56 protein-coding genes and 4 pseudogenes (2 of these 60 cut by a window edge) are annotated in these 54,842 nt (G+C 62.6%); 31 read left to right on the top strand and 29 right to left on the bottom strand.

Features of this window, described 5'->3' with window-relative positions; translation table 11 throughout:
• Window positions 1–646, bottom strand: the start of a protein-coding gene (locus J2J99_RS29050; RefSeq protein ID WP_168301979.1) for an NHL repeat-containing protein. Its footprint begins 959 nt before the window's first position; the window shows 646 of its 1,605 coding nt (coding positions 1–646); its start codon is at window positions 644–646; the stop codon falls past the left edge of the window.
• Window positions 647–894: 248 nt separating this feature from the next.
• Here J2J99_RS29050 and J2J99_RS29045 point away from each other — a divergent pair, with 248 nt between their 5' ends.
• The gene (locus J2J99_RS29045) at window positions 895–1,485 is read left to right on the top strand and encodes a hypothetical protein (protein WP_168301980.1); all 591 of its coding nucleotides are present in this window, start codon (window positions 895–897) and stop codon (window positions 1,483–1,485) included.
• Window positions 1,486–1,526: 41 nt separating this feature from the next.
• Window positions 1,527–1,923 (top strand): annotated as a pseudogene (locus J2J99_RS34255) (hypothetical protein); the annotation flags it as partial.
• A gap of 82 nt (window positions 1,924–2,005) precedes the next feature.
• Here the strand turns inward: J2J99_RS34255 and J2J99_RS29040 are convergent.
• Genes J2J99_RS29040 through J2J99_RS29030 form a run of 3 tightly spaced genes read right to left on the bottom strand, consistent with a single transcriptional unit; the run spans window position 2,006 to window position 5,803 of the window.
• Window positions 2,006–2,962 carry a HupE/UreJ family protein gene (locus tag J2J99_RS29040; RefSeq protein WP_205919262.1) on the bottom strand — a complete coding sequence of 319 codons (957 nt, stop codon included), beginning with the start codon at window positions 2,960–2,962 and terminating at the stop codon, window positions 2,006–2,008.
• A gap of 35 nt (window positions 2,963–2,997) precedes the next feature.
• Window positions 2,998–3,846 (bottom strand): peptidyl-prolyl cis-trans isomerase, encoded by an 849-nt coding sequence (locus tag J2J99_RS29035; protein WP_168301982.1) that lies wholly within the window; start codon window positions 3,844–3,846, stop codon window positions 2,998–3,000.
• A gap of 16 nt (window positions 3,847–3,862) precedes the next feature.
• Window positions 3,863–5,803, bottom strand: a complete 1,941-nt coding sequence (locus J2J99_RS29030; RefSeq protein ID WP_168301983.1) for a DUF3604 domain-containing protein — start codon at window positions 5,801–5,803, stop codon at window positions 3,863–3,865.
• Between the two features lie 522 nt (window positions 5,804–6,325).
• On the opposite strand from J2J99_RS29030, the gene J2J99_RS29025 reads away from it, so the two are divergent.
• The 7 genes from J2J99_RS29025 to J2J99_RS28995 all read left to right on the top strand — a co-directional run bounded on the left by J2J99_RS29025 (window position 6,326) and on the right by J2J99_RS28995 (window position 17,244).
• Window positions 6,326–6,703: a hypothetical protein gene (locus tag J2J99_RS29025; RefSeq protein WP_168301984.1), complete on the top strand. Its 378-nt coding sequence runs from the start codon at window positions 6,326–6,328 to the stop codon at window positions 6,701–6,703.
• 200 nt (window positions 6,704–6,903) lie between these two features.
• Window positions 6,904–8,871, top strand: coding sequence for a DUF4384 domain-containing protein (locus tag J2J99_RS29020; protein ID WP_168301985.1), 1,968 nt, complete (start codon window positions 6,904–6,906; stop codon window positions 8,869–8,871).
• 22 nt (window positions 8,872–8,893) lie between these two features.
• On the top strand, window positions 8,894–10,510 hold the full coding sequence (locus J2J99_RS29015) for a caspase family protein (protein ID WP_207600993.1): 1,617 nt from the start codon (window positions 8,894–8,896) through the stop codon (window positions 10,508–10,510).
• On the top strand, window positions 10,507–13,041 hold the full coding sequence (locus J2J99_RS29010; RefSeq protein WP_168300416.1) for a trypsin-like serine protease: 2,535 nt from the start codon (window positions 10,507–10,509) through the stop codon (window positions 13,039–13,041). Before J2J99_RS29015 ends, J2J99_RS29010 begins: the two co-directional genes overlap by 4 nt.
• 14 nt (window positions 13,042–13,055) lie before the next feature.
• On the top strand, window positions 13,056–14,237 hold the full coding sequence (locus J2J99_RS29005; RefSeq protein ID WP_168300417.1) for a serpin family protein: 1,182 nt from the start codon (window positions 13,056–13,058) through the stop codon (window positions 14,235–14,237).
• Between the two features lie 41 nt (window positions 14,238–14,278).
• A complete protein-coding gene (locus J2J99_RS29000) occupies window positions 14,279–16,684 on the top strand; it encodes a protein kinase domain-containing protein (RefSeq protein ID WP_168300418.1) in 2,406 nt (801 codons plus the stop codon).
• 200 nt (window positions 16,685–16,884) lie between these two features.
• Window positions 16,885–17,244, top strand: coding sequence for a hypothetical protein (locus tag J2J99_RS28995; protein ID WP_168300419.1), 360 nt, complete (start codon window positions 16,885–16,887; stop codon window positions 17,242–17,244).
• A gap of 150 nt (window positions 17,245–17,394) precedes the next feature.
• On the opposite strand, the gene J2J99_RS28990 is transcribed toward J2J99_RS28995, so the two are convergent.
• Window positions 17,395–17,757: a hypothetical protein gene (locus tag J2J99_RS28990; RefSeq protein WP_168300420.1), complete on the bottom strand. Its 363-nt coding sequence runs from the start codon at window positions 17,755–17,757 to the stop codon at window positions 17,395–17,397.
• A 238-nt stretch (window positions 17,758–17,995) separates the two neighbouring features.
• Here J2J99_RS28990 and J2J99_RS28985 point away from each other — a divergent pair, with 238 nt between their 5' ends.
• Window positions 17,996–18,307: a DUF982 domain-containing protein gene (locus tag J2J99_RS28985; protein ID WP_168300421.1), complete on the top strand. Its 312-nt coding sequence runs from the start codon at window positions 17,996–17,998 to the stop codon at window positions 18,305–18,307.
• Between the two features lie 76 nt (window positions 18,308–18,383).
• Here the strand turns inward: J2J99_RS28985 and J2J99_RS28980 are convergent, their stop codons facing one another.
• Window positions 18,384–19,844 (bottom strand): FAD/NAD(P)-binding protein, encoded by a 1,461-nt coding sequence (locus J2J99_RS28980; RefSeq protein ID WP_168300422.1) that lies wholly within the window; start codon window positions 19,842–19,844, stop codon window positions 18,384–18,386.
• Between the two features lie 140 nt (window positions 19,845–19,984).
• Here J2J99_RS28980 and J2J99_RS28975 point away from each other — a divergent pair, with 140 nt between their 5' ends.
• Both J2J99_RS28975 and J2J99_RS28970 read left to right on the top strand, forming a co-directional pair.
• Window positions 19,985–20,524 (top strand): flavin reductase family protein, encoded by a 540-nt coding sequence (locus tag J2J99_RS28975; protein ID WP_168300423.1) that lies wholly within the window; start codon window positions 19,985–19,987, stop codon window positions 20,522–20,524.
• Window positions 20,525–20,551: 27 nt separating this feature from the next.
• Window positions 20,552–21,421, top strand: a complete 870-nt coding sequence (locus tag J2J99_RS28970) for an acyl-CoA dehydrogenase family protein (RefSeq protein WP_168300424.1) — start codon at window positions 20,552–20,554, stop codon at window positions 21,419–21,421.
• Here J2J99_RS28970 and J2J99_RS34250 read toward each other — a convergent pair.
• Window positions 21,411–21,527, bottom strand: a pseudogene (locus J2J99_RS34250) (Rrf2 family transcriptional regulator); the annotation flags it as partial. The gene J2J99_RS28970 and the pseudogene J2J99_RS34250 sit on opposite strands and share 11 nt — an antisense overlap.
• Window position 21,528: 1 nt before the next feature.
• On the opposite strand from J2J99_RS34250, the pseudogene J2J99_RS28965 reads away from it, so the two are divergent.
• The 6 genes and pseudogenes from J2J99_RS28965 to J2J99_RS28940 form a co-directional block, all read left to right on the top strand.
• Window positions 21,529–22,009 (top strand): annotated as a pseudogene (locus J2J99_RS28965) (class I SAM-dependent methyltransferase); the annotation flags it as partial.
• 283 nt (window positions 22,010–22,292) lie between these two features.
• On the top strand, window positions 22,293–22,802 hold the full coding sequence (locus J2J99_RS28960; protein ID WP_168300425.1) for a P-loop nucleotide/nucleoside kinase family protein: 510 nt from the start codon (window positions 22,293–22,295) through the stop codon (window positions 22,800–22,802).
• A 167-nt stretch (window positions 22,803–22,969) separates the two neighbouring features.
• Complete coding sequence (locus J2J99_RS28955) at window positions 22,970–23,317, top strand: ArsR/SmtB family transcription factor (RefSeq protein WP_168300426.1); 348 nt, start codon at window positions 22,970–22,972, stop codon at window positions 23,315–23,317.
• Window positions 23,310–23,813 (top strand): SRPBCC family protein, encoded by a 504-nt coding sequence (locus tag J2J99_RS28950; RefSeq protein WP_168300427.1) that lies wholly within the window; start codon window positions 23,310–23,312, stop codon window positions 23,811–23,813. The genes J2J99_RS28955 and J2J99_RS28950 overlap by 8 nt, the downstream gene beginning before the upstream one ends.
• Before the next feature lie 423 nt (window positions 23,814–24,236).
• Window positions 24,237–24,521 carry a type II toxin-antitoxin system TacA family antitoxin gene (locus tag J2J99_RS28945; protein ID WP_168300488.1) on the top strand — a complete coding sequence of 95 codons (285 nt, stop codon included), beginning with the start codon at window positions 24,237–24,239 and terminating at the stop codon, window positions 24,519–24,521.
• A complete protein-coding gene (locus J2J99_RS28940) occupies window positions 24,521–25,003 on the top strand; it encodes a GNAT family N-acetyltransferase (RefSeq protein WP_168300428.1) in 483 nt (160 codons plus the stop codon). Before J2J99_RS28945 ends, J2J99_RS28940 begins: the two co-directional genes overlap by 1 nt.
• Window positions 25,004–25,078: 75 nt before the next feature.
• Here J2J99_RS28940 and J2J99_RS28935 read toward each other — a convergent pair whose 3' ends face one another.
• A complete protein-coding gene (locus J2J99_RS28935; protein WP_168300429.1) occupies window positions 25,079–25,513 on the bottom strand; it encodes a hypothetical protein in 435 nt (144 codons plus the stop codon).
• Window positions 25,514–25,682: 169 nt separating this feature from the next.
• Here J2J99_RS28935 and J2J99_RS28930 point away from each other — a divergent pair.
• Window positions 25,683–26,542, top strand: a pseudogene (locus J2J99_RS28930) (NmrA family NAD(P)-binding protein).
• Between the two features lie 124 nt (window positions 26,543–26,666).
• On the opposite strand, the gene J2J99_RS28925 reads toward J2J99_RS28930, so the two are convergent.
• A complete protein-coding gene (locus tag J2J99_RS28925; protein ID WP_168300430.1) occupies window positions 26,667–27,530 on the bottom strand; it encodes an NmrA family NAD(P)-binding protein in 864 nt (287 codons plus the stop codon).
• Window positions 27,531–27,649: 119 nt separating this feature from the next.
• On the opposite strand from J2J99_RS28925, the gene J2J99_RS28920 reads away from it, so the two are divergent.
• A complete protein-coding gene (locus J2J99_RS28920) occupies window positions 27,650–28,549 on the top strand; it encodes a LysR family transcriptional regulator (RefSeq protein WP_168300489.1) in 900 nt (299 codons plus the stop codon).
• A gap of 113 nt (window positions 28,550–28,662) precedes the next feature.
• On the opposite strand, the gene J2J99_RS28915 is transcribed toward J2J99_RS28920, so the two are convergent.
• The 12 genes from J2J99_RS28915 to J2J99_RS28860 all read right to left on the bottom strand — a co-directional run bounded on the left by J2J99_RS28915 (window position 28,663) and on the right by J2J99_RS28860 (window position 39,888).
• Complete coding sequence (locus J2J99_RS28915; RefSeq protein ID WP_168300490.1) at window positions 28,663–29,433, bottom strand: SDR family NAD(P)-dependent oxidoreductase; 771 nt, start codon at window positions 29,431–29,433, stop codon at window positions 28,663–28,665.
• Between the two features lie 143 nt (window positions 29,434–29,576).
• Window positions 29,577–30,452: an FHA domain-containing protein gene (locus tag J2J99_RS28910; protein WP_168300431.1), complete on the bottom strand. Its 876-nt coding sequence runs from the start codon at window positions 30,450–30,452 to the stop codon at window positions 29,577–29,579.
• A 2-nt stretch (window positions 30,453–30,454) separates the two neighbouring features.
• On the bottom strand, window positions 30,455–31,360 hold the full coding sequence (locus J2J99_RS28905) for a type II secretion system F family protein (RefSeq protein WP_168300432.1): 906 nt from the start codon (window positions 31,358–31,360) through the stop codon (window positions 30,455–30,457).
• Window positions 31,357–32,220, bottom strand: a complete 864-nt coding sequence (locus J2J99_RS28900) for a type II secretion system F family protein (RefSeq protein ID WP_085861529.1) — start codon at window positions 32,218–32,220, stop codon at window positions 31,357–31,359. The genes J2J99_RS28905 and J2J99_RS28900 overlap by 4 nt, the downstream gene beginning before the upstream one ends.
• A gap of 10 nt (window positions 32,221–32,230) precedes the next feature.
• Window positions 32,231–34,129, bottom strand: a complete 1,899-nt coding sequence (locus J2J99_RS28895) for a TadA family conjugal transfer-associated ATPase (RefSeq protein WP_168300433.1) — start codon at window positions 34,127–34,129, stop codon at window positions 32,231–32,233.
• A 20-nt stretch (window positions 34,130–34,149) separates the two neighbouring features.
• A complete protein-coding gene (gene cpaB, locus J2J99_RS28890) occupies window positions 34,150–35,085 on the bottom strand; it encodes a Flp pilus assembly protein CpaB (protein ID WP_168300434.1) in 936 nt (311 codons plus the stop codon).
• A complete protein-coding gene (locus J2J99_RS28885; protein ID WP_168300435.1) occupies window positions 35,082–36,011 on the bottom strand; it encodes a hypothetical protein in 930 nt (309 codons plus the stop codon). Before J2J99_RS28885 ends, cpaB begins: the two co-directional genes overlap by 4 nt.
• A gap of 1 nt (window position 36,012) precedes the next feature.
• Window positions 36,013–36,693 (bottom strand): TadE/TadG family type IV pilus assembly protein, encoded by a 681-nt coding sequence (locus J2J99_RS28880; protein WP_168300436.1) that lies wholly within the window; start codon window positions 36,691–36,693, stop codon window positions 36,013–36,015.
• Window positions 36,665–38,308, bottom strand: coding sequence for a TadE/TadG family type IV pilus assembly protein (locus J2J99_RS28875; RefSeq protein ID WP_168300437.1), 1,644 nt, complete (start codon window positions 38,306–38,308; stop codon window positions 36,665–36,667). Before J2J99_RS28875 ends, J2J99_RS28880 begins: the two co-directional genes overlap by 29 nt.
• A complete protein-coding gene (locus J2J99_RS28870) occupies window positions 38,305–39,102 on the bottom strand; it encodes a TadE/TadG family type IV pilus assembly protein (RefSeq protein ID WP_168300438.1) in 798 nt (265 codons plus the stop codon). Before J2J99_RS28870 ends, J2J99_RS28875 begins: the two co-directional genes overlap by 4 nt.
• Window positions 39,103–39,107: 5 nt before the next feature.
• On the bottom strand, window positions 39,108–39,671 hold the full coding sequence (locus J2J99_RS28865) for a prepilin peptidase (RefSeq protein WP_168300439.1): 564 nt from the start codon (window positions 39,669–39,671) through the stop codon (window positions 39,108–39,110).
• A gap of 13 nt (window positions 39,672–39,684) precedes the next feature.
• The gene (locus tag J2J99_RS28860; protein WP_018246152.1) at window positions 39,685–39,888 is read right to left on the bottom strand and encodes a hypothetical protein; all 204 of its coding nucleotides are present in this window, start codon (window positions 39,886–39,888) and stop codon (window positions 39,685–39,687) included.
• A 509-nt stretch (window positions 39,889–40,397) separates the two neighbouring features.
• On the opposite strand from J2J99_RS28860, the gene J2J99_RS34540 reads away from it, so the two are divergent.
• From J2J99_RS34540 to J2J99_RS28815, 10 genes are all read left to right on the top strand, one after another.
• Window positions 40,398–40,529, top strand: coding sequence for a hypothetical protein (locus J2J99_RS34540; RefSeq protein WP_257784635.1), 132 nt, complete (start codon window positions 40,398–40,400; stop codon window positions 40,527–40,529).
• Complete coding sequence (locus tag J2J99_RS28855) at window positions 40,529–41,677, top strand: TadA family conjugal transfer-associated ATPase (RefSeq protein WP_246735413.1); 1,149 nt, start codon at window positions 40,529–40,531, stop codon at window positions 41,675–41,677. Before J2J99_RS34540 ends, J2J99_RS28855 begins: the two co-directional genes overlap by 1 nt.
• Before the next feature lie 804 nt (window positions 41,678–42,481).
• The gene (locus J2J99_RS28850; protein WP_168300441.1) at window positions 42,482–42,787 is read left to right on the top strand and encodes a DUF5676 family membrane protein; all 306 of its coding nucleotides are present in this window, start codon (window positions 42,482–42,484) and stop codon (window positions 42,785–42,787) included.
• A 22-nt stretch (window positions 42,788–42,809) separates the two neighbouring features.
• A complete protein-coding gene (locus J2J99_RS28845) occupies window positions 42,810–43,187 on the top strand; it encodes a hypothetical protein (RefSeq protein ID WP_168300442.1) in 378 nt (125 codons plus the stop codon).
• Window positions 43,188–43,257: 70 nt separating this feature from the next.
• The gene (locus J2J99_RS28840; protein WP_168300443.1) at window positions 43,258–44,739 is read left to right on the top strand and encodes a multicopper oxidase family protein; all 1,482 of its coding nucleotides are present in this window, start codon (window positions 43,258–43,260) and stop codon (window positions 44,737–44,739) included.
• A gap of 54 nt (window positions 44,740–44,793) precedes the next feature.
• On the top strand, window positions 44,794–45,069 hold the full coding sequence (locus J2J99_RS28835) for a DUF2933 domain-containing protein (RefSeq protein WP_168300444.1): 276 nt from the start codon (window positions 44,794–44,796) through the stop codon (window positions 45,067–45,069).
• A complete protein-coding gene (locus J2J99_RS28830; RefSeq protein ID WP_168300445.1) occupies window positions 45,062–45,739 on the top strand; it encodes a methyltransferase family protein in 678 nt (225 codons plus the stop codon). Before J2J99_RS28835 ends, J2J99_RS28830 begins: the two co-directional genes overlap by 8 nt.
• Window positions 45,732–47,948, top strand: coding sequence for a copper-transporting P-type ATPase (locus J2J99_RS28825; protein ID WP_168300446.1), 2,217 nt, complete (start codon window positions 45,732–45,734; stop codon window positions 47,946–47,948). Before J2J99_RS28830 ends, J2J99_RS28825 begins: the two co-directional genes overlap by 8 nt.
• A 94-nt stretch (window positions 47,949–48,042) precedes the next feature.
• On the top strand, window positions 48,043–48,444 hold the full coding sequence (locus J2J99_RS28820; RefSeq protein WP_375337305.1) for an EF-hand domain-containing protein: 402 nt from the start codon (window positions 48,043–48,045) through the stop codon (window positions 48,442–48,444).
• A gap of 80 nt (window positions 48,445–48,524) precedes the next feature.
• The gene (locus tag J2J99_RS28815; protein ID WP_168300448.1) at window positions 48,525–48,893 is read left to right on the top strand and encodes a hypothetical protein; all 369 of its coding nucleotides are present in this window, start codon (window positions 48,525–48,527) and stop codon (window positions 48,891–48,893) included.
• 34 nt (window positions 48,894–48,927) lie between these two features.
• On the opposite strand, the gene J2J99_RS28810 is transcribed toward J2J99_RS28815, so the two are convergent.
• The 7 genes from J2J99_RS28810 to J2J99_RS28780 all read right to left on the bottom strand — a co-directional run bounded on the left by J2J99_RS28810 (window position 48,928) and on the right by J2J99_RS28780 (window position 53,816).
• Window positions 48,928–49,389, bottom strand: coding sequence for a DUF411 domain-containing protein (locus J2J99_RS28810; RefSeq protein WP_168300449.1), 462 nt, complete (start codon window positions 49,387–49,389; stop codon window positions 48,928–48,930).
• A gap of 56 nt (window positions 49,390–49,445) precedes the next feature.
• Window positions 49,446–49,733, bottom strand: a complete 288-nt coding sequence (locus J2J99_RS28805; RefSeq protein ID WP_168300450.1) for a copper-binding protein — start codon at window positions 49,731–49,733, stop codon at window positions 49,446–49,448.
• A 21-nt stretch (window positions 49,734–49,754) separates the two neighbouring features.
• Entirely contained in the window at window positions 49,755–50,234 is a 480-nt protein-coding gene (locus tag J2J99_RS28800; RefSeq protein WP_168300451.1) for a cupredoxin domain-containing protein, read from the bottom strand.
• A gap of 34 nt (window positions 50,235–50,268) precedes the next feature.
• Entirely contained in the window at window positions 50,269–51,615 is a 1,347-nt protein-coding gene (locus J2J99_RS28795; RefSeq protein WP_168300452.1) for a multicopper oxidase family protein, read from the bottom strand.
• Window positions 51,616–51,629: 14 nt separating this feature from the next.
• Window positions 51,630–53,093 carry a TolC family protein gene (locus J2J99_RS28790; RefSeq protein ID WP_168300453.1) on the bottom strand — a complete coding sequence of 488 codons (1,464 nt, stop codon included), beginning with the start codon at window positions 53,091–53,093 and terminating at the stop codon, window positions 51,630–51,632.
• Window positions 53,090–53,317, bottom strand: coding sequence for a hypothetical protein (locus tag J2J99_RS28785; RefSeq protein ID WP_168300454.1), 228 nt, complete (start codon window positions 53,315–53,317; stop codon window positions 53,090–53,092). The genes J2J99_RS28790 and J2J99_RS28785 overlap by 4 nt, the downstream gene beginning before the upstream one ends.
• A 91-nt stretch (window positions 53,318–53,408) precedes the next feature.
• Window positions 53,409–53,816, bottom strand: a complete 408-nt coding sequence (locus tag J2J99_RS28780; RefSeq protein ID WP_205919080.1) for a hypothetical protein — start codon at window positions 53,814–53,816, stop codon at window positions 53,409–53,411.
• Window positions 53,817–53,965: 149 nt separating this feature from the next.
• On the opposite strand from J2J99_RS28780, the gene J2J99_RS28775 reads away from it, so the two are divergent.
• Window positions 53,966–54,406: a YqaA family protein gene (locus J2J99_RS28775; protein WP_168300456.1), complete on the top strand. Its 441-nt coding sequence runs from the start codon at window positions 53,966–53,968 to the stop codon at window positions 54,404–54,406.
• Here J2J99_RS28775 and J2J99_RS28770 read toward each other — a convergent pair.
• Window positions 54,389–54,842 carry the 3' portion of a cytochrome b gene (locus J2J99_RS28770; protein ID WP_168300457.1) on the bottom strand. The gene runs 50 nt beyond the window's last position, so the window shows 454 of its 504 coding nt (coding positions 51–504); its start codon lies off the right edge, out of view; it ends in the stop codon at window positions 54,389–54,391. The two genes, J2J99_RS28775 and J2J99_RS28770, sit on opposite strands and share 18 nt — an antisense overlap.

The following is a 54,842-nucleotide window of genomic DNA, read 5'->3' as shown; positions in this document are numbered from 1 at the left end:
GCGAGAGGAAATTCTCCTCCGAGCTCGCGCGCCGCAGCAGGATCTCCGCCCTGTCGTTTGCCGCCGAAACTTCTGCAACGATATCGCCGAGGCCGCGGCTCGGCACGTATTGAACAACCGGCGGGCGGGTTTGCGGCCGGCTGGTGCTGCGGCCGATCTCGTCGATGATGCTGTTCAGCGGGCCGGGCGGCACCGAGCCCATCGAGGCGAAGACCGAGCGGGTGTAGTCGTCGCCATCGCCGCCGTCGATGGCGCGCAGGGTCTGGGAGCGGCCATCGGCGCCAGGGGAACGCTCGAGCGGCACGATGCCGTCAGACCAGAGGTAGAGTTCGTTATGAACGACGGCGAGATCCTCCGGCGCCGCATTTTCGGGCAGCGGCAGGATCTCCGGATCGGCCTGCGAGCGTTCGCCGTCAACGGCGAGCACGCGGCCGTTATTCTGGTCGAGGATGTAGACGGTGCCGTCGTCGCCGACGGTGATCGCCGCCGGTCCGGATGCCTCGACCTCCTCATTGGCGGAGATGATGCCGACCGAGCGGGCGCCGTCGCCGCTCGGAAGTTCGATCATGAGAGTGTCTTTTGCGAGGACAGGCCAGGCGATTGCGATCGCCGCGGCCATCAGAATATGCGAGCTGAAACTGCGCATTGCCGTGAACCCCGAAACAGGATCATTTTGGCCATGGGGCCCCAGTCTGAAGCCTGTTCACAATTAGAGAGCGAGAGAATGATGTCGTCGGAAAAACCGTTCACAACTTTCGGCATCATGCCCCAAGTGCTTAAAATGTTAGGATAGAAGCGGCTCGTCAGCAAGGCGTTGCCTTCCAAACTGTTTGGAGATCGGCCTCGGCGATAGTACAACTTCATCGTCTTGAAGTTTTACTGGCGGGGAAGCCGATGCTGGACTGGAACGGTGACGAACTGGCGCTCGACGTCAGCCTGCTGGAGCAGGTACGCGCGGCAAGGATCGACTTCTCCGATCGCGTCTGCGCCGCCTCCGCCAGCAAGGAGGAGAAGCATCTGGCGCAGTTGCGCTCCGAGCCGACCTATCTGATGGCCGAGTTTCTCTATTCGATGAAGGTCTTCGGCATCAACACGGCTGACGATATAGAGCGCTTCGCCGATCTGCACAATGACTATGTCGTGTCGCTCACCCGCGATCCGGCCAAGCTGCAGCGCCTCGGCCTTTCGCAGGAGCGGGCGCTCGCCTCGATGTTCACCGCCGACACCAAGCCGCGGCTGATCCAGAACTGGGCGGAAAAGGCGGGCGCCATCGACCAATCCAATCTCGCCCGTTTCCTGGTCGCCGTCATGTCGAGCGAGACCTGCCGCAAGACGCTGATCGATTTCGAGACGGCGGGCTTCATGCAGCGCAAGCGCTCACCCTATGGCACCATGGTCGTCTGGTCGACCGGCAAGATCGAGGAAATCTTCGGCGAGATGCTGCGCCATCTTCGCCTCGGCCTGCAGCAAATGAAAATCCTCTGACCGCTATTGCGAACATCTTTCCCAGATTTGGAGTTCGGCCAGAAGCCGGCACGCCGAGAGGGTTACTGGCAACTGATGTCGAACTCTCGACCGAGACTTTCGCAGCGCTCTTGGGCGCCGGTTATGCCGTTCTCGAAGATAGCTCCGCACGGCTGGATATCGCCGTGGCCTGCGTGTCTGGTCCGTCGAAAGTGAACTTTCCTTCCGCGGCGGCATTCTCGATGGGCGCTCCAGAACAGAGGTTGGCTGGCTGGGGACTGTCGGCGCCGGCGGGGCTGACCTCGATTGGGACGTTGCCGCAGCGATGGCTACCGGTTCGCCGGCAAGGTCTCGGCCGTTGCCGGGTACCGTGCTCTCGGCGTGGATTATAGCAACGACGGTTTCGTCTTCGACATTGTCCGGCAGGGGCCAATGCTGGGGCTGGTGATACATTTCTAGAACAGGATGATTTTAGACCGGGTCGGCCTAGAATCTGAATCTCGCTTTTGATCAACCATGATGTCGTCCGAGACAACATCTCTCAGGCCCCGAGACCGATGATTCTGGGAACGAGCCACAACATTGAGGCCGTTCCGATCACGTAAGCTCCAAGCCGGCGGGCTGCGGTCGGCGGCACGGCAACGATTGCCGCTCCAACCCTGGCCACGATCAGCGTCGCCGCAACGAATAAGAGCTGTCCCGCTTCAACGCCCAGGTTGAATGTCAAGAGGCTTAACGGCACGTCCGATTGCGGCAGGCCGGTTTCCTTCAGCGCACCGGCGAAGCCGAAGCCGTGCAGCAGTCCGAACGCGAAGGCCACGAGCCAGGGATAGCTCTCGGAGAGCCGCCTCTCGCCCGGCTCCGCTCTCGCCAGTTCGCTCGCGACGAACGCAATGCTAAGCGCAATCGTGGCTTCCACTGGACTCTGAGGCAGGCTGAAATAGCCAAGCGATGCTCCCGCCAGTGTCATGCTGTGGGCGATCGTAAACGCCGTGATGGTCTTGAACAGCATCCAGCGATCCCGGATGAGCAGGATAAGCGCAAGCACGAAGAGGAGATGATCAAGGCCAGAGAGGATGTGGTTAACGCCGAATAGAAAGTAAGTTCGCGCCACTTCGATGCTTGTCTGCGTGCCGGCGACCACGAAGCGCGGTCGATCGGGCAGGAGGCGCGTGAGTTCGGTGTCGCCTGTGCCATACTGGATGCGCATCAGCGCTTCGGTCATCGTCGACGTGAGACCGTCGACGATGATTTCGCCGCCTTTCAACCCTTTCGTGCAGGCCACGTTCCATCGCTCGAAATAGGCGCCCTGCTCGATCGACCGAACCGGCTCGGATTTTTCCACGCAGGCGGCCGGCAGTCGCACATGAAGCCCGAGGCGCATCTCGCCTTGCGCCGGCACCTTCCAGACGACGGCGAACGTGTCGGAGGCAGTTTCGCGCATGTCGAGATAGGCCGGGCGGATCTCGTGCGCGTGTGCTGCCGCAGCCAGCAGCATGGGCAGAAGCAAGACGAGTATGCGGCCGATCTGTTTCACCGGTCGGCTCCCTTGCCGGCAAGGCTGTCGATGATCACCGTGTAACCCTTGAGAAGCTCCGCAAATCGCTGGTCTTCGAGCTCCTTGCGTCTCGCATTCCTCCACTCTCGCGCCACGGCGCCACGCACTTCGCCGAGCGACGGCGTGCGGTCGGGCACACGCTCCGTCACGCGGACGAGGTGCAGCCCGAAACTGGACACCACCGGCCCGATCCATTGGCCGAGCGGCGCCCGGTCGAGCGCCTTGGCGAAATCGGTCCCGAAAGTCTGCGTGATCGAAACGCTGTCGGAAAGCGCAAGCTGGGGCGGCAGCAGCGTGGCATCGCCGAGCAGCGAGCGGTCCGCATCCGGATCGGACAGCAGAGCCTGGAGGATGGAACCGGCATCCTGCTCAGCCCGGTCGCCGCGCCGCTGCGGGTTGAGGAACACCTGTTCGAAGGCCAGCATGCCCTCGATCTTGAACGCGTCGGCGTTACTGACGAGATAGGTCGCAAGTTCCGCGTCAGTCGGCTCTAGCGCCTCGGCGTCCGCCGTGTCCAGAAACTCCATCTTCTGGCGAAGGCGCCGCCTGACCACGGCATCGTCCTCGTCGAGCCCGAGGGCAAGTGCCTGACGGACGAGGACTTCCTCCTTCACATGATCGTCGATCAACCCCTTGAGCTCATCCACGCTCGGGGGACGCTGCCAGGTCTTCGTGAATAATGTCGCCATCTGCTCGATCTTGGGCGCCGTCACGATGATGATCTCTCGCTTTTCGCCGGTGCCGGCCAGGGCGTAGCCGGCGAAGATCGCAAGCGCGAGCGCCAGAAAATGGACGAGGGGTTCTTTGAGAAAGCGCTTCAGCATCGGCTTTCTCGTCGTATCAAGGCGTATACCAGATCGGCGAGGTATAGGCGCGTTCGGTCACGGTCATCGACGTGCCCTCCAGCGGCTTGTTGCCAAACCGCTTGGCGTCGTAAGCGGTCCACCGCGGCGTCGGGATCTCGATAACACGCCCATAGTAGAAGGCTTTCAGCTTCGGATCGAAGTCCGGATCCGTCCACACGGCAATCAGTTCGGGGGCACCGATCGTGTTGGTCCACGTGGCGTTCTCGATGTCGACCGTGCTGCCGACGGAGGGCAGCTTTCCGTCAGTGCCGGGCTTGCGGTCGCCGCCCCAGACGACATCGTAAACGTGCTCGTGGGTCTCGCCCTTGTCGTCCAGCCACCCCTTGACGATCTGGTATCGGTCGAGATTGGCCCCGATCGGATCTTTCAGAGCAGCCACAAGGAAGGTCGGCACCTTGCCGTCCGGCGCCTTGGTCAGGTCGCCACCCATCGGCACGCCCTTTTCGTAACCGATCGCGCCGGGATTGCGGGTCTTGGCGTCGCCCGCCACGAAATCCCAGCTGCCGAAGAAGCGCACCATCATGCGCGACCCCGTCGTGCCATAGGTCTCTTTGCGCTGCATCGCGTCCCAAATGGATTCGCGCGTATTTTCAGTCGCCCACACGGCAGCATAACCTGAAGCGCCAACCTCCCAGTCCATCACCGTGATGCCGGTCTTGTCGTCCTTCACGAAGGTGGCGGTCAAGCGCTCGGGGCTCGGCTCCTGCGGCGTCGTCTTGCCGAAGAAGTTTTCCTCTTCCATGGCAGCCAGACCGGTATGGGCATCTGAACTGCCGATGAGGCCGAACTTGTACGGGTTCGTGCCGAGTTGGGCTTCCAGCTTCAGCCCATTGCGAAGCGCGGAGCGGGTGTATTCGAACTCGAGCATGTCCGGCGTCTTTTTCTCGCTCGCGTCGAGATTGCCGAAATCCCAGATTTCGAAGTCGGCGAACTCGTCATTCGGAGACAGCGCGGGATGCGCTTCCCCGGTTCCCTTGGTCTGGGTCGTCTCATAGAGACGCTCCCACCTTGCGCGCTGCTCGACATATTCCTTGTCCACCGGCTTGTTGGTGAACGATTCGATCATCGGGAACATGCGGCCGTTGGACAGGTTGCCATTATGTGCGATGGCGAGCACGTTGCCCCCGGTCTTGTCCTCGTAGGCCTGCATCCACTTCCACAGGTCACGGGGATTGTCGCTGCCGAGCGGCTTTAGTGTCGTGTAGGGCACCACCTGTTCGGCCTTGTCGGCATCGTCGCGGAAAATGACGTTGCGGTGCAGGTTGTTGCCTGCCGTATTCGATGTCCACTCGTAGCCGATAAACGCCGTGAATCGACCGGGATCGTTATATTCCTCCGCCGCCTTGATCGTGTCCTGCCAGGCGTTCTTGTAGGGTCGCGTGTCCGGCCCATAGATCATCGAGGACGGCAGCGTTCCCTTGCCAAAAGCGAAGATAATTTCCAGCGCCGCCTTACCGCCTTGCCCGGACTTGATCTCATCGTACCAGGTCTTGGCCTGCGGATCGGCGATCACTTCCGGCTTGCCGGCGAAGAGGTCCGTGAACATCCCCATATTGTCCGAGTGGTCGGCGACCACCAGGAAGTCGAGCGGACGCGACAGCTTTGCCGGCTGGCCACTCGACGCCGTGATCTCCTCTCCCCTTGCGAAACGATAGGCGTCCCGCGGCGTCAAACGCGCGCCAAACGCGCCGGCGTCGAACGAAGCTCCCGTGTGCAGGTGCGTGTCACCAAACAGCGGCCGGGTGGGAAAGTTGCGCCCGGCGTATGGCGAATAGAGCGGCTTGCCAGCGAACGCCTTGTCGGCCTTTTCCGGCGTGAGTGTGCCAACATCGCTCTCCGCCGAATGCCCTGCCGAAGGAATGAGCGAACCTGCAAGCGAAGCCGCGACGATGGCCATGAAACGGGATTTCTTCATATTTTCCTCCCCTTGGAATTATGTAGAAGCCAAACATTTCCATAATTACATGTACTTCAGCGATTCAACGCATGTCTTTGATACAAATCAAAGCGCCTGAAATGCCGACATATTGCCAGCGCAACGGCGCCATTCAGTCGCTTACTACCGAAATCACGACATCACTCACCGGATATATTGTTAAGAACCGGCGAGATAAGCTAGATGACAATTTTGATTAGATAATTTATCTGACCGCAACACCTCATCCCCGAGAAAATACTATCCTGGAAAGGGTGCCTCGGCCCAGTGTGCTTGTTCGTAAATTGCGCCGGCCAAAGCCTGCTACGGCTGAAAGTGCAATCTGCCAGGGACAGATCCCAAGCCGATTTCACCCCTCCCAATCGATTGGCGCCAGTCGCCGTTGCCTTCTTTTCGGCCTCTGCCTATTGTCGTGCTGTCCGCGACAAAGCACGCGCGCAAAGGCACAGCGGCTTCGTCCGGAATCGAGCACGTCGCAAATTGACAACGGATGTGACGACGATGAAGAAATCCCGGCTCATAAGCTTGTCGATCGGCCTGCTGCTTTCGCTTGAAATGCCCTGCATCGGCTATGCCGGGCCGGTCGAGGATGGGCTGGCGGCGCGAAACCCCGCGCTTGCCGCGCTGCGCCAGCACGATGAAAAGGCCTTTGCCGCCGCCGTTGCTGTTATCGCCGACCATGAACGCGCCGAGGGGCTGACGCCGGGCCAGGGCAAGCTGCCGGAGACGACCTCGCCCGGCCGCGACATGGGCTCGGGATCCGGCAAGGAATTCACATCGGACAATCCGGATATTCTCTGGCTCTACAATTCCTCGCCGGAGGGAATGAGCGACCTGATCTCGATTCTGAAATCCGCCGGCCAGAAGCCGAAGAACTAACCGCCTTGCTTTAGTCCCATCCGACTATAAACGGACGCCGGATATTTTTGGCCGGGAGTCTTGCCGCGTCTCAATCTTTCCGGCTCCAAATAATTTGTAACCCTCCCTCAAGCAAGACAGCCAAAGCCATCCCAATTTCGCCGGTCGGTGCTATTCTCATCTTCAGCACAGTGTGAGATTGTTTCGAAGGGGAGGTTCCGATGCTCAGCCGCAAAGCCATCCTGGCCGCAGCCACATGTCTTTCGCTTTTCTCGCTGATCCCCGAGGTCGGGGCGCAGAACGAACGTACGCTGACGGAAGCGCCGGCTCAGAGCGGGCCTGTCAGCATTACCTTCGATCGCGCCGAGGCGAGATACGCCGTCGGCGAAGTCGTCGGCCTCTTCATCCAGTCGAGTGAGAACGCCTATGTCACGGTGCTGAACGTCTCGCCGAACGGCTCCGTCACCAAGCTCTTCCCGAACAAGTACCAGACCGATGCCCTCGTTGCCGCCGGCAAGCGCGTGCAGGTGCCGGATCCGGCCAGCGGCGCCAGGCTGCAGGTTTCAGGCCCGGTCGGGCAGGAGCAGATCAAGGTCTTCTATTCCTCCAAGCCGCTGACCATCTTCGCCGATCTCGGCGGCAGCGGCAGCGGCATGTTCCGCTCGATCGACGGCGGCATGGAGGCCGTCTCCCGCAGCCTCGAAGAAGCCCGCAGCCTCGGCACCAAGATCAGCAGCAAAACGCTGACGCTGACGACCGTCGACAGCACGGCCGCCCTGCCGCCTTCCGCCGTTCCGCCCGTCGCCGCCGTTCCCGCCGCAAAACCCGCGACGGTCGAGCAGGCGGCAAAGCCGCCGGTTGCGCCGAAACCACCGGCCGCCCCGAAGCCGAAACCGGTCGTCAAACCCGAGGTCGCCAAAAAGCCTGAGGCAATCGAAAAGCCGAAGCCGGCGCCCAAGCCCGTCGAGCAGGCGACCACGCAGCCGCCGAAAAAATACAAGATCGTCACCAATCTGGCGCCCGGCCAGGAACTGGCCGCTGATGAGCTGCAGCTGATCGGTCCCGCCGACACCACCGCCTCCACCCGCCCCAGCCAATATAAACAACCAAGCCAGTATCAGCAGCCGGCGCCGTATAAGCAGCCGTCCCAGTCTGCCCAAACCAAGATGCCGAAACTGCCGATGCCGCAGATCAAGATGCCGCAATTCAAGCTTCCCGGCGGCTTCAGCATCAAGATGCCGCCGATGAGCTTCGGCCGGTCGGCCGAACCTGGCCAGGCCGGCGAGCAGATCGAGGTTGCCAATGCCGATACCCCGGCCTGCAACGCCCTGCTCGACAAGCTGAACACGGCCGTTGCCGCCAAGGATATCACCGCTGCCGCCTCCGAGGCCGATGCGATTGCCGTCAGCGCCGAATGCGGACAGTTCCAGATCAACGCCCAGCGCCGCGTCGCAGCCCTGAGGCTCGCCGCCGCCCAGGAGATGATGGCGGCCGACAAGCCGGTCGCCGAGTATGAACCGCTGCTCGTCGCCGCCGACAGTCCGCAGGTGCTCTGGCAGGCCTCCGCCACGCTCGGCGAGATCTATTTCTCCGCCCGCCGCTTCGCCGATGCCGCCGCCGATTACCAGCAGGCGATCGAGATCATCAAGAACGAGACCCGCACGCCGAAGGCGCCGCCGGCCGATACGATCTCCGATCTCATCCAGCGCGCCGCCCAGGCCCGCATCCTTGCCGCCAATCCCACCAGCGACAACCCGCAGGGCAGTTTCGTGCCGGCCGAGAAGGATCACCGCAGCGGCGTGCTCGGCGGCATCTATTCGGAAAATGTGCGCGGCATCGTGCCGGTCTCCATCCCGGTGCCGATCACCTTCGATTTCGACAAGTCGACCTTCACCTCGATTGGCACCGAAGCCGCCCAGGAGTTGCTGGAAGCGCTGAAGGAGCAGAAGCCCGGCCGCATCATCCTCATCGGCCATACCGATCGCAAGGGCGGCGACGATTACAATAAGAAGCTCTCCGAGCGCCGCGCCCAGGCCGTTGCCGATTTCCTGAAGAAGAACGGCATCGACGCCACCATCGACGCCGAAGGCCGCGGCGCCTCCGAACCGGTTGACGTAACCGCCACCGCCAACCTCACCGAAGACGATATCGACGCGCTGAACCGCCGCGTCGAATGGCGCCGCGAATAGAGAGAGCGAGGGGAAACCGGCCATGTCCACATTCGCTCCCATGGCCGCCGCACTCGCCCTTCTTGTTCTGGCGGGCACGAACAGCCTCGCCAGAACGATCGAAGCTCCCGAGCGCGGCACGGTCAGAGCCGTTCTGATCGGCATCGATCTCTATCGCAACGTCCCGCCGCTGCACGGCGCCGTCGCCGATGCCGAGGATCTTTCCCTGTCGCTGCGCTCGCTCGGGGTCGAGGACATGACGCTCTTGAAGAATGGCGCGGCCGACCGCCAGGGCATCTTCGATGCGATCGGCGCCGTCACGCAAAGGGCAGGCGAGGGCGATCTCGTCGTGCTCGGCATCGCCGGCCATGGATCGAGCGAGCCGGAGCGCGTCAAGGGCTCCAAACCCAGCGGCCGCGACGAGGTCTATGTGCTGGCCGGCTTCGATACGAGGCTGCCGGGATCGCGCGAGCGCATCTTCGGCGACGAATTCAAGGTGCTGATCCACCAGCTGGAGCAAAAAGGCGCCGAGGTCCTGTTCATCGCCGACACCTGCCATGCCGGCGGCATGACCCGCGACGTCGATCCGCGCGGCGCCGAGATCACCTGGCGCCAGGCGCCCTCCTATACGATCGAGGAGGATGATCTCGCGCCGATTTCGACCACATCAGATGCGCTCTCCACCGGCTTCGATTACAAGCGGCTGACCTTTCTTGCCGCCGTCGACGACCATACCAAATCGCCCGAAATATCGATTCCCGGCATAGCTCAGAAGCGCGGGGCGCTGAGCTATGCCACCGCCCGTGCGTTCGAGGGCGCCGCCGACCGCAACGCCGACGGCACTGTGACCCGCCGCGAACTGTTCGAATATGTGCGCCAATCGGTCTATCAGTTCACCGACCAGCGGCAGAACATCTTCACGCAAAGCCCGCCTGGGGCGGATCTCGACCGCGCCGTCGTCTATGCCTATGACAAAGCCGGACCGGCGGATGGGCAGAAATCGAATGTGCCGCCCCCGCCGCCCGAACCCGCCCCGATCACCCTTGCCGCCCTCGGTTCGGAGCCGGTGCTGGAGGCTATCGCTCCCGCCGTCACGCCGTTCAAGCTGACGGACGGCGCCCATGCCGAACTCGTCTTCGATCCGCAAAAGCGCGAGGCGATCGCCGGCGGCGATGTCGTCGCCTCCGAAGTCGGCGCCGGTGACATGCCCTTCGTCGTCGACCGGATGGCCGCACTCGACACGCTGAAGCGGCTGTCGGAGACCAACCCGCAGAGCGTGCGGGTGACCCCCTCCGACAAGGTCCATCGCGACGGCGAGCGCGTCGGCGTCACGTTGTCCGATCTTGCCGGGCGCAAGCTCGTATTGTTCGATGTCACCGGCGACGGCACCGTGCAGTTCCTCTATCCCGGCGACAGGGAAGCCGATGCCGAGATGTCCGCGACCTTCGATCTCGATCTTTCCGTCGTCGCCCCCTTCGGCACCGACCTGCTCGTCGCCGTCACCTCCGATCAGCCGATGCCTGGTCTGGTCGAATTCCTGAAACAGAACGACAGGCGGCGCACCGCCGGCAACATCGCCAGACACCTCGGCGAACTTCTGCCCGAGGGCGCACGCGTCGGATTTACGGTCCTCTATACCTCCGCCGGAGCCAGGCTATGAGCACGTCGATCAGCAGGGTCCTCAACATTGCGGCCGTCCTTCTGCTTCTGGCCGCACCGGCGCTTGCGCAGCAGGATACCGATTTTGCCGGCGAGGATGGCGGGCGGGTGATCGGCGGCCAGGCGGCGAAAAAAGGCGAATGGCCCTGGCAGGTGAAGATCCTGGCGCCCGATCCCGAGCAGCGCGGCCGCTTCGGCGGTCATTGCGGCGGCTCGCTGATTTCGCCGCGCTGGATCCTGACCGCCGCCCATTGCGTCACCAGCGGCCGTTCCGGCAAGCAGGATCTCTTCGCCCGCGACCTCCTGATCGTCGAGGGAAAGCAGAAGATCGACAAGGTGATCTCGGTCGACGGGCCTGACAAGCCCGGGCTGTCCGTCGAGGACGTGATCATCCACGAGGATTTCGAGCGCAAGGTCTTCGCCAACGACATCGCCCTCATCAAGCTTGCCGAACCCGCCGTCTCAAGACCGGCAATCCTCGCCTCCGCCGCGGACGAGGCCGTGGAAGCCCCTGGCCACACCGCCGTCGTCACCGGCTGGGGCTACACCAAGGCCGATCACGGCTGGGATGACAAATACCTGCCGACCGAACTGCAGGAGGTCGAGCTGCCGCTCGTCTCGCGCGAGGATTGCCGCGCCGCCTATCGCGAGAGCTCGATGCGCATGAACCCGATCGACGAGCGCAATGTCTGCGCCGGTTATGCCGAGGGCGGCAAGGATGCCTGCCAGGGGGACAGCGGCGGGCCGCTGGTCGCGCAGCGCCCCGACAAGCGCTGGATCCAGCTCGGGATCGTCAGCTGGGGCGCCGGCTGCGCCGAGGCCGAACATTACGGCGTCTACACCCGCGTCGCCGCCTTCCGCGATTGGATTGCCGAGAAGACCGATGGCGACGTGCCGAACGCGCCCGATACCTCAGGCGCTTCCGCCGGCGACCAGGTGGCGGCGATCGACACCAAGCGCCGGCCTGCTGCAAGCGAGCCCACGCAGAAGCAGACGCCGGCTGCACAGATCGAGGCCAACCTTGCGATTACGACGCCGCCCGACGCCACGAAGGCGCCTGCGGAAACGACGGAAACTCCAGCACCCCCTTCGCCCGAAGGCAGCCAGCCGGAGGTTCAGGCGCCGGCCGCCGAGCTGCCGATGGCAGTGCGTTCTCCCGGCGACCGCGCGCTTCTGATCGGCATCGACGATTATGAGATGCGCGAGGCGAAGCTGACCGGCTCGGTCGACGATGTGAAGGCGATGCAGCTCTTCCTCGTCAAGACGGTCGGCTACCGTCCCGAACAGATCCATACGCTCACCGATCGCAAGGCCACCCGCGCCGCGATCCTTGCCGAGATCGACGACTGGCTGGTGCGCCAGTCTCAGGCCGGCAGCCGCGTCTTCCTCTATTTCAGCGGCCAGGGCTCCGAGGAAATGGGCGCCGAGGCGACGACGAGCCCGACGCTGGTCGCCGCCGATGCCAAGCTGCTGCGCGACGGCGGCAAGGTGACCGTCACCAACCAGATCCGCGAGACCGAGATCGCCGCCCGGCTGAACAGCCTCAAGGACCGCCGCGTCACGCTGCTGATCGACGCCTGCCATGTCGGCCCCGGCAGCCGCAGCGCCGTGGCCGCACCCGCCGGCGGCACGGTGCGCTGCCTCGGCCCGGCTTTGGCGTCGCTGCAGCCGCCGAACCGCTCCGGCAAGGAGGCGAAATTCTCCTTCGGCGGCGAAACGGCGATGGTCTGGTCGGCGGTCAATGCAGGCCAATGGGCGCTGGTCGATACCGAGGCCAAACCGCCGCTCGGCGTCTTCACCCGCCGCTTCATCGAAGGCGTGCAGGAAGGGGTGGCGCGCGCTGCCGACAAGCCTGAGGTCAGCAACGCCGCCCTGCTCGATTATGTCAGGCGCAAATCGGACGAATATTGCCGGGCCCATTCCGGGGACTGCCGCTTCACGCCGGTGCCGCAATTCTACGGCCTGCCGGATGCGCTCGGCCGCGACGTCGTCACCGGCGAGGAGGCGAAGACGCCGGTCGCCGCCGTCGAGAACACCTTGAAGACCGACAATGAGGCGGGTGTGGCCGTCGACGTGCTGCCCGGCACCTCGGTCAGCATCGGCGACAAGGTGGCGATGCGCGTCTCCACCAAGAAATCAGGCTACCTGATCCTCGTCGATATCGACGCCGCCGGCAAGCTGACGCAGCTCTATCCGAACAAACGCTCGATGGGCCTGAAGCCGACGGCAAAGGGCGGCGACAATCGGCTCGATCCGGCCCGGCCGGTGGTCGTGCCCGATGCCCGCAATCCCTACATCGGCTTCGAATATGTGGTGGAGGGGCCGGCCGGCGTCGGCATGGTCGTCGCCATCCTCAGCGACAAGCCGATCGAAGTGCTCGACCTGCCTGACGTGCCGACACCGCTCGTCGGCCAGCGCGCCGCCTTCAATTATGTCTACGACCTCGCCCGAAGCCTCAGGATCGTCAGCGACGACGAGACAGGCGTCCAGGGCAAATGGTCGTTTGATTCCAAATTCTATCGCATCCGCTGAAAGGGGAGCGAGTGATGTCGAAATCCATTCTGCTGGCGGGCCTTGCCGCTTCCCTGATGGCGCTGGCGCCCGCCCATGCGGGCGATGCCTCTGACACCAGGGCCGTCCTTGCCGCCCAGGCCGGGCTTGCCGTCGACCTGATCGACCGCACGCTGGCGAAGGAGGGGGCGGCCAACATCATGGTGTCACCGGCAAGCCTTGCCGCCGCGCTCGGCGTCGCCAGCCTCGGCGCCTCGGATGCGGGCAAGGCGGCCATCGCCCGGGGGCTGGGTTTCGGCGATTCGGTCAAGGGGCCGGAGAAGGTGCTCGACGAAATGAACCCGAAGACGCCGCCGGCGGCGGATGCGCCGCTGGCCTCAGGCGTTGCGATCGTCTTCGACGACAAGCTGGCGCTCGTCCCCGATGCCCTTCCCATGCTGGCCGGCCACCGCATCAAGCCCTCGATCGAGGATCTCGATCAACAGCAATCCGTCGAGCACATTAACGGCTGGGTCAGGCAGGCGACGCGCGACGCCATCCCGGCGATCCTGGAAACCCCGCCCGGCGGCGGCTTCATCAGCCTCGGGGCGATCTCCTTCAAGGCCCGCTGGAAAACCGCCTTTGAGGCGGAGAGCCCGGCAGCCCCGTTCCGGCGGCCGGACGGCTCGACGGTCTCGGTGCCGATGATGCATCTTGCCGGCGACGGCCAGAAATTCCGTGTCGACGATCGTTTCGCAGCCGTCGACCTCGCCTATGCAGGTGAAACCTACCGCATGGTGGTGATCGCCGCGCGCTCGGAAAAGGGCGTCGGCGGCGCCGATCTCAAAACCCTCGCCTCCTGGCTTCAGGGCGACAAATTCGAACCCGCCAAGGGCGAAATCTTCCTGCCCCGCTTTTCCCTCAACGACGGGCGTGATTTGATGCCGACACTCCACGCGATGGGCCTTTCGCCTGAAAAGGCGAGCGATGCGGCTTTTCCCGGGTTCACCACGGAAAACATCCGCTTGTCGCGCGTTCTGCAGAAGACGATGATCAAGGTCGATGAGAATGGCACGGAAGCGGCGGCGGCAACGGCCACGGTGACCGAGCGCAGCATCGATCCGAAACTGGTGCGGGTGAGCGCGGATGCCCGTTTCGCCTTCGCGCTGCGGGACACGAAGACCGGCCTGTTTCTCGCCGCCGGCCTGATCGGCGATCCGCTTCTGGCGGGTGAATGACATGCGGTTTGATGAAGACAAAATGGCAGGGGGACACGTGCATGAGAAGTGATCTGATCGCCCGCTACACGATCGGCGAGCCGGTCTATGAGAACGAGTTCATCGTCTATCCCGCTCAGGACAAGCGGATGGATCGTTCGGTCTTCATCGTCGCGCCCGATGTGGCGCTGAAACTGGACAAGGCGCGCTTCGAGCGGGTCTGGACCTCGGTCAACGAGGCCAAATCGCTGACGGCGCGGCGCTTCGTGGAAATCGAGGACCTCATCCCGCCGTCGCCTGAGGACGACAATTTCTACATCGTCGAGAAGCGGCCGTCGAAGACGCTGCACCAATATCTCGAGGAAACCGAGATGGTGGCCTATGACCGCGCCATCGAGATCGGCCGCCACATCCTCGAAGGGCTGGCGACGCTTCACGGGGCGGGTTACGCCCACAATGCGCTGACCGACCAGTGCATCTACGTGTCGGAGGATTATTCCGGCCTCTCGGTCCGGATCGGCAACCTGCACCTGATCTCCAAGATCGGCGAGCACATCATCCCGCCCTATGCGCCGGAATTCGGCGCGCCGGAGATCTATGCCAGCGGCACCTTCTCCGCTTCCGCCGCACTCGACATCTATGCGATGGGCATGATCGCCTACAAGCTCTTCCTGCCGCGCCAGACCTATGCCAGCGTCTTCGATAGCGTCATGGTCTGGGAGGACGAGCACCAGCGCGAGCAGAGCTGGAAGAACATCCATCTCGACCCGTCGAACATCTTCCCGCGCCTCGACGTGCTGATCCCCGGTTTTCCCGAGGGACTGGCCAGCCTGGTCGAAAGAATGCTGAGCCGCGACCCGGCCCAGCGGCCGCGCATGGGCGCCGATGCGCTCGGCGAATTCAGCCGCGTCACCACGGGCATCCAGCCGATGGCCTGGGATCCGCGCGGCGGCATGCCGCAACAGCCGGAAACCCCGAAGCGGAAGAAATGGACGCTCGCGCATTTCTCGATGCTCGGTGCGCTGATCTTGATCTGCATCGGCGTAGGCGTCGTCACCATCCCGAAGCTGCTGCGTCCCGATCCCAAGCTGGTCGCCGATGTCGGCACCTGGAAGAAGGAGGCCGAAAGCCGCAGGGACAAGGCCATCGCCGCCAAGGCGCCGGAACGCCCCTCTGGCGACGAGGCGAAGCTCTCCTATGATGCCGGCGCCGCCTCACTGACCGAGGCCAATGCCGCCCTCAAGGACGAAGACTATAAGAAGGCGCTTCCCGGCTACCAGAAGGCGGCCATCAGCCTCGGCAAGTCGCTGATCGCCATATCAAGGGAAAACGCCGAAAAGGCCAAATCCGCCGCTGCCGCTGCCGGCGGCGACAAGGCCCCGAGTTTTGCCGACGCCGACAGCAAGATGAAGGCCGCCGCCGACAGCGCCGCCGCCCAGCAGATGCATGGCGCGGTCGATAATTACGAGGCGGCGAGAACGGCTTACGACGATCTCGCCAAGGGGCTGACGGCGCTGGCAGCGGCCGAAAAGGACGCCACGGCAAAACGCGAAACCGTCACCCGCATCGGCGCCGGCGACAGCCCCGACGTCACCAAGGCGAGCGCCCTGATGATGGAGGCCAAGGCCAAGGCCGAGAAATGGCAGCTGCCGGCCGCGACCTCGAACTACGGCGACGCCGCCAAGCTCTTCGCCGCGCTGATCTCGGATGTCATGGCGGCCAAGGACGAGGCGACGGCGCTGAGGCAGAAAGTCACCGATCTCCACGCCTCGCTGACGACACGCGCCGGCCCCACAGATCCGACACTTGCCGCACTCGCGCCGAAGCTCACCGAGGCCGACGGCCGCTATACCGCTGAAGCCTACAAGCTCGCCATATCAGCCTACCAGCCGATCCTGGCCGATCTCGAAGCGCTCTCGGCGCGTGGCTTCTGCCCGGTTGCGCCGAATGTCGCCTTCGAGACCATCCCGGCCGGCAGTTATTCGCTCGACAATGTCCGGCTGATGACCTCGTCGATGAAGGAGCTCGGCGGCATGCTCGGCGTCGCCAATGGCGCCGTGAAGGTCGAAAAATCCTTCTGCATGCAGGCGAAAGCGGTCACCCGCGCCGAGATGGCGCAGTATTACACCGCTAACGCAGACCCCGCCTCCGCCCAGGCCTATGCCGGCAATCCCGAACAGCCCGCCGACGACGTGCCGCTCGCCGAGGCGCAGAACTATACCGCCTGGCTGTCGAAACAGCTGAACGCCCCCATCCACCTGCCGTCGGCGACGGAATGGATGGCAAGCGCTGTCAAGCTGACGACGGAAAAACTGCCCGACAACGGCGACATCATCCTGCAATGGAGCGCCACCCCCTGCGAAGCCGGCGGCAACGTCGCCTTCATGGCGCAGGAGGGCTCCACTTTCGTCGTCTGCTCGGATGCCTCGGCTGGTGGGATTTTTCGGGTCAGCGCTGAGTTAAGGTGAGGGAGCAGAGGCCTCGAATCGAATTGTCCCGCTGATAGGCGTGGGATTGTTGGGGTTCGGTATCAACAAGGGGTATCGACCTTGCTCGCGCATCTCAGGCTCGGAGAGCTCCTTCAGGCTGTCGGAGCGACTGAACACCATTCACGTCTTCACCTATTTTTCGTCTTATGGGCGCGATTGAGCGGTTGGGAGCTCGAAACTTGCTATCCGCCTTTTCATTTGCCAATGGTATTATTAAGGTGGCGGCGTCGAAGGGGAATAATATGCTTTCAGTAGAGAGATATTTCTATGCCGATGGTGTCGTTGGCGGCACAATAATATTGTCGTTGGTATTCTTATTTTTGGCTATCGAGGAAGCGCGAGAAATTCTATTTTATATTAGAAATAACTGGAACTTTGACATCGACAGCAATATTGGAGGAAAGATTTATAAGGGAGACTCAACCGACGATCGAGATCTTGTGACAAACAGATCAAGGGTTTTATATGGAAGACCATTCCTTATTGTAGTGTTTTTGGCGTTTCTTATTATTCATATTGCCGTTCTTTTCTCGAAATAAATTTCGTTGGCCTTAAGAGCTTGCTGATTAGTTTGAGGTTCTCAGCTAAAGGCAAAAATTGAGCATCCCTACAATCGGCGAAGGGTAGCCACCGTCTTTGGAAGGTCTGCAAACCGCTGTTGCGGAGCGTCCCCGCTACGCTCGTATGCTTCAAACCGCCTTCTCACGATAAGCATGAATAGCGCGTGCCAACGCTTCTCCTTTGGCTCGGGCGGCTGCGGTGCGGCCAAACATGACGCCCGCTGCAATGCAATACCAGCCAGAGAACCAAGGTGTGACGAAAAGCAACAGCACAATGGCCGATATTCCTCCGAGTAGGAGACCAAGGGTACCCAAGATCTGCGATACCAGCAGGGTTGGGATCAAAACCGATAGTCCGGCAACGCCCCACCAGAAGAAAACCACTGCTCCAATCAGATGCATGGCGAGAAGCGGCACTCGCAATGCCAGGCGAAGCGCTGCCAACTCGCTCCGATGGCGATAATACGTGACTTTCTCCCAGAGCTGGCCCATTGCGTTGTCTCCGCTACCGCAGTGTATCAAGACCCCGGTTAACCAATGTCATATGAGCTATTCTCACCGCAACGTCAGCCAAATGCGGGCATCCGTCTGTGAACGCCCCCGCTTTTCTTCTCAATTCACGATCTCCCGTTTAAGCAGCGTTCGCCCAAAAATTTCAATTCCAAATTTCTAAATACGCGCGTACATTGAACTGGGGACTGCAGTATCCGTGCGTTGAGGTGTCGGGGAAATGTGCTGGAATACATCATCAGCATTCACGCCTGTCGGGTTTGCTTTGCGAGGGCCGAAATCTCGCAAGATCGTGTGGACATTGGGCGATGCGGCGCGTCTCCTGATGAACGACTGGCCTTGCGATGACGGCGAGGAATACATGGCTGCCGTCAAAGCCTGCGTCGACGCCATCACCGGCAAAATTGCCCCGGAACAATTCCGCGAAGTGCTTCTGCGTGCGGCCGATGAGGCGGGTATCCGTACTCTGTCGCTCGTTCCGCAGGGAATGGGTGAGCGCCGACCGGACCTGCCGCCGATGGTGCGAACATAGGCCTTCACGGGGCTGTCCGCTGTTCGATGTCAGGATTCCGCCTCCCTTGAGCTTTGTTCATTGTTCACCCAATCACTCACTCCCGTTGGCTGATGACGATGGTCCTTGTTCCGCGTGCGCAAGAACGTATGATCCTATCCACCATATTCGCAGCTTGGGCCGCAATCTCGGGAACGCCCGTGAGCTCGCCCAGCGCGGGGCGAGTGGGAGGACCTGCGACGAAGAGGGTGGAATTCGGGGTTCCTGCGATGGTGAGGGCTCGGCCCGCCGTGTCGCAGGCCAGGCCCAGACTGAGAGGGTCCGACTGGATGAAGCCTTCACAGTGCAGTGCCAGCAGAAACCTTTGGTGCCCAGCATAGCCTCGGTAATCCGGCCCTGTGGCCCAGAGGATGTGACGACAACGAATTTCGGCCCGGCCTTCGCGAGTCTGGATCGCCGCAAGCAGATCTTCTCCATCTCGCGAGACAGATCTGAGGTGGCCCCGTTCCATAGTTATTTGCCCCAAGTCTAGGCCTCCTTCAAGCAATGCGTATGCCTGTGGCGGCATGCGGTAGCGGTGGACGTCGTACCAGCGGCGGAGGCGCCGCAGGAACTTTTGCCGCTCTTGCAGGGAAAGGCCTTGCCAGAGTTCCTGAGCATGCTGCCGCAGCGCATCAAAAACGCATTGCCAGGGAATGCCATGCGTTTCCGCCTCTGTGATTGTTGCTCGCACAGTTGCCAGGATTTTTCTGGCCGAGGTGAGGTTGGCGCCGCGAAAGTCGCCGAACGGAGCGAAGTCACCGCCGGCATGCGGTCTCGGCATCAGGCCCGATCGGGAAAGCAGCGTGATCTTGCCATCGTGGCCGAGGGCGTCCAGGCGGGTGAGCGCATCGAGAGCGGTAAGGCCTGAACCCACGATCAGGACCGAGTCGGATTTTCCAATGCGGGCGAGCGCGTTCGGGGCAAAGACATCGGTCACGCGAGCCGCCGTGAGGGGATCGAGCCTGTCGATCACGGCCGGCCTCGAAGCTGGAGGATGCCCTGTAGCGAGGATCAGAATGTCGGCTAGTACCACGGTTCCGCCGGAGCCGGTGACCCGCCACTGCTCGCTTTGGCGGTCGACGGCCCGGACGGTCTGTTCCACGTGACGGATCGTGCCACTATCCAGGTGAGGCGCGAGTTGTGCCTGCATAAAATGGCCGAAGTCCCTGCGGCGGGCGAAGATTCCTTCCGGCGTGACCGCCTGAGGGTCGATGGTGAGCGTTCCGCTCGTCTGCAGCCAATCCAGGAAGGCGGTGGGGGCACCAGGGATCGCGCGCATTCTGTGTGCCGCGACATTGAGGCGCACGTCGGCGTTCGGGATGTCATAGGCAAGGCCGCATCCGAGGTGTTCCCGGGGCTCGAAGACGGTAATCTCCTCGATGTCTCGCGGCCCGCGCTCGACCAGAAGCTTGGCAATGATGGCGCCGGTATATCCGCCGCCGATGATCGCCACACGGGAAGCGTGGCGTGCTGTGTGCGCCGGCAGCCTCGGTGAGGACATCTTGATCTTCAACATGGCAGTCTTCCTTCCGGTTCTCGGGGACAGAGCTGGGCATATTTTCTATAAAATATATGGAGATTAAAAACGCGTGTCTACTGCGCGAGTTCCCCGGCTGCTATTCATTGCTGAGTTGCAGTCTGAACGGGAGAGGTCAGATGAACGTTTTTATCGCGAGCGGGTTCAGCGAGCCCCGTATTCGCCCTGTGTCCGATCGTCCAGCCGATGCGGCTGGTTTGAAGCAGGCGTTAAGAACGCTGGGAGGCGGTGTCAGTGTGATCACGGCAGGTGAGGGCACAGAACGCTCCGGAGCAACGGTCACGTCTGCGACGGCATTGTCAGTCGATCCTCCGCGCATGCTGGTGTCGCTCAACAGATCCTCCTCCACCTGGCCCGTCGTCGAGCGCTATCGCCATTTCGCGGTGAATGTGATCGGTGCCGACCATCAGGACGTAGCAAATCGGTTTGCGGGCGTCGGAGGTTTGAGAGGACCCGAGCGCTATGTCGGGGCCGAATGGACGAGACTCGCCAGCGGAGCGCCAGTCCTGGAAAATGCGGTTGCCGCGCTCGACTGCGAGGTCGAGGAGGCGATCGAGCGACATAGCCATGTCATCCTCATCGGCCGAGTGCTTTCGATACGCCTCGGTGGTGGCAGTTCACTGCTTTATCAGAATGGCAAGTACCACGCGGTGACGTGACATCTGTCTGAGTCGAGGAGAGCCTGCATGATGGTATCGACGGCTGATCGACTGCGACCCGTGCCGCCTGTCCTGACGAGGGAAGCGGACGTCGTGGCCGCACTCGATCGCTTGGCAGAAATGACAAGTAGCAATCCTGACCAGACTTCCATCCTTCGTGCAAGCGGACTTCTCGCCATGTCCATTCCCGCTGCTTTCGGCGGAGCGGATACATCGAACCTCATCGTTGCAGAGACTGTCAGCCGGTTCGCGATCTGGAGCCCCGCAGCGGCCGAGCGACTCCTCGGGCACCTTGTTACCCTGGAATTGGTTCGGACCAGCGGATCGTCAGAGCAGCGCAAGGCGATTTACGGACGCGTCGCACTGGGCGATGTCTTGGAACTTTACCGTCACCAAGATGCTGCGCCACCGAGGCTTGTGCAGTCCGGTCTAGCCTTCGCGCTGGAGGATGCGGGATCGGATCTCGCGATCAGTACTGCCGACTGGAAAGCCGTTGTTGCGTCTGGCGCAGGGTCTGAACCGTTGGCCGCCATCCTCGATCACCGGCGCGTGTCATCGCACGACAACCAAACCGCACCAGATCTGACTGTCCACCCTGACTACGTTCTCTCCCTCGGTGCAAATGCAGAGTGCCTCGCACGCGTGATGATGGCATTTCTGATGGCCGCCGCCGCGCGCGGCCAAGTCGGCGCCACGACCCTGACCTCAACAGATCCCTCGATTGCAATCGAGGTCGAACTCTTGGACGGGATGATTCGCAAGGCCGCGGCGCTCATCGACGGCATTCAGGTAGACGATCCCCCGATCGATATTGCCCAGATAAATCGATATTGCCGCGCGCTCGATACTGCACGTTTGCGCTGTTCGAGCGACCACTCGCCGGCGATCATATCCTGATCCGGCTGTTCGACGCCACGAATTGCGTCAGCGTCATGGTATCGAGAACGGCGGCCACCGCATCACGAACCCGCGTCATGGATATCCGGATCTGGCATGAGGCGGGTTTGGTTTACAGACGAGAGGGCTTTCGCGCGAAGAAGCGCGGGTTATTTGCGCAAAGATATGTCGATCTCGTCGGCTGTGGCGCGGGCGCGTCGAGTCTGGCGCTGGCCGCCCGCGTCGGCCCGGGGGCAAGTGCTGGGCGTGGACATATCTGAACCGCTGATCGACCGGGCGCGCTTGCGCCACAGAATACGCCGGCCATGTTCCGAGTGGCCGACGCCGGCAGCGCTGAGTTGGCCGAGGGCGCATTCGATACTTTGTTCTCGCGATTCGGGATGATGTTCTCCGATGATCCGACAGGAGCGTTCGCGCATATGCGCCGCGCGTTCCGGCCGGGCGGACGGGTCGCTCTCGTCTGCTGGCGCGGCGTGGCCGAGAACGATTGGATTCGCCTACCGATGAGCGCAATCAAGGGCATCGGCGGCCGGCTTCAGCGATACCGCTATCGCGCCCTTCGATACTTCCGTTCCGTTTAGTAGGGGTCCTGCCTGGAATCGCGTAAATCCAAAAGGTTAGAGCAGTTCTGCGTTTCCGTGAAGAGTTGAAGCGCTCTAAGTCGATCGGCGTCACGAACCACGCCATTTGCCGCAGCGCTTCGCCGGCCTCGCCGCTGATTGCTTTGGGACGGATCCAGAAGCGCAATGTCGAGCGCCCGGGATGCTTTTGCTTGTTTGATCGCGGTCCTTGATGGATCGACGGCGTGCCGGCTCATCCTCCGTACGGTGAGACTCTTCTCACCGGATCAAAGCCCGTGATAAAAGCGCTCATGGGCATCAGGAACTACTTGATCGAAGGCAGTTCGGGCACTGGAAAAACGTCTGTCGCTTCCGAACTGGAGCGACGGGGCTGCCATGTTGTCCATGGTGACCGCGTCCTGGCATATGTGGGAGACCCCGAGACAGGCCAGGCACTCGCGGGACCACCCGAAGGCGCCGACCGCATTGCCTGGGGATACGCGCATTGGATCTGGCCTGCCGAAAAGGTCCGAGCCATTGCTGCCGACACCACCCACCCTGTTACTTTCTTCTGTGGCGGCTCGCGCAATTTCCACAAATTCCTGCACCTGTTCGATAAGGTTTTCGTGCTCGACATCGACGTTGAGACTTTGAACCGACGATTGGATGGGCGGCCCGATGAGCCGGGCTTCGAGCGGGCCGAGCGGGCTCTGGTACTGCGTTATCACAACACCCGGGAGTATCTTCCCGTCGGGATCACTATCGACACGGCGGGCAGCATTACAAGCGTCGTCGACGATATCCTCGCTCAACTCACCTGAAGTCCTGAAGCTGAATCAGATGCGAGGCGCTCGATCACTGTCGTAGGCCGGCGCCAGATTATCTTTCGCTGCCACCGTCGCGGTACATGACCTCGAATGACCGGTCTGCAGTAGGAAAGCTCGGGACGCTTGCGCTTTCGATGCGAGCGCGTTATACACTGAACCATATGGTTCAGTATTTAGATCCTCCCCTCGATCTCTCGTTCGCGGCGCTGTCCGATGCGACCCGTCGCGGGATCATCGATCAGCTTGGGCGAGGCGACGCGTCGATCACCAGTCTCGCGGATCAATTCCAGATGACGCTGACCGGCATGAAGAAACACGTCCAGGTTCTCGAGCGGGCGGGGCTCGTCGTCACGCAGAAGGTCGGACGGGTGAGAACCTGCAGGCTTGGAAAACGCGGTCTCAAGGCGGAGGCCGAGTGGATCGGGGCGCATCGCAGGCTGTTCGAGGCCCGCTTCGAAGCATTGGATGAGATCATCAACGAAATGAAACGGGAGGGAAGCGATGACTGAGCAAGTTGAGAGCGCAGATGGCGCGCAGAACCGCACGTCGGTCGAGCGCAGAGGGGATCGCGAACTGCTGGTAACGCGGATATTCGATGCGCCGCCGAGCACGGTTTTCAGGGCGTGGAGCCAGGCCGAGCTGTTCCAGCGCTGGTGGGTGCCGAAATCGGTGCCCGGCATTTCGCTCGTATCATGCGAAATGGACGTCCGCACCGGCGGTAAATATCGGCTGGAATTCGGCGCCGGCGGTTCGGACACCATGGCCTTCTATGGCAAGTATCTCGAGGTGGTGCCGAACGAGCGCATCGTCTGGACCAACGACGAGGGCGAAGAGGGCGCGATCACGACCGTGACTTTCGAAGACCAAGGCGGGAAGACGCTTGTGATTTTCCAGGAAGTCTATCCGTCCAGGGAGGCGCTTGAGGAAGCACTGCAGGGCTCGGCTGTCGCATTGCCGGAGCAGTTGGAACAGCTCGACGAATTGCTTTCCAGCCTGACCGAGTAGCGGACGGCCTTCGACCCGCATCATCCTTGCGGAGGCGCCCTCGCGACCGTTCGATACGCATCGAGGATAGCGTCGCGGCTTGACCCTTTTTGGTTCGCCCACGCCTGAGCTAGAGCCTTTCCGGGCTAGATTGAATCATTCTGTTGGCTCAAGCGGAGTCGGATGGTCGACCGGCCGGCGCGCGTCGTAGCCCAGCCCTACGGCCAAGCCGGCCGGTCGATCAGCCGGCCCGTTTCAGCCAACCCTCCCGCAGATTTGCTCGGCAAATCTGCAAGACTCCAGAATCGCCGGACGCACTTATCGCTTAACCACGGCGAAGCGGTGCGGCCGGTGGGCCGGGCATCTTTCAACCGCTGCGCCGCAAGAAATAGATACACGTTGTGTATGCGCTTATGGTATAGGCTGATCTCGAAGGAGAAGACCATGGCCAGCAAAAACGCGACCGACACCCACAAACACGCCGTCAATTTGAAGGTTCGCGACGACATTCGCGGCCTGATCGACCGTGCAGCCAAGGCTCATGGGAAAACCCGCTCGGATTTCATGATCGACGCCGCGCGCCGCGCCGCCGAAGACGCGCTTCTCGACCAGACATTGGTGCAAGTCGATCACGACAGCTATAAACACTATCTGGCCGTCCTCGACCAGCCGCCGAGCGGCGAAGGTTTCGAGCGGCTGATGAATGCTCCCAGACCCTGGCAGCGGTAATGTTGTTACCGCCGGCGCTTCTCGGGGAAGCGCACGATCTCCAACTATTCGATAGCGGGCACGATAGCCTCGATGAATGGCTGCGCCGTCGCGCGCGGGCCAATCAGGTCAGTGGCGCGTCCCGAACCTATGTGGTTTGCGAGGGCAAGCGTGTCATCGGTTACTATTGCCTGTCATCGGGGGCGCTCGCGGTTGCGGACGCGCCGGGACCTGTCCGACGCAATATGCCGGACCCCGTTCCCATGGCAGTGCTTGGTCGTCTTGCTATCGATCGGAGCTGGCAGGGAAAAGGCATCGGAGCTGCGCTGTTGCAAGACGCCGTTTTGCGCACCGGACAGGCGGCGCATATCATGGGCATTCGCGGCCTTCTGGTTCACGCAATCTCCGACGAAGCCAAGGCCTTTTACGAGCATTATGGGTTCGTCGCGTCGCCGGCAAACCCCGTAACCTTGGTGTTATCATTGAAAGCACGACAGGCTTGATTAATTCCCAAAAAATCGCCTGATGCAATGAATATTACGAATAGGCTTTCCAACGCGCCGGCGCTCCCCCGCGCTCTACTTGACGACGTTGACGTCGAAAGTCACGTCGCGAACGAAGCCATCTCCGTAGGACTCCCTGAACGTTGTTTTATCAGGGCCGACGTACCCGGCTGCAGAGGTGTAGTAAACAACCACGCCGGCGGTTTTCGCCGTTGCGCATTTGGAAAACTTCTTCGAGTTCGCGAGTACATCTTCTGGTACGATTTCCAGTTTCCCATGAGCTGGCGGAGAAACTGTTCGAACGTTCGGACGGCTTGCTTGTGAGCAATCGGCTTTGAGGTGCCAGGCCTGCGCCAGTCGCGTCCGCTCGGCGCTGACTGCAGTAAGGCTCTTGTTCTCGGTGACAATGCCACCCGAGGTCGTCGTGCAACTCGCCAGTATTGGAAGAAGGAGAGCGGAAAATTCTGCAGCCGAAGTTCGCATCATTGGTGTCCTGTTGCTGATGAGCATGCGGATCGAGGGCCCATAAAAGCGTCAATTGCGTGAGCCATTGAGCCGCAGGCGCCAAGTCCCGCTGAGCTGCAGGCGCTCCGCATCGGTGAACTGTGCGTGCGACGGCAAGGGAACCTTTGGCAGAGGCGAAGTGTTGTGCTCGGCATGATTGCGGGAGGCATGGCCGATGTACATCATTGTTGGAGGGACGGGGCGCGTTGGCTCAGCAGTGGCGAGGACGCTGCTCGCTGAGGGCGAAGCCGTCACCATCGTCACGCGAAACCCTGAGAAGGCGGGCGCATGGCGACGGCGGGGCGCAGAGGTTGCGCTCGCCGAGTCCACGACGTGACCTCGCTACGGACGGTGTTCCGCCGCGGGAAGCGGGCCTTCCTGCTAAACCCGAATGCTGACATCGCGAGCGATACGGATCGGGAGGAACGGGAGACCGTGCGTTGCCTGCTCGAGGCGATCGAAGGCTCGGGACTGGAGAAGGTGGTGGCGCAATCAACCATGGGCGCGCAGCCGGGCGAGCAATGCGGCGATCTCAACGTCCTTTATGAACTGGAGGTGGGCCTGAGAAACCAGCCGATTCCTGCCAGTGTCATCCGCGCAGCCTATTACTACAGCAACTGGGATACGATGGCAGGCTCCGTGACGAAGGACGGGGTGTTGTCGACCATGCTCCCGGCCGACCTCGCGCTCCCGATGGTCGCGCCGGAGGATCTGGGAAGGGTGGCTGCGCGGCTGCTGCAGGAGCCGATCGAGCAGATCGCCATATACGCCGTCGAAGGGCCGGAGCGATACTCTCCCAATGACGTTGCCGCAGCCTTCGCCGCCACCCTCGGCCGGACCGTTCGCGTCGAGGTGATCCCGCGCGAAGCCTGGGAAGACGCATACCGCCGTTCGGGCTTCTCCGACGCGGCGGCTCACTCATATGCCAGGATGACGGCTCTCACCGCCGATGGCCCCGAATATCCCGAGGACGCAATTCGCGGATCGATCCCGCTCCAGACGTACATAGATGGGCTCGTTCGTGACTCGTCCTGACGCGACCCGATGGACGAAATAGCGAGCCCGCCGAAAGGCTGTATGAGACGTGTGCCGCTGGGCAGGCGCCTCGGCCTCGGGTAGCGACCTCCATGGGATTGCTGAAGCCGCCACGGCGTGTTCGTCAGCCGCGTTCGACCAGTTTGCGGATAGCGGTCTCAAAGGTGGTTGTTCCCTTGCGCGATCGGGCCTCGCCGCCTTCGAACTCGATCCAGCCTTCGTTGAAGCCGTCAAGCATGCGCATACGGGGTCGGGGGTTCTGCATCCCCTGGTTCAAAAACAGCGCTTCCCATGTCTCTCTTGCAACCGGCTCGGCACGGATCGACTTGCCGAGCACGGTAGAGAAGGCCTCCGCCATCTGCAGCGGCGTGATGCGGAAAGGACCCTCAAGCTCGACGATGCGTTTACCGGTCCAGTCCTCCTGCAGCATTTCAGCCGCAGTGGCGCCGACATCGCGCACGGATACCATCGCCACGGGTTTGGTGACCGGCTGCAGAAAGCTTGGCATGATGCCGCTCTCCCTTGCCGGTGCGATGTCCCAGGCTGAATTCTCCATGAACCAGCAGGCGCGCAAGAACGCTACCGGGATCGGGAGTGTCGACATTGCCTGCTCGAAGAGGTCGAGCTGGCTCAGCAGATTCTCCTGCTTTGCCTGAGCGCCGATCGTCGACAGGCAGACCACCTTCTTCGGTGACGCCTTTGTGAGCGCCGTCTTGAGCGCCTCGATGATTGCCTTTACCTCCGGGAAACCCGGCGCAGGATCGAAGCTGGGCGGCAGAAGCAGGAAGACGCCCTCGGCGCCTTCGAAGGCGAGGGCGAGGGACGACGCGTCCGTCATTTGGGCAATGGCGATTTTCGCACCGCGATCCCGCCAGGCGCCTGCTTTTTCCGCATTGCGCAGGACTGCACGGACAGGCAGTCCCTGATCCATCAATTTCGCGCCGACCACGGCGCCGACCTGACCTGTTATTCCAGTCACAGCAAACATTCTAGGACTCCTTTTGGCAACGGCTTGCGCCGCGATGAAACAAAAGATGCGCCAAAGTCGCTTTTGACTGAATTGACCTTTTGTCAGATAGTTCATGACAAAATATCAGGAATTGGATGATGTTCGACGGACGATTGCTGAATGGGGTCAGCGTGCTGGCCGCCGTCGTTGAGAGTGGCAGTTTTGCGCGGGCGGGCGAGGCGCTGGGGCTGACAGCTTCCGGAGTCAGCCGGGCGGTGGCGCGACTTGAGAGCCGCATCGGCGTGCGCCTGCTCGAGCGGACGACCCGATCCCTGAGGCTCACCGATGACGGCACGCGTTTCTACGAGCAGGTCATGCCGCTACTTGGCGGCATCGAAGAAGCCGCTGCCTATGCGGCCGGGACGACGCAGACGGCGCGTGGGAGGCTGCGGATCAATGTCGATCCGTATTTTTCGCGGCTGATCCTCGCGCCGAAGCTCGGCACCTTTCTCGACCGCTATCCCGATCTTCAGCTCGAGGTGGTCACAAGGAACGAGATCGGCGATCTTGTCGCCGACGGCATGGATGTGGCGGTGCGCTTCGGCGAAATCCCGGCGAAGAACTCGCTGATTGCCCGGCAGCTGTTTCGCACGAGGGTGATCACGGTTGCCGCGCCGCTCTATCTTGCACAGCACGGCACGCCGACGCTGCCTGCCGACCTGACCGATCATACCTGCATCCAGTATCAGGACCCTTTGACGGGCAGGCCTTTCGAATGGGAATTGCGGCGCGGAAAGAAGGTGGTGGCGATCGAAACTCGTGGCCGCGTCCTCGTCAATGATGCCGGCACGGCGCTTGCTACCTGTCTCGCGGGCATCGGCATCGCCCAGGTCTTCGCGCTCGGCATGAAGCCCTATCTCGACTGCGGGCAGTTGGTCGATCTCTATCCGGACTGGCCCGATGAGACCTTTCCGCTGCACTGCTTCTACACCTCCCGCCATCATGTGCCGGCCAAGGTCCGCGCCTTTATCGATTTCTGCGTCGAAATCGTCGGCTAGACGCCGCTGCGAGGATTGGCTCGGAGCTTTTGTCACCAGCATCTTCGGCGGATTTAGCGGCCGCAAAGCGCGGCATAAGTCGCATCATACTTGCCGACAATGTAGCCTTTGGCTTACGCCACGGACCATCCACCGTCCACCAGCAGGTTCGCGCCGGTGATCAGGCTCGCAGCCGGCGACGCCAGGAAGACGACGGCGCCCACCACATCATCGGTTTCACCGATCCGGCCGAGGGGAATGTGATCGAGCGTCGCCTGGCGATTGGCGGGATCGGATAGAAAGGGTGCTGTCCCATCCGTGTGGATGAAAGTCGGCGATACGGTATTGACGGTGACATTGTAGCGGGCCCATTCGGCTGCAAGGCAGCGCGTCAGGTGATTGATCGCCGCCTTGCTCATGCAATAGATGGCCTCGCCGCGCAGCGCCACGGTGCCGGCCTGTGAGCTGATGCTGATGATCCGGCCGCCATTCTGCTTGATCATCTGACGCCCGACGGCCTGCGTCATCAGGAAGGTGCCCTTGATGTTGACATCGAGGATCTCGTCGAGGTCCTTCTCCTCGACGAGTTCGGCGAGATTGCCCGGAGCGACGCCGACATTATTGACGAGGACGTCGATCCGGCCAAATGTCGCCAACGCCGCCTCGACGGCTTTGGCGATGTGGGCTTTGTTGGGAATGTCCAGCTCGACGGCGAGGACTTTTCGTCCCGCCCCCTCGAGTTCGGCAACCAGATCCGCCGAGGCTTCGACGTCGCGGACCCCCAGGACGATATCGGAGCCCGCCGCGGCGCAGGCAAGCGCGCAGGCTCGGCCGATGCCACGGCTCGCTCCTGTCACCAAAGTCACTTTCCCTTCAAGGCTGAAGTCCGGCGCATTCCTCTGCATCATCGTTCCTCCCTTATGAAATCATTTGGACCTGGCCACTTATGCGACTGCCGTCGTGCAACACGGCAAGCCTCTCGGGCGATCATATCCCGTTCGACGCGGATCGGCTCGGACGACAGGCGAGCATCTCTGCAGTGCCCCGATCACCGCCGCGCCGGCGGCTTGGTGGCGGCGCGGCGCTGCAGCGCAAAACGGGCGGCCGAGCAGTTGACGTCTGGAACGAGATCGTAGGTCTGTTGATAGAGGCTTTGCGCCAGCGTGTTGTTGCCGCGGTTTTCCGAGGCAAGGGCGGCGAGCGCCGTGCGCTTGTAGGCCTCGACGATCGGCGCTGCCGCCTTTGCCAAGGCCGCATCGTCGGCGGGTTCGGTGCTAAGCGAAAGCGCGGCATAGGTGACGTCGCCATCGCGGCCGACGCGGCCGCCGACAGCGCCGTTGAAAGTCTGCTCCGACACCTGACGCAGGCGCCTGGCATTCTTGATGCAGGTCGGAATGCGGGCGGCTTCGGCATTGATGCGCTCCGCGGTCGGGCCGGCCTCCGTGCTGCCGCCGCCGGAAAGGATCACGTAGCCGATGATGCCGACGACGGCGAGGTAGACGAGGCCCATGCCGGCGAGGAAGGCAGGCTGCTTGAAGAGCGGCTTTTTCGGCTTGCCGTCGTCTGCCTTGGCCGCCTCCTTCTTCGGCGCCTCCTTGGCGGGCGCCTTCTCCACGAACTGGAACTCGACGTCCTTGCCGAGGCGGAAGCTGTCGCCTGTTTTCAGTGAGGCCGTCTGCAGCAGCGCCTCGCCGCGCAGCATGATCGGGTTCAGCCCCATGCGGCGGATGATGAAGCCGCCGTCGCTCTGCTTTTCGATGCGCGCATGGATCGGCGCAAGGAACGGATCGTCGACGACGATATCGGCATTGGCTGCCCGGCCGATCGACATTTCCGGTCGGGCGAGCACGTGGCTGCGGCTCTGGCCGCCGGGACCGGTCTGCAGAAGGCTGGGTTTGTTGCCGCGAAAGAAGGAAAAGGCCATGATCAGAACATCCCACTCGACATCATCTCGACGATAGCCGGCGCCAGCACCAGAAGCAGGATCGACACGACGATCATCATCGCCGGCATGACGATCTTGGCTTTCAGCTTCTCACTGGCCCTGTCGGCCTTTTCCCAGCGGCGGAAGCGCAGGTCGCGCGCATGTTCGCGCAGCAACTCGACACGGTTGCTGCCCTCGACCTCGCCCTGGATGACGGCGCGGATGACCCGCACCACCTCCTCGGCCGTCATGCGCGCCTCCAGGCGCTGCAGCGCCTCGATCATGCCGGTGCCGAGCGCCACGTCTTTCAGCGTCTGCTCGATCTCCTCGCTCATCACGGTGCCGGGCGCTGCCTCGGCATAGAGCCGCAGGCTTTCCGGCAGGGTCGCCTGCGCCTGCTGCGTCATGACGACGAGATCGAGGAAATAGGGAAATTCGCGCGAGATGCGCTCCTTGCGGTCCTGCATCTTGTCGTCGGCGACGACCCAGAAATAGATGGCGGGGATGAAACCGAGGATCAGCCCGGCGACCAGCCCGCCGATGACGCTGCCGCTCGCAATACCGAACAGCACGCCGAGCAGGATGAAGCCGAACAGGCTCAAGACGATGAGAAGGGCGATATATTCACGCCCCGTCACGCCGCCGAACGGTCGGCCGCCATAGATCAGCTTCTTTTCGAGCTGCGCGCCGAAATCGGCCAGGAGCGGCTCGAAATGTCGCAGCACGAATTCGACGGGCGTGCGCATGCCGATGCTGTCGACAATATTCGGCGGCGGCCCGTCGCCGCCAGCCTTTCGCCGCACCACCTCGATGCTGCCGAGCAGGTCGCCGATCCACCAGACGATGAGCGCCGCGGTGATGCCGGCAAGGACGATGGCGATCGGGGCGAGGGGTATTTGCGACATCATACCGACACCTTCATCATCGAGCGCATCCAGAAGAAGCCGGTGGCGTAGAGAATGGCGCCGACAATTGCGATGACGATGCCGATGGCGTTGCCGAACACCTTGTCGATCAGCTCGGGCTGGCCGAAGAAGATCATCAGGATCATGAACAGCGCGCCGCCGTTGACGACGCGGAAGTTCATCCGCGCCTGCGACGACGAGGTGCTGATCTTCTGGTCGAGCTTCCATATCTCCTTGAAGGATTTCGACATTTCCGTCAGCGGCTCGGATATGTCGCCGCCCTGGCGGGCAAACAGGCCGAGGGCGGCATCGACCATCTTGAAATGCAGGCTCGGCACGGTGCGGCCGTGGCGGTCGAGCGCCTCGACCAGGCCGATGCCGAGCTTCTGTTCGCGGGCAATGCGCTCGAACTCGCGCGAGGAGGGCATCTGGCCGGTATCGGCGACCGCATTGACGGCGACGGCGAGCGGCTTGCCGGTGCGCACCGCCGAGACGATCTGGTCGACGGCATAGGGAAGCTGGGATTCGATCTGCAGCCAGCGGCGCTGCAGGAAGTAGCGGATCGTCGCCTTGGGCAGGAAGAAGGCGACGGGAATGGCGACGACGATGCCGACGATCGGTCCGAAGATCAGCGAGATCAGGGCAAAGACGACGATCGCGGTGATGGCATAGGCGAGGATCATCGTATAGGGCGGCACGGCATCGCGGCCGAAGACCTGGGCTGCTTCGCTGGCGAGCGCGATGTCACGTTCGGTGGCGCGCAGCAGCGGTGCCGGCCATTGCACCGGCGCGCCCCAGACCAGCAGTCCCGCCGTCACCGCGCCGAGGGCGATCGTCAGGATCTGCAGAATGCTGATGTCCATGGTTCCACCCTCAAACAAACATATCCAAGTTCTTGATCTCGCCGTCTTCGCCGAAGGAAACGAGCTCGGCGACGAAGCTCGGCAGGTAGCCGGTGAAGGCATGCACCGCCTGACCGCCGGCGCGGCCGACGAGATTGAAGATCGGCTCGACGATGATTAGACCGGTGTCCGGATCGATGCCGATCACCTCCGATATCTCGGTGACGGCGCGCCGGCCGCTTTCCAGGCGGTTGAGCTGCACGACGAGTTCGACGGCGGCGACGATCTGCTGGCGGATCGCCGTCACCGGCAGCGAGCTCTGGCCCTGCAGCACCATCACCTCGAGGCGGGTCATCATGTCCTGCGGCGTGTTGGCATGCGCCGTCGTCATCGAGCCGGCATGGCCGGTGTTCATCGCCTGCAGCATGTCGATCGCTTCGGCGCCGCGGCACTCGCCGACGATGATGCGGTCGGGGCGCATGCGCAGTGCATTGCGCACCAGATCGCGGATGGTGACGCTGGTTTCGCTCTCCGCCGTCTTCGGCCGCGATTGCAGGTAGACGACGTGAATGCCGTCGAGCTGCAGTTCGGACGTGTCCTCGACCGCGACGACGCGCTCGCCGACCGGAATGAATTGCGACAGGCTGTTCAGGAGCGTCGTCTTGCCGGAGCCGGTGCCGCCGGAGACGACGATGTTCTTGCGGGCGCGCACCGCCGCCTCGAGGAAGGCGCGCATCGGTTCGCTGAGCGCGCCGGCGGCCACCAGCTTGCTGATGTCGAGCCGCGACTTGCCGCCGAACTTGCGGATGGTGAGGCAGGCGCCCTTGACGGCGAGCGGCGGGATGACGGCGTTGACGCGCGAACCGTCCGGCATGCGAAAGTCGGCCATCGCCTCGCTCTCGTTGATCGAGCGGTTGGAATCGACGGCGATGCGCTCGATCACCTTCATCAGCTGCCGCTCATTGGCGAAGGCGAAGGGGTAACGCTCGAGCAGGCCGAATTTTTCGACATAGATCTCGTCGTAGCGCGTCACCATGATTTCCGAGATGACGTCGAGATCCATCAGTTCCGAGATCGTGCCCCAACGATACATCAGCTCCTCGATATTGGAGCGCAGATGCATATGGGCGATCTCGTAGCGGTCGCCGGCGTTGAACAGGGCCTGCCGGGCCTGGAAGGCGGCGCCGAACTTGGTGTCGAGCTGGGCGAAGTCGGAACGGGTGGATTCGAAGTTCAGCTTCAGTTGCAGCGCCGAGATCAGCGCCTTGCCGACATCGAAGAGCCGGCGGTTGTCCTGCTCTTCGCGGGCGAGGCTGGCCGCATTCGAAGCGCCGTCGCGCCGTCCGGTGCGGGCGATGCGTTTTGCCAGCCACCGGTAGACGGCATTCTTGATGACGAGGATGACGAGATCCTGCGGCGCAGCGTCCAGCGCCTCCTTGATGAACAGGTCGAGGCGCTCGCGGATGCGGCCGCGCGTCTCCTCGCGGCCGAAATCGGAGGATTTCACCAGCCGGTCATATTGCGTGTCTTTTAGCAATCGCTCATGTATTTCCATCTGCAGCGCCAGCACCCGCTCCTGGTCCGGAAACTGCGTCACCGCCTCCGGCGCCGCCGCCGGCTCGACGAGTTCGATGGTGACATTCGGCACCCAGATCGACATGCCGGCCGAAACCGCCACCGGCGTGCCGGCCCTCAGCGGCTGGTCGTCGACGCGCGTGGGATTGCGGCCGTGATGCTGCACCGACCAGCCTTGGCCGGACTTGCGCAGCACGAATTGCGGCGAGGACACATGGCTGCCGCGCAGGCGCACGACGCCGGCGCCGGCGGGAAGCGAAAGCGTGCTGCTTTCGCCGACGAAATAGGTCTCGTTCGCCGAGAGCGGGATCACCTCCCGCCCGCTGCCGTCCTCATAGGAAATCTTCAACAGCATGGCTTACTCTCCCGCACCGGTCACATGCGCGTCCAGTTGATGCTCGGCAGTTCCTCGACACTATTATCTGTCGGATTGCGCAGCACGAGGTTGAGGCTGCCGTTCGACTGGCCCAGGGCGAAGATCAGCATTTCGGCTTCCGACGGCGTCACTTCGACAGTCACGTTGTTGTAAGTGCTGTTAGCCTTGGTGACGGCGCCCTCCGGCGTCGTCGCCGCACCGACCGCCAGAACCTTGACGTTCTGCAGGAAGGTGCGGGTGACGACGCGGGTGCGCGAGCTGATGCCGAGTTTATAATCCTGCGCCTGCTTGCGGTAGGCGTTGACATCATTCTCGTCGGCGCCGGGATATTGGGTGAGATAGTTCTTCAGCATCTGCTCGACCGGCGACGCGGGCTGAGCCGGAACGGCCGGTTGTGCGGTCGCGGCAGGCTGGCCCGGAACGGCAGGGGCCTGGCCAGGAGCTCCCGGCTGGGTCGCGGCGGCCGGCGCCACGGGCTCAACCGGCTCGTCTACGGTGCCGAGGATATCGACATAGCTGCCGGGCTCGACGAAGTGGCCGACGGCCGCGGTCGCGTTGACAGGCAGGGTGAGCGCGCGCTTGCCGGGCGCGATCATCGTCGTCAGGCGCCCGCCATCGGTATCGTCGAAATACTGGAAGAGCAGCACGGAACCAGCCGGAATATCAGCTGCAGCCGTGCGATCCTTCAACCACTCCTGGTAGGCGCTCGCCGCAGGCACGGCGAGCTTGGCAAGCGCCCCGAAGCTTTCCGGCAACATCACCGGTTCGGCGAGCATGTCGGGCGTGATCGCTTGTCCTCTCGTCACCTTCTTGTCGGGCTGAAGCCGCATGAAGGCATAGGCCACCTGCTCGTTCTTGACGCTCTCGGTCCAGAAGTAGAGGAGGACGCCGGTGATCAGCCCGACGATCACGGCGGCAATGAGCTTCCAGTTCATGGTGTTGTTCCCTCTAAGAAGGGTTGCCTGATTTGAATGACCTCAACGGTCCTGCCGTCGGTTCTGCTTCTCGTGTAGAGAACATTGGCTTCGACGCTGCCGCGCCGGCCGTAAAGGGCGGTGACCCCGCCGCGCTCAGCCGGCGGCGTTTCGATGGTGAAGCCGTCGCGGACGAGCAGGTCGGCGCGCTGATCGGACCAGCGCGCGGCGGCAAGCGTGCCCTTCGACACGACCGTGCGCGACATATGGCCCTTGTCATGGTCGCCGATATCGCTCAGCACCTCGACGCCGGCCGGCGGACGCAGCGACATCGGCAGCTTGGCCACATCGGCAGGGGCGGCGAAGGCCGGCAGCGTGGCGGCGACATCGTCGAAGCGGCTCATCAGCACTTCGGTCATCGGCGCATCGGCAGGTCGGCGGATCATGATCGACACACCCGGGATCGACACCCTCGCCGAAGGATCGTTCGGATCCTGCCGTCTCATATAGTCGAGGGCTGCCTCGCCGTCGCCGTCGAAGAAGCGCACGACAACGGCAAGGTCGTCGCGGATGCGGCTCACCTTCGGGACGATCATCATGTTGGCGGCGATGACGGCGGTCAGTTCTTCCTTATCGTTGCTTTTCGGCAGGGCCGGTCGGGTATTGGCGGCCAGCACACGCAGCCATTCGTCAGTGATATCGGAGATGCTGCGATCGCTCTGGTAGGGTGTGAACTCCAGCGGCTGGCCGTTGATGACGAGATCGCGCGGCGAGCGTTCCGGCGCGCCGAGGATGCCGGCCAGCATCGCATTCAGCGTCGCCCTGAAATCCCTATAGACCTCGGCATGGCCCGGTTTGACCATGATCGCAATTGCGAGCCAGACAACCAAAGTCACGCCGATGACATGGCTGACAAGGCGGAAGGAAATGCGCGCGCCCTGTCTCATCTTATTTCGCTCCCGGAAAGACGCCGTCGAAGAGATCGCCGGAATCGCTGGCCACATCTCGGATTTCCCGGCGCAGCGTCGGATCGTAGCCGCGGCGTGTGGTGTCGTTGTTGTGCGAGATGAACAGCGTCGAGTCGTCGACCGTGAACGCATCCTTCCAGCGGACGCTGCGGATGGTGTCGAGATCGTCGGAATCCCTGAACTTGTAGACGCGGTCGGCGGTCGCGGTGACGAGCTGCGGCTTCTCGTCGGCGAGATCGCCGACCATGTCGCCGAAGTCGCGGCCATTGCTCTTGAGGGTGTTCTGCACGTCGTCCCAGATAAAGGTCCGCTGAGGATCGCCGCCGCCTTCATGCGAGGGCGTGCGCGAACAGTTGATGGCGTCTCCCCCGGGCAGGGCCGGCAAGGCCGGGATCGGGAAGACGTTGGAGAAATCGGAGGTGCAGGTGAGGCCGCTCGCCTCGGCGAACGCGGCATTGCGCATGGCGAGCATGGTCGCCACCTTCTTGGTGGAGATCCTGTTCGCATGAATGACGAAGATCACGATCAGCAGGATGACCGGCGCGGCGAGCACGAATTCGATCGAGGCCAGACCGCGCCGGTCGCGGTGCAGCCGCATCATGAACCCGCCGGCCGGAGCATTGCCAGCCTGCTCAGTGTGTGTTGACGGCAGCCCAGGCATTGGCTCCTCCATTGTCGAAGACGCGCGTCAGGCCGGTGAAACTGTCGGCGGCCGGGCTTTGCTTGATGGTGCTGGAAACCGCGCCGATATCGTCGGCGAGCGTCGCCGGCGCCAGCGAGGCAAGCCAGTCCTGGGTGTATAGGTCGAAGGCCGTGTAGTTATGGACCCAGCTTTGCGCCAGGGCAAAAGCGGACGGCGTCTTGTCCTTGAACAGACGCACCTGGAGCCTGGCGCGCGGCGCCCGCGAAACGATTGCCAGCGTCTGGTAGTCGGTGAGCTGGTCGCCGCCGAAGGGCGTGAAGTTGAAGGGGATGCGTCCCTTCAGCCAATAGGGCTTCGGGAAGGAGAGGAGCGGCAGGCTGGCGCCGCTCACAGAGATCGCCCCGCCCGCCGGACCGCAGACCTGGTTCCAGATCATGTCGAACTTGCGGGTGAAGTCGTTCTCGTCCTTCGTCTGCGAGTCGGAATAGCGCGGCGGCACGTCGATCGGCAGCTGGAACGGATTGGTGATACCGAAGCCGACGCCGAAGACCTTGTCAGCGATCCAGAAGCTGGCATCGAGCGCCAGTTCCTGCCACCAGCTGAGATCGCCGGCATATTGCTCGACAATCGCCTTGAATGGGACCTTGCTCAGATAGGCCGGCCCGAAGGCTTCATAGAAGATGTAGAACTCCACCAGCTGATTGTCGATGCCGCTCTCATGGTTGACCCAGTCGCGGATATGGCTGCCGTCGACACCGCCTGCCGTCAATGGACCCTTGCCGTTGGGGAAGCCGCGATTGGCGTATTCGCCGCGCATGAGCAGCGGATCCTGTCCCTGGGTGCCATAGGACATGGCAAGGCACATTTCCGTATAGGCAGCGGCCGGGTTGACGCCGTCACGATCGACCGGCAGGTTGCCGCCGGCACCTTCCCCGGCCTGGCCGCAGGATTCGCAGGGCGGATGGAAGACGACATGATCCGACTTGTTCAAACGAACCAGATGCAAGGCGTCGTTGCCGACCCGCTCGGGAAAACTTTCAACCAGATAGTCGTTCAGGTCATTCATCGCGTCGATGATGTCGCTCGACTTGTTGATCAGACCCAGCGGATCATATTTGACCTGCGCCGCCACCGTATAGGCGATCGCCTTGGTGGCTTCGGTCGCCCGGAACCCCTGAAACGCCAGGCAAGCGCCGTAAATGATGCCGCCGACGATCGGAACCTTTTGCCAGCCGGGGCAATAGGGCATCGGCGGAAGCGGCGGCAGGAGCGACGCCGGCCCGAAGCCCTCCGTGAAAGAATATTCGGCAAGTTTCGCCAGAATGACGCCCGAGCGCAGCGCCAGTTCCGCGGTGGTCAACTGATAGGCGACCGACGTTGCCATGACCACGGTTGCCTGCGAGGAGGCGACGTTGTTCATCGCCATGATGTTGAGATAACGCGCCTCCCAATCGGCGTGAACGAGTGCGGCGGCATCGGCGGTATCCTGCGTACGCTGCTTGTCGTAGATCATCTGCCCGGTGTTCAGGATCCAGACGATCATCAGCGCGAGCGCGATTGTCATGTAGAGGATGATCGGAGACAGGAAGCCGCGCTGGTCGCGGTGCAGGCGATGGATGAAGGACGGTGTCATAGCAGGTTCACCTCCGCCGTCGAAATCGTGTAGTAGCGCCCGTCCTTCCTCTGGCCGCGGGCAAAGACCCAGCCGGCATATTCGAGCAGCAGGAAGCGCGCTTCGACCTTGGCCGTGACCGGCACATGCGGCGAGCGGTTGATGGCGGCATAGAGCGCCATCGGGGCGCGATCGACGGTGACCGTGACGTTCTGCGGGTCGAACATGTAGCGGGCCTGGTTGCGCATGGCGCGCCAGTTCTTCGAGAGGCCCGAGGCGTCGGCAAGGCTCTTCAGCGCCTCTTCCGGCGGCTGGCAGGCGCCGACGCATTTCAGCTGGTCATAGGGAGCGGCCGGGATCAGCGCCAGGCGTGCGGCAAGATCGGCCTTGCCGGCTGCGGCGTCGTTATCGCAGGTCTTGGGGTCGATGATGCTGCGGATGGTGATCGGCAGCGCCGGGCAGAAATAGACGCGGGCGCTGCGGGCCGCCGCATAAGCGGCATAGTGGGTGAAGAGGTGGTTCTTCGCCAGAATCGTGAACTGGAAGACCACGAACATGAAGAAGACGAAGATCGGCGTGACCAGAACGAAATCCATCATCGTCGTGCTGCCTGAGACATCGCCGTGAAGCTCCGATATCCGGCGCCGGCGGGCGGAAAGCCGCGGCAGCAGCAGCATCGAGGTTAGCAACAGCATGGCGATGGCAAAGGTGCCGAGAAGCGCGCCATGATCCTGAGGGATCCAGAAGGTCCGCGAGTGCAGGATCGAACTCCAGAAAGCACCGTCGAAAGTGGGGTGTTCGAGTTCCGCGCGCATTGCCGTTACCTCACGAGTGAAAGAGGGGTGAAATCAGGCATGAACAGGCACCAGAGAAGTCCGAGCGCGGCGGCGACGCCGAAGCGGACGGTATGATGGGTTTCGCGCGGCCTCAGCACGGTGGCGGCATCGCGGAAACCTGCGGGCAGCAGCAGGGCGAACAGTCCGACGGTTCGCGCCAGCACGCCCCATTGAACCCGCCGCGCCATCGAGAAAACCGCTATCGCGCCGCCGATCATCAGCGATGCGAGCGTCACGTCGATGGCCGGCCAGAGGCCGAGAACGGCGCCGAGCGCCGCCATCAGCTTGACGTCACCGCCGCCGCAGCCCCCGGCTGCGAAGGCGATGATGAAGATCAGGCCTGAGGCAAGGAGACCGGCAAAAGCCAGGCCGATCCCCGCAAGGCCGCCGCCGATCGCCGCCAGCATGAACCCGGCAAGCAGACAGGGGTAGGTGATGGCGTTCGGGATCTGACCATGGCGGTGATCGAACACCGCCGCGGTCGTGGCGCAGGCGACGGCAAGAGCCGCCGCCGCTGGCATTAGGGTCAGATCGTAGGTCATGTCCATGACACCGACCCGCTTATTGACCCGGCTCAGGAATTCTCTCGGCATCGGAGAGGGCGGTATTCTTTTCGTTGAACCATTCGCCGATCTGTTTGCCGAATGCGAGCAGGAGCAGCATCAGCGGAATGACGATCAGGGCGACGGCGAGGACGATCTGGGCCATGTCGCCGCGTTCGTCCTTGTGAAGTGCAATTGCGAGAGTCTTGAGTTTTCCAAACATCTGCGTATTCCTCGTTCCCAAGTTTGTTTCGGATCGAAGACCTTGATGAAAAGAAGCAAGCATACGCTATCGATCAGAACCAGCACGTTGCTCATTCCAATGATGTTTTCTGCTTCTGCTTTTCTTCCCCGGTCGCCAACGCTTGTTGAGCAACATCATTAAGACCCAAGAGTGCGCCCAAGGCCAGCCCTCCGTCAAGCAAACGGAAGGCAGGGTTCCAATTGTCTTGGAGGCGTCGCCTGCGGAAATGCGGTTGACGGCGGCGTTTTCACGCTAACCCGCTGAACATGCTGTTGTTTTATATGGCGAGGCATGGAGTGAAGCCGTTTTCGCGAACATCGCCGGCTGCTCCATTATTGACCAATAGTTTCAAGGTGATAGAAGAGACGGGAGCAAAGCGGCCAAAGTGCCGCACGAGCGAGGGCGCCCCCATGGCGTTGCTTGCCGATCTGGATTAAGCTTGTCTTCAATATTGGCTGTGGCCCGTCAGTCGTTCCGGAGGCAAAATCATGGAAACGATGAGCAGCGTCTTGATACTTGCATTGGTCCTCATTCCACTGATGCTGTTCTTCCCGACGGCGGTCCAGATGATGGTGACGCTGTTCGGCATGAGCTCCGTCCTTGTCGGGATGCCGCTCTGATGAAGGCCGTTTCCGACGACGCCGCCGAACAGGCAACCTTCCAGGTCCTGACCCGGGCGCTGGACAAGCTGCTCGGACCGATCCGTTTCCTTCTCGAGGATCCGAGCGTTTCCGAAATCCTGATCAACGGAACCTCCGACATCTTCGTGGAAAGACGAGGCAAGCTCGAACGCGCCGATACGCGGTTTGCCAACCGCGAGGACCTGGAATCGGCCGCGCGCAGCATCGCGCAATTCTCCGGCAAGCGGCTGACGCCGGAAGAGCCGAGCGTGGAAGCCCGCCTGCCCGATGGTTCGCGCGTGCAGATGATCCAGCCGCCGGCTGCGCGCACCGGGCTCTGCATCTCCATCCGCCGTTTTCTGAAGGAACATCGCAGCATCCGCGATCTCGTCACCCAGGGCAGCCTGACCGAGGAGTCGCTGTCGCTGCTGCAGGCAGCGGTCGGGCTGCAGAAGAATGTCATCATCTCCGGCGGCACCGGCACCGGCAAGACGACGATGCTGAACGCGCTGTCGGAGGCCTTCGCCGACCACGAACGCATCATCGTCATCGAGGACACCTCGGAACTGCAAATCCGCAAGGAACATGTGGTCTATCTCGAAGTGACCAAGCCCGACCGTTTCGGCCGCGGCGGCGCCAGCATCCGCGACCTGTTCCGCTCGTCGCTGCGCATGCGGCCCGACCGCATCATCGTCGGCGAATGCCGCGGCGGCGAAGCGCTCGATATGATCCAGGCAATGACCTCCGGTCACAGCGGCAGCCTTTCGACCGTGCATGCCAACACGCCCTACGATGCCCTGCACCGGCTGGAGACGCTGGCCCTGATGTCCGACATCGACATGCCGCTCAGGCCGCTGCGGGCCCAGATCGCCTCGGCCGTCGACGTCGTCGTGCAGATCGCCCGCTTCAAGCGCACCGGCAGACGCCGGGTGATCGAGATTTCCGAGATCAAGGGCCTGAACAATGATGGCCAGTACATCGTCGAAAGCATCTACAAGCTCGAGGGCGACGGCCATTCCAATTCCGACGGAGCACTTCTCTGGACTGGCGTCGTCCCGAGCTTTGCCACCGATGCGATGGAAGAGCTGCAAGGCGCAGAGCAATCGGAGTGGATGAAGGCCGAAACCACCGTGCGGGCAACGGCTTGAAACCTGTTTGTGGACGGTACCATCTGTCCCCTTGCGGACGTTGAAGACGGCCGGGGTGAGCAGCATCTTTCCATCGTCGGTTTCGGGAAGGCCAGGATCAGCGCGGGGGGATGTTGGAGCGGGCTTTAGCCAGCGCGATGAGGGGCAGCCGCGCTGCCTTCGTTCGAGGCGAACTTGAGAGAAATCTGGATCTCGTGAGGAGCCATTGTTCGTCCGAAGTTCAACGGCTGTATAACCAGGCCCTTGCCTGGCTACAGGCCACGTCAATTACAGCCTCGAACTACTCGAGTGGGCAATTTTTCAACGTGCAGATCGAGTTCATCTGTTTCTGTCGTTTGGATAACGCACGATTGCCGCCTGGGAATCCAGCCCCCATTCGTTTGTGAATGCAACCAAGACCATATCGAAGTGCCATGCTGATCTTGAAGGTCGCGCCGAATGCCCGCACTGGTGCTTCTGCCTTCGTGAGGTCCTGGAATTCGAAACCCGCCTCAATGTCCGCGCCGAGAGAGATGCTTCCCCGAATGCATTCGTTAAGGGCCCCAGTATCGACGCTGCATCCTCGCAGTCGATCAATTATTCCGTGCATCGTGGGGTCGCTCATGCTGATGGCGGAATGCCGACAGGAACTTGCCGAAAGCGTGCGGAAAGCCTCTGAATTCATCGAAAGTCGCGAGAGCCTGCCATACGGGCGATCCCTCGGAACAATGTGTTCTTGATGTATATCAAGGAAGCAAGCGACCGGCAGGTGCACTGTCTGCGTGTCAAGGCGGCTGCATGTGCAGTACGGCGGAGGATCGTTCAATGGCGACCACAATCCTGAATGTCCATTCCGAGACATCCCCGGCTATGCCGGCTCGTCTTTCGGTTCCAGTGCTGGGCGCGACGCTTGCCGTCTTCGCCTCCATCTCGTTCCTGCTGTGCATGCTGCTCGGGTTCGTTGCCCCCGAATGGGGCCTGCACAGGCCGTGGCTGCAGTTCTATCTCGGCCTGACGGGCTTCGATCTTCGAAGCCTTGTGCTCGGTCTCCTTCAAAGCGTCATCTTCGGGGGGTATGCAGGAGCATTGATCGCTGCGATCTTCAATTTCATCAGCCGGCGTTTCGGTTGAGCAGGGGAGCGGAGCCGCGCACATGGCCGCCGACCGCCGCAGGTTCGCATGGGTGAACGCAGTGCTGGCCTCCTTCGTCGGACTCGCGGTTCTGCTTGCGCCCGTGGCGAGCGCGCAGGCAATGCGGTGCCATGAACCTCCGGCCCACGGACAGATGGACCTGGAGCATTCCTTCATCCTGAATAAGAACGCTCACATCTCGCTTCAGGGCGGCCTTCACACCTCCGACCACAAGGCATGCTGCACCATCCAGTGCGGCTTCTGCGTCGTCCTGGCGAGCATGGACAGGACCGAGGTTCCTCCGGCCACAGGTTCCTTTTTCCACTTCGCATGGGGTGACCAGACCGGCAGCGGCCTGGTGCTTCCGCCAACGCTCGGTCCTCCGCGTCTTCCGCTCTGAGGATTCCGGAGGCCGCCTTCTTCGCGGCGCCCGGTCCATTCGCAAGATTCGGAAACAAGGACCAACCGCAATGCAACGTCGTGAATTTCTCAACGGCCTGATGGCCGGCGCAGCAGCGCTCGTCGGCCCGTCGGCCGCCCTTCTTCCCATGCGCAGCCTAGCGCAGGACGCCGCCGCCAAGACATCTGCCGAGCCGCGCAACTTGTCCGTAGGCTACCGGACCATCGATGTCAGGGGCAGGTCCGCCCGTGTGTTCGGTCTCGCCGGGCCGGACGGAACGCCGGGACTGACACTCGACATCGGATCCGAATTCGACGTCGCTCTGTCGAGCGCCATCGACGAGCCGACCCTAATCCACTGGCACGGATTAACGCCTCCCTGGGCCGCGGACGGTGTGCCCGACAATCCGGCGGCACGCCTGAAGCCATCGGAAACCCGCCGCTACATCTTCCCGGTTGGCGCGGGCGGCACGCATTGGATGCACGCCCATACGCTGCAGGAGCAGAACTTGCTCGCTGCCCCTTTGATCGTGCGGACGGCGGAGGACGGGAAGCGGGACGAGCAGGAGGTCGTCGTCCTGCTGCACGACTTCTCCTTCACGTCGGCTGAGGAACTGCTGGCGAAGCTGAAGGGGAATGCCGCGCACGGCGCAAAGCCGATGGACCACGGCGCTATGCAGGGCATGTCGGGCATGCAGCACATGATGTCTGGCAGCGACATGGCGGGCATGGCAATGCCGGGGATCGCCGCCATGGACCTCAACGACGTCGACTACGACGCCTATCTCGCCAATGACCGCACGCTCGATGATCCCGAAGTCGTAAGGGTCGAGAAGGGCGCTCGCGTCCGCCTTCGGATCATCAATGGCGCGACGGCGACCGCCTTCACCATCGATACCGGCCAGCTTTACGGAGAATTGGTTGCCGTCGACGGGCAGGGCGTGCAGCCGGTCCCCGGAACATCCTTCCCCGTCTCCATGGGCCAGCGCCTCGACATCCGCCTGAGCCTGCCGAAGGAGGTGGGTGCGTTTCCCGTCCTCGCCCGCCGCGAAGGGGGCCTCGAACGCGCTGGCATCATCCTCGCCACCGCGGGCGCGACGGTCCGCAAGATTGCGGTCGAGGGCGATGCAAAGGAGCCGGTTCTCGGGTTCGATCTCGAACAGCGGCTGCGTCCCTTGCGCCCGCTGAAGGCACGTCCGGCGGACCGCCGCTTCAATCTGTCGCTGACTGGCGACATGGCCGCCTACACCTGGGGTGTCGACGGTGCGGATGGTCTCGTCGTGAAGCGCGGCGAGCGGATAGAGGTGGCGATCAGCAACGCCTCGATGATGGCGCATCCGATGCACCTGCACGGCCATCATTTCCAGGTGGTCGGCATCAATGGAACGCCGGTTGCCGGCGCGGTCAGGGACACGGTCCTGGTGCCGCCGATGGCGAGCGTCGTCCTGGCGTTCGACGCCGACAATCCCGGCCGCTGGCCACTGCACTGCCATCACCTCTACCACATGGCGACGGGCATGATGGCCTACGTCACCTATGATGGCATTGGCTGACGCAGTCCCAGGAACGCGAAGCTTTTTACGCAATCATTAAAACGAGGCTTCCTCATGAACGACAATCATCCTCCGTCGGCTTGGAGCACCTACAGCCGAACCGTCTTCATCGCCTTCGCGGCCATCGCGCTGGCCCTCATCGCATTCGAACATCGCGTGCATGTCCTCGGCATCCTGCCGTGGCTCCTCATCCTCGCCTGCCCGCTGATGCATCTCTTCATGCATCACGGCCACGCCCACGGCGGACACGGTGGCCATTCCGGCCATGACCAGCCCCGCCATCGGGCCGGCACGGTCCAGCAGAAGACGAAGGAGGCCGACGATGTCTGATACACCGGCCTACGGGCTCTGGAGCCTGGTGATCATCAATTCCGTGGTGTTCATCGTCTTCGCCGCGAGCTTCACGAAGCTCGGGACGCAGCGCGATTGGCGTTCGCTCGGCGCCTTCTCCGCCTTCATCGTCGCGCTTTTTACTGAGATGTACGGCTTCCCCCTGACGATATACCTGCTGTCCGGCTGGCTCGGGCGGCAGTTTCCCGGCGTCGACTTCTGGTCGCACGACGCTGGCCACCTGCTGGAAATGATGTTCGGCTGGCGGGTCAATCCGCATTTCGGGCCGTTCCATCTCGCGAGCAACATCCTGATCGTCGCCGGCTTCTGGCTACTCGCCTCGAGCTGGCACGTGCTCTACAACGCCCAGCGCGATCACCGCTTGGCGACCACGGGACCATATGCCCGCGTCCGGCATCCGCAATACGATGCCTTCGTCGTGATCATGATAGGATTCCTGCTGCAGTGGCCGACCCTGGTGACGCTCGCCATGTTCCCGGTTCTCGTCTGGGTCTATGTGCGCCTTGCCAAGCGCGAGGAGGAGGCCTCGCGCGCCGAGTTCGGAACCGCGTGGGAAGCCTACGTCAAGGCGGTGCCGCGCTTCGTTCCGAGGCTTGGCCACGGGGCGAATGCGGCCGGTAGCCATCGGGGAGGAGCGGTCCATGACTGATCATTACGCCCACGAAGGCCATGCCCACGACCATCATCACCATGGGGACAAGAAGCCGGCGATTCCCGAGCGTGCCGGACCAAAAGTTCAGGAAGTCGTGATCTACACCTGCCCGATGCATCCGCAGATCCGGCAGGTCGGACCCGGCACCTGCCCGATCTGCGGCATGACGCTGGAGCCAGAGGTCGCTACCGAAGCGGCGGGGTCGAGCGCCGAGCTCGTCGACATGACGCGGCGTTTCTGGATCGGCCTGGTGCTGACGTTGCCCGTTCTCGCCCTGGAGATGGGCGGTCACCTCACCAACCTGCACATGCTGCTCGGCGCGCAGCTTTCCAACTGGATCCAGCTCGTGCTGGCAACGCCGGTCGTGCTCTGGGCGGGATGGCCATTTTTCGAGCGGGCCTGGGCCTCGCTCGTCAATCGCAGCCTCAACATGTTCACGCTGATCGCGATGGGAACGGGCGTCGCGTGGGTCTACAGCGTCGTCGCAACGGCGGCACCGGACATCTTTCCTGCCACGTTCCGCGCCGCCGATGGTTCGGTTGCGATCTATTTCGAGGCGGCCGCAGTCATCACCGTGCTGGTGCTGCTGGGCCAGGTGCTTGAGCTCAGGGCGCGGGAGCAGACCGGCGGCGCGATCCGGGCGCTGCTTGATCTTGCCCCGAAGACCGCCCGCCGCATTCGGGACGATGGTACGGACGAGGACGTCGGGCTCGATGTTGTCGCAGTCGGCGACCGCCTGCGCGTCCGTCCGGGCGAGAAGGTTCCGGTCGACGGGAAGCTGCTGGAGGGGCGTAGCTCCGTAGACGAATCCATGATCACCGGCGAATCCATGCCGGTCACGAAGGAGGTAGGCGCCAGGCTGATCGGCGGCACGATGAACCAGAGCGGCGGTTTCGTCATGAAGGCGGGCAAAGTCGGACGCGACACGATGCTCTCGCAGATCGTCCGCATGGTCGCCGAGGCCCAGCGCTCCCGCGCGCCGATCCAGCGGCTCGCCGACCAGGTGTCGGGCTGGTTCGTCCCGGCGGTGATCCTCGTCGCAGTCGCTGCCTTCATGGCCTGGGGCGTCTGGGGACCGGAGCCGCGCTTCGCCCACGGCCTCGTCGCCGCCGTCGCCGTGCTGATCATCGCCTGCCCCTGCGCGCTGGGGCTGGCGACGCCGATGTCGATCATGGTGGGCGTCGGCCGCGGCGCCAGGATGGGCGTTCTCATCAAGAACGCCGAGGCGCTGGAACGCTTCGAGAAGATCGATACGCTCGTCGTTGACAAGACCGGCACGCTCACGGAAGGCAGGCCGAAGATGGCCGCATTGAAGGCCGCCCAAGGATTCGACGAATCCGAGCTCCTGCGGCTGGCCGCAACACTCGAGCGTGCCAGCGAACACCCACTCGCCGCGGCCATCGTCGCCGCGGCGCGGGAGTGGGGCCTTGCCCTGGGCGAGGCCCGCGAGTTTGACAGTCCCGTCGGCAAGGGCGTCACCGGTACGGTCGACGGCCGGAATCTCGTCATCGGCAGCCATCGGATCATGGCCGAGGTGGGCGTCCACCTGTCGTCGCTCGCGGCCGAGGCCGAGACGCTGCGCGGCGAGGGTGCCACGGTGATCTACGTAGCCATTGACGGCAAGGTGGGCGGTCTCATCGCCATAGCCGATCCGGTCAAGATGACCACGCCCGCCGCGCTGCGTTCGTTGAAGGAGCAGAACATCCGCGTCGTCATGCTGACCGGAGACAACAGGACGACGGCGCAGGCCGTGGCGAGAAAGCTCGGCATCGACGAGGTGGAGGCGGAGATCCTGCCGGAGGACAAGGGCAAGGTGGTCGCGCGGCTCAGAAGCGAAGGGCGCGTCGTCGCCATGGCAGGAGACGGGGTGAACGACGCCCCGGCGCTTGCCGCCGCCGACGTCGGCATCGCCATGGGCACGGGCACCGATGTGGCGATCGAGAGCGCGGGCGTCACGCTGCTGAAGGGCGACCTGCAGGGCATCGCGAGAGCCCGCAAGCTCAGCCATGCGACCATGAGCAACATTCGTCAGAACCTGTTCTTCGCCTTCATCTACAACGCGGCGGGCGTGCCCATCGCTGCAGGCATACTCTATCCCGCTTTCGGGCTGCTGCTCTCGCCGATCATCGCGGCCGCAGCTATGGCGCTGTCATCGGTCAGCGTCATCGGCAACTCGCTCAGGCTGCGCCGTTCGGCCATCGACTAGATGACCCCGCGGCGCGTCTGCTGGACACGACATTCGCATCCATCCTGTTCCCCGGCAAGCGGGCGCGGATAGAACCAGCCAAAGGAGAAAAGACATGGGAATGACAGTGCCAAATGTTATCCTGCTGACCGCGGCGATTGCCGTCGGCAGTGCAGAGCTCGCCCTTGCGCAGACGAGCGGGGCGGATCCCCATCATCCTGCGGACCCGGCGCAGGCGACACAGCCGTCGGGAATGAAGGACACGACCCCGCAAGGCCAGAGCGCAATGCCGGGCGGATCAGGCATGATTCAGTCCGGCATGATGGGGGGCATGCCAACGACGGGTATGCGCGGACCCATGATGAAAATAATGTTCGCGATCGCCGACGCCGACGGGGATGGCGCGCTGTCATTCGAGGAGGTGACGGCGATCCACAAGCCGATCTTCGGTAGCGTGGACGCCAACAAGGACGGTAAGGTCACGCCCGAAGAGATGCAGATGTTCTGGGGGCCGTAGCGGAGGCGACCTCGAAGGCGCTGTCGCGGAGCCTCCGAGGATATGATAGGATCGGAATGCATTCACCGCGGGAGGGGTAAATGCGCCGAGTCCTTCTGACTTTGATCCTTTGCGCGCAGTCCGCATCGATGTCGGTGGCGGCCGGGCTTGCCGTCTTCCACACCGCTTCGTTCGGTGGCAGCCGGTCGGTCAGTCTCAGTCTGGCGGAGGGCGCTGTCTCTCGCGATCCCACCTTCGACTTCGACGTCGTCATTACACTGTCGGAATTCGACGGTGGCGGAGCAGTGCTCTATCGGGACGGCGGACGGCACAAGGCGAGCGTGCGCTGCGTTTCGCCCGCCACGGTGCGGATCAATTCCACCGACTATCCAATCGACGTTTCGGCGCGGCCGGGAACCGACTGGAAGCACGATCTCTGGTCAGCGCTCTGCAACGCCCCGGTTTCCTGAGCGGTAGTGCGGCATGGCTTGGACGATCGAGGCGTCAGCCCTTCCGGGGGCGGACCTCCATGAACACGTATGGCGCGCCGGTCCTCGAGGGGATCGCATAGACGTCATAGGACGCCTGCGGGTCGTCACCCATTCCCAACGAGCCGGAGGGCATGCCCGGCACGGCCAGTCCCCGGACCGGCGGCCGCTCCTCTAGCAGGCGCTGGACGGCCTCAAGCGGCACGTGTCCCTCGAGGTAAAATTCCTGAACGACGGCGATGTGGCATCCCTCCAAGTCCGCAGGCACGCCCAGCCGCGCCTTGACCGCGGCAAGGTCGTCGGCGTCGCGGATGTCGACGGAATAGCCCGCGGCGGTCATCGCCTTCGCCCATGCGTGGCAGCAGCCGCAGTTCGGATCCTTGTAGACAGTCATCTCCGTCGGGACGGTCGCACCAACCCGTCCGGCGAGCAATAGCAGCGCGGACGGCGCCATTGCGATGAAGCTTCTCCTGCGCATTGTCTCCACTCCTCGATGCCCTGTCGCCCGGTTGAATCCGGGCGACAGGGAGTATGCTATTTTACTTCGGTGACGGTCAGCTTGCCATTCACGCGTTCGGCAACGAACTCGATGCTCGAGCCTTCCTTCAGCTTTTCGAGCAGAGCCGGATCCTCGACTCGGAAGACCATCGTCATCGCAGGCATGTCGAGGTTCTTCAGGTCTTCATGCTTGATGGTGACCTTCTTCGCCTTCGCGTCGACCTTGTTGACGACGCCCTTCGTGAACTCCTCGGCGAACGCACCGAAGGCCGCGCTGACGGAGAGGAGGGTGGCTAGACTGATTTTGATCATCGCAGTTTTCATATTCGTGGCTCCTTGTTGGAATTATTTCCCGGCGACGCTGACATCGCCGTGCATGCCGGCTTCGTAATGGCCGGGGATCAGGCAGGCGAATTTGAACGCGCCGTCGGTGGTGAACTTCCAGACGATCTCGCCGGACTGGCCGGCCGGAAGGCGGATGGAATTGGGGTCGGCATGCTCCATCTCCGGGAACTTCTCCATGACCTTCTTGTGCTCAAGGATCTTGTCTTCCTGATCGAGCACAAATTCGTGGTCGACGGTTCCGGCATTCTTGATCGCGATCTTGACCGTCTGCCCCTTGCGGACATTGATAACGGCGGGAGTGAAGATCATCTTTCCGTCGTCGGTCTCCTTCATCGTGACGCGGATGGTCTGTGTCGCCTTGGCCTTGTCGCCAGGCTCGCCGACCGCCATTTTCTCACCATGACCGCCGGCGTGGTTGCCGGAAGCGAGGGCGGGAGTTGCAAGCGCCGCGAGAGCCAGTGCCATTACATAATTCTTCATGCGTAGATCCTTTTCTGATGTTGGATGTTGAGCCTCAGCCGTTCGTCGGCTTCGGCGTGATTTGCGTCTTCGCGTCTTTGGCCTTGGTCGCGTCCGGCAGTTCGCCGGTCCACTCCCAGGCCTGCGTTCCGGGCGGGTTTTCGTACCAGCCGGGATCGGAGTAATCGTCCGCCGAGATGCCCTCGCGGACCTTCACGACCGAGAACATGCCGCCCATTTCGATCGGGCCATGCGGCCCCCAGCCGGTCATCATTGGAACAGTGTTCTCGGGAATGGGCATTTCCATTTCGCCCATATCGGCCATGCCCTTGGTGCCCATGGGCATGTATTCCGGCTGAAGCTTCCTGATCTTCTCGGCGAGCTTCGACTTATCAGCACCGATGAAGGTCGGGATGTCGTGGCCCATCGCGTTCATCGTGTGATGCGACTTGTGGCAGTGGATCGCCCAGTCGCCGAGATACTTGGCGTCGAACTCGTAGGCGCGCATCGCGCCGACCGGGATATCGATGCTCACCTCCGGCCACCGTGCTTCGGGCCGCACCCATCCGCCATCCGTGCATGTCACCTCGAAGTCATAGCCATGCATGTGAACCGGATGGTTGGTCATGGTCAGGTTGCCGATCCGCACCCGCACCCTGTCGTTCCTGGAAACGACCAGCGGGCTGATGTCCGGAAACACGCGGCTATTCCAGCACCACATGTTGAAATCGGTCATCTCCATGATGCGCGGCACGTAGGAGCCGGGATCGATGTCGTAGGCGTTGAGCAGAAAGACGAAATCGCGGTCGACCCGCATGAACTTCGGATCTTTCGGATGGACGACGAAGAAGCCCATCATGCCCATCGCCATCTGCACCATCTCGTCGGAGTGCGGGTGGTACATGAAGGTGCCCGACTTCACGAGATCGAACTCGTAGACGAAGGTCTTTCCGACCGGGATGTGTGGCTGCGTCAGGCCGCCGACGCCGTCCATGCCCGACGGCAGGATCATGCCGTGCCAGTGGATCGTCGTGTGTTCAGGCAGCTTGTTGGTCACAAAGATGCGCACCCGGTCGCCCTCGACGGCTTCGATCGTCGGGCCGGGGGACTGGCCGTTATAGCCCCACAGATAAGCGGTCATGCCATCGGCCATTTCGCGTTCGACGGGCTCGGCGACGAGGTGGAACTCCTTGACGCCGTTGTTCATCCGGTGGGGCAGGGTCCAGCCGTTAAGGGTGACGACCGGCTGGTAGTCCGGACCAGAGGTCGGGTGGAGCGGAGGTTGCATGTCCGCCGATTTCATTGCCGGGGCGTCGGGCAGCCCCATCGCTGAGGTTTTCGTCCAGGCTCCCGCCGCCAGCAGCGCTGCGCTCGCACCGAACAACTGTCGTCTGTTGAACATGTTGGGTTCCTTTCTCAATGGCCGCCAGCGCTGCTGCCGGAAGCAGCGGCGACTTCGGTCTCTGCCGGCGCGTTGGTCGCGCCACCACCGTAGATCGCAGGCGCCAGGTTGGCTTCGGCTAGCCAGAAATCGCGCTTGGCGTTGACGGAGAGCAGGATGGAGTTGATCTTGTCGCGGGTGTCGGTGAGCAGCTCGAAAGTGTTGGTGATCATGCCGTTGTAGGTCAGCAGAGATTCTTCCTCGACCTTGGTGCGCAACGGCACGACATTGTTGCGGTAGTGCCGCGCGATGTCGTAGTTCGAACGGTATGCCTCGTATGCGGAGCGTGCTTCCGAGCGGACGTTGACGGCCTTCTCCGCAAGCTGGTTTGCCGCCCGCATATAGGCCAGTTCGGCCTTGCGCATCCGCGCCTTGCCTGTGTCGAAGATCGGGATCGCGAACTCCAGCTCAACCTGGCCGGTCGTCCTGGTGGTCCTTTCGTCGTCCTCGATTTCCCGTTCCGTCTCGAAGCCCGTCAGGATTTCGAGATCGGTGACGTAGCGGGTGGCTTCAGTGAGACCATAGGATTTGGCTGTCGCCTCCAGTTCGAGCTTCGCGACCTGAAGGTCGATGCGGTTCCTTAGAGCCTCGGCCTCGATGGTATCGCGCCTGACGACGGACTTCGGCAGCGACGGCAGGCTGTTCGGGACCTGGTAGTCCAGGTCGGATCCCCAGAGACCCATCAGCCGCGTCAGCTCCTCCTTGGCGAGACGAGCTGCGAGGCGCGCCTTTGCCGTCTCGCCGGCGAGTTCGGCGACGAAGCCATGTTCGCGGGCCTGGGCTCCCTTTGTCATCGCGCCGGTCTCGCCCAGCTTCTCCGCGAGATCGGAAGCGGCGTCCGCCGTCGCCTGGGCGCGCTGAAGCTGTCCGACGTTCTCCCAGGTCGCCACGGCCCCGATCCAGGCGCGCCGCGTGTCGGCGGCGACCTGGAGCGTTCTCACGGCCGCGGTCAACTGCGCCTGCCGGAAGCGGGTGTCGGCGATCGCGATGTCCCGGTTCCTCGTTGCGAGCGCCAGGATGTTCGTCGTGATCATCCCTTCGACGGTCTTGAACGCCCCTAGTTCCGGCGTCCCCATGCCCGTCGTGCCGATGGACACGGTCGGATTGATGAACATCGTTGACTGCCAGGCGTCCGCCGCGCTGTCGCCGAGATCGGCGTAGGCGGCCTGGAGGCCCTTGTTGTTGAGCAGGGCGATCTGGACGGCCGTCTCGACATCGAGGCTCTTCTTTCGATCGAGCAGGCTTCTGACCTCGGCAGCAACCGCGCGAGCCTGGTTCTGGTTCTGGATCCAGACGGTCTGCTTGGCCGTGACGGTTGCGATCTTGTTGGCAACCGGAGTGAAGCCCGCCTCCTTGCTGGAATACTCGGCTCCTGTGATGCAGCCGCTCAAGAACAGCGGGAATGCCAGTGTCGCGATCAGTTTTCTACAGCCAATCATTGGGCGTCTCCATTCGCTGGAGACTGCAGATCGTTCTGTCTGCGCCACGGCTTGGGATCGACGGGCTGCCTGGCGACGTAGCCCGACATCGGCGACTGATACGCGACCGCGCGCGCAGGCGGCTGTTCGGCCGCGGTGGAAGACGCCACCACGTTGGGAGGAAGTGTGGATGCGCAGCCGCCGATGACAAGCGGCAGCCCCACCACGAAAATCGAGGGTTTCATTATGAATGTCCGAATAAGAGGTAGCCTGCGGTCGTCCGCCAGAACAAAGGCGGGGGACCGACTGGATCCGATCAAGCGGGTGCGTCTCTATTCAGATATTCGGGGGACGATGGAGGGGCGGCAGTTCGCCTAAGGTCGTACGGTCGTCAGCGAACTGCCGGATCGAGGTCACGACGGGTCCGCCGACGTCGGGGCCTTCACAAATGATACCAAGCCCGCCGCAGAAGTCGTTGCAGCATTGCTGCTTGACGAGCTTCGAGATGTCATCCCCATCATCGGACAGGTCACCGTGCGAGTGGCCGTGATCGGCCGCGCCCACCATGGTGTGCCCTTCATGGGATGGTGTCGCGTCCACGGCAACGACTTGCAGGTCAGGGAAAAACGAGCCATGCATCGCAGTGTTGGCGTTCGACAGCGAGTACCCCGCCAGTGATACGATGATCACCAGCCGCATCATCATGAGCAGCCTGCTCACTGTGATTCGGTACATCTTGCCCATTCCCGACGAGCTACATGCAAAGCAGCGCGATTTCAATTAGGACCTATCCCTTGTCGATGTTCGAGTCCTTTATGTGGCGCGCGAACATCACGTCGGTGCATAGCTACGCCTTCCAACGGTGGTAAGGTCAACAGGGCTGTTCTTTCTCAATGATCGATCTCGCATCCTACTTCGGCCTTTTTGCCGCCGCACTCGGCGCGGCGACGATACTGCCGATGCAATCGGAGTCCGTGCTGGTCGGACTTCTCCTCACGGGTAAGTTCTCCGTCCCTGCTCTGCTCGCCGTCGCTAGCATCGGGAACACGCTTGGAAGTATCGTGAACTGGTTCCTAGGCCGCGGGGTCGAACGTTTTCGGGACCGACGCTGGTTTCCAGTCGGGGAGGCGGCGCTCGAACGTTCGTCCCGCTGGTACCGGAAATACGGGAAGTGGACGCTGCTGCTTTCCTGGATGCCGGTGCTTGGAGACGCTCTTACCGTTGTCGCCGGAGTGCTCAGGGAGCCGCTGCTTCCGTTCACGATCCTCGTGTTCGTCGCCAAGACGGGCCGCTATGTCGTGCTGACGTTGGCGACGTTACAGTTCCTGGGCTGACCGCTTGCTGCGAGGAAACACGATCCGGTCTACCGTTTCGTCACGGGCGACCAGCGTGTGCCAGGCCGCCGCGGCGAGGTGTAGCGCGACCATCCCCAAGATGATCCTCGATCCCACGACGTGATATGGCGCGATCCCCAACCAGAAGTAGCTCGCTGCGAATCCCATGCATGCCTGCGCGATGACCGCGGCATAGAAGGCATGATGAAGCGCCGTGGCGGCCCGCTCGCTCCATGTTCCGGGTGCGCTCGCATCGGGCGGCTGCAGGATACGTAGAACCAGCCGCACGCCCATCAGCAAGCCGATCGCCATTCCAGCGTAGTTGTGGAGGTGATGCTGGACGATGTCCCAGTACGATGGTGTCATGCCCATGTGGACGGCGTGATGAGTCCGCTCGATGCTGCCGCCCGTCAGGTACTGGCCGGGCACCATGAGG

It is taken from the genome of Rhizobium binae (assembly GCF_017357225.1).
Classification (GTDB): Bacteria; Pseudomonadota; Alphaproteobacteria; order Rhizobiales; family Rhizobiaceae; genus Rhizobium; species Rhizobium binae.
This window is presented reverse-complemented; position numbering and strand designations above follow the sequence as displayed.

Excerpts from the sequence above, each read along its gene's own strand:
- J2J99_RS28875 (WP_168300437.1), bottom strand. The coding sequence starts at position 38,308 with ATGACACCGTCCTTCATCCATCGCCTGCACCGCGACCAGCGCGGCTTC.
- J2J99_RS28775 (WP_168300456.1), top strand. The coding sequence starts at position 53,966 with ATGATCGATCTCGCATCCTACTTCGGCCTTTTTGCCGCCGCACTCGGC.
- J2J99_RS28985 (WP_168300421.1), top strand. The coding sequence starts at position 17,996 with ATGTGCTGGAATACATCATCAGCATTCACGCCTGTCGGGTTTGCTTTG.
- J2J99_RS28895 (WP_168300433.1), bottom strand. The coding sequence starts at position 34,129 with ATGCTGTTGAAGATTTCCTATGAGGACGGCAGCGGGCGGGAGGTGATC.
- J2J99_RS29045 (WP_168301980.1), top strand. The coding sequence starts at position 895 with ATGCTGGACTGGAACGGTGACGAACTGGCGCTCGACGTCAGCCTGCTG.
- J2J99_RS28935 (WP_168300429.1), bottom strand. The coding sequence starts at position 25,513 with ATGCTCATCAGCAACAGGACACCAATGATGCGAACTTCGGCTGCAGAA.
- J2J99_RS28880 (WP_168300436.1), bottom strand. The coding sequence starts at position 36,693 with ATGCCTGGGCTGCCGTCAACACACACTGAGCAGGCTGGCAATGCTCCG.
- J2J99_RS28925 (WP_168300430.1), bottom strand. The coding sequence starts at position 27,530 with ATGTTTGCTGTGACTGGAATAACAGGTCAGGTCGGCGCCGTGGTCGGC.
- J2J99_RS28790 (WP_168300453.1), bottom strand. The coding sequence starts at position 53,093 with ATGATTGGCTGTAGAAAACTGATCGCGACACTGGCATTCCCGCTGTTC.
- J2J99_RS28910 (WP_168300431.1), bottom strand. The coding sequence starts at position 30,452 with ATGGCCTTTTCCTTCTTTCGCGGCAACAAACCCAGCCTTCTGCAGACC.
- J2J99_RS28865 (WP_168300439.1), bottom strand. The coding sequence starts at position 39,671 with ATGGACATGACCTACGATCTGACCCTAATGCCAGCGGCGGCGGCTCTT.
- J2J99_RS29010 (WP_168300416.1), top strand. The coding sequence starts at position 10,507 with ATGAGCACGTCGATCAGCAGGGTCCTCAACATTGCGGCCGTCCTTCTG.
- J2J99_RS28795 (WP_168300452.1), bottom strand. The coding sequence starts at position 51,615 with ATGTTCAACAGACGACAGTTGTTCGGTGCGAGCGCAGCGCTGCTGGCG.
- J2J99_RS28970 (WP_168300424.1), top strand. The coding sequence starts at position 20,552 with ATGATGGTATCGACGGCTGATCGACTGCGACCCGTGCCGCCTGTCCTG.
- J2J99_RS28800 (WP_168300451.1), bottom strand. The coding sequence starts at position 50,234 with ATGAAGAATTATGTAATGGCACTGGCTCTCGCGGCGCTTGCAACTCCC.
- J2J99_RS28810 (WP_168300449.1), bottom strand. The coding sequence starts at position 49,389 with ATGCGCAGGAGAAGCTTCATCGCAATGGCGCCGTCCGCGCTGCTATTG.
- J2J99_RS28975 (WP_168300423.1), top strand. The coding sequence starts at position 19,985 with ATGAACGTTTTTATCGCGAGCGGGTTCAGCGAGCCCCGTATTCGCCCT.
- J2J99_RS28870 (WP_168300438.1), bottom strand. The coding sequence starts at position 39,102 with ATGCGCGCGGAACTCGAACACCCCACTTTCGACGGTGCTTTCTGGAGT.
- J2J99_RS28885 (WP_168300435.1), bottom strand. The coding sequence starts at position 36,011 with ATGAGACAGGGCGCGCGCATTTCCTTCCGCCTTGTCAGCCATGTCATC.
- J2J99_RS28990 (WP_168300420.1), bottom strand. The coding sequence starts at position 17,757 with ATGGGCCAGCTCTGGGAGAAAGTCACGTATTATCGCCATCGGAGCGAG.
- J2J99_RS28915 (WP_168300490.1), bottom strand. The coding sequence starts at position 29,433 with ATGCAGAGGAATGCGCCGGACTTCAGCCTTGAAGGGAAAGTGACTTTG.
- J2J99_RS34540 (WP_257784635.1), top strand. The coding sequence starts at position 40,398 with ATGGAAACGATGAGCAGCGTCTTGATACTTGCATTGGTCCTCATTCCA.
- J2J99_RS29040 (WP_205919262.1), bottom strand. The coding sequence starts at position 2,962 with ATGCTGCTGGCTGCGGCAGCACACGCGCACGAGATCCGCCCGGCCTAT.
- J2J99_RS28945 (WP_168300488.1), top strand. The coding sequence starts at position 24,237 with ATGGCCAGCAAAAACGCGACCGACACCCACAAACACGCCGTCAATTTG.
- J2J99_RS28805 (WP_168300450.1), bottom strand. The coding sequence starts at position 49,733 with ATGAAAACTGCGATGATCAAAATCAGTCTAGCCACCCTCCTCTCCGTC.
- J2J99_RS29005 (WP_168300417.1), top strand. The coding sequence starts at position 13,056 with ATGTCGAAATCCATTCTGCTGGCGGGCCTTGCCGCTTCCCTGATGGCG.
- J2J99_RS28980 (WP_168300422.1), bottom strand. The coding sequence starts at position 19,844 with ATGTTGAAGATCAAGATGTCCTCACCGAGGCTGCCGGCGCACACAGCA.
- J2J99_RS29020 (WP_168301985.1), top strand. The coding sequence starts at position 6,904 with ATGCTCAGCCGCAAAGCCATCCTGGCCGCAGCCACATGTCTTTCGCTT.
- J2J99_RS28920 (WP_168300489.1), top strand. The coding sequence starts at position 27,650 with ATGTTCGACGGACGATTGCTGAATGGGGTCAGCGTGCTGGCCGCCGTC.
- J2J99_RS28860 (WP_018246152.1), bottom strand. The coding sequence starts at position 39,888 with ATGTTTGGAAAACTCAAGACTCTCGCAATTGCACTTCACAAGGACGAA.
- cpaB (WP_168300434.1), bottom strand. The coding sequence starts at position 35,085 with ATGAACTGGAAGCTCATTGCCGCCGTGATCGTCGGGCTGATCACCGGC.
- J2J99_RS28940 (WP_168300428.1), top strand. The coding sequence starts at position 24,521 with ATGTTGTTACCGCCGGCGCTTCTCGGGGAAGCGCACGATCTCCAACTA.
- J2J99_RS28820 (WP_375337305.1), top strand. The coding sequence starts at position 48,043 with ATGGGAATGACAGTGCCAAATGTTATCCTGCTGACCGCGGCGATTGCC.
- J2J99_RS28845 (WP_168300442.1), top strand. The coding sequence starts at position 42,810 with ATGGCCGCCGACCGCCGCAGGTTCGCATGGGTGAACGCAGTGCTGGCC.
- J2J99_RS29025 (WP_168301984.1), top strand. The coding sequence starts at position 6,326 with ATGAAGAAATCCCGGCTCATAAGCTTGTCGATCGGCCTGCTGCTTTCG.
- J2J99_RS28850 (WP_168300441.1), top strand. The coding sequence starts at position 42,482 with ATGGCGACCACAATCCTGAATGTCCATTCCGAGACATCCCCGGCTATG.
- J2J99_RS29030 (WP_168301983.1), bottom strand. The coding sequence starts at position 5,803 with ATGAAGAAATCCCGTTTCATGGCCATCGTCGCGGCTTCGCTTGCAGGT.
- J2J99_RS28815 (WP_168300448.1), top strand. The coding sequence starts at position 48,525 with ATGCGCCGAGTCCTTCTGACTTTGATCCTTTGCGCGCAGTCCGCATCG.
- J2J99_RS29035 (WP_168301982.1), bottom strand. The coding sequence starts at position 3,846 with ATGCTGAAGCGCTTTCTCAAAGAACCCCTCGTCCATTTTCTGGCGCTC.
- J2J99_RS29015 (WP_207600993.1), top strand. The coding sequence starts at position 8,894 with ATGTCCACATTCGCTCCCATGGCCGCCGCACTCGCCCTTCTTGTTCTG.
- J2J99_RS28830 (WP_168300445.1), top strand. The coding sequence starts at position 45,062 with ATGTCTGATACACCGGCCTACGGGCTCTGGAGCCTGGTGATCATCAAT.
- J2J99_RS29000 (WP_168300418.1), top strand. The coding sequence starts at position 14,279 with ATGAGAAGTGATCTGATCGCCCGCTACACGATCGGCGAGCCGGTCTAT.
- J2J99_RS28905 (WP_168300432.1), bottom strand. The coding sequence starts at position 31,360 with ATGATGTCGCAAATACCCCTCGCCCCGATCGCCATCGTCCTTGCCGGC.
- J2J99_RS28855 (WP_246735413.1), top strand. The coding sequence starts at position 40,529 with ATGAAGGCCGTTTCCGACGACGCCGCCGAACAGGCAACCTTCCAGGTC.
- J2J99_RS28950 (WP_168300427.1), top strand. The coding sequence starts at position 23,310 with ATGACTGAGCAAGTTGAGAGCGCAGATGGCGCGCAGAACCGCACGTCG.
- J2J99_RS28955 (WP_168300426.1), top strand. The coding sequence starts at position 22,970 with ATGGTTCAGTATTTAGATCCTCCCCTCGATCTCTCGTTCGCGGCGCTG.
- J2J99_RS28960 (WP_168300425.1), top strand. The coding sequence starts at position 22,293 with ATGGGCATCAGGAACTACTTGATCGAAGGCAGTTCGGGCACTGGAAAA.
- J2J99_RS28780 (WP_205919080.1), bottom strand. The coding sequence starts at position 53,816 with ATGGGCAAGATGTACCGAATCACAGTGAGCAGGCTGCTCATGATGATG.
- J2J99_RS28835 (WP_168300444.1), top strand. The coding sequence starts at position 44,794 with ATGAACGACAATCATCCTCCGTCGGCTTGGAGCACCTACAGCCGAACC.
- J2J99_RS28825 (WP_168300446.1), top strand. The coding sequence starts at position 45,732 with ATGACTGATCATTACGCCCACGAAGGCCATGCCCACGACCATCATCAC.
- J2J99_RS28900 (WP_085861529.1), bottom strand. The coding sequence starts at position 32,220 with ATGGACATCAGCATTCTGCAGATCCTGACGATCGCCCTCGGCGCGGTG.
- J2J99_RS28840 (WP_168300443.1), top strand. The coding sequence starts at position 43,258 with ATGCAACGTCGTGAATTTCTCAACGGCCTGATGGCCGGCGCAGCAGCG.
- J2J99_RS28785 (WP_168300454.1), bottom strand. The coding sequence starts at position 53,317 with ATGAAACCCTCGATTTTCGTGGTGGGGCTGCCGCTTGTCATCGGCGGC.